The sequence below is a fragment of the Curtobacterium sp. C2H10 genome, assembly GCF_025407985.1.
GTDB lineage: Bacteria > Actinomycetota > Actinomycetes > Actinomycetales > Microbacteriaceae > Curtobacterium.
Genome location: NZ_JABXGF010000026.1, coordinates 1 through 48,221, shown reverse-complemented (window position 1 = coordinate 48,221; position 48,221 = coordinate 1). Strand labels below are relative to the sequence as shown.

Annotated in this window: 46 protein-coding genes, 3 tRNA genes and 1 pseudogene; 25 read left to right on the top strand and 25 right to left on the bottom strand. The window is 72.0% G+C overall.

Annotation, left to right across the window (positions count from 1 at the left end):
• The first annotated feature begins 298 nt into the window (after window positions 1–298).
• From HWD93_RS11140 to HWD93_RS11105, 9 genes and pseudogenes are all read left to right on the top strand, one after another.
• Complete coding sequence (locus HWD93_RS11140; RefSeq protein WP_261646851.1) at window positions 299–1,915, top strand: ABC transporter substrate-binding protein; 1,617 nt, start codon at window positions 299–301, stop codon at window positions 1,913–1,915.
• Between the two features lie 84 nt (window positions 1,916–1,999).
• Window positions 2,000–2,257 (top strand): annotated as a pseudogene (locus tag HWD93_RS19630) (ABC transporter permease); the annotation flags it as partial.
• Between the two features lie 183 nt (window positions 2,258–2,440).
• The gene (locus HWD93_RS19625; protein WP_374115159.1) at window positions 2,441–3,106 is read left to right on the top strand and encodes an ABC transporter permease; all 666 of its coding nucleotides are present in this window, start codon (window positions 2,441–2,443) and stop codon (window positions 3,104–3,106) included.
• Window positions 3,107–3,108: 2 nt separating this feature from the next.
• The gene (locus HWD93_RS11130; protein WP_070418711.1) at window positions 3,109–4,104 is read left to right on the top strand and encodes an ABC transporter permease; all 996 of its coding nucleotides are present in this window, start codon (window positions 3,109–3,111) and stop codon (window positions 4,102–4,104) included.
• Window positions 4,101–5,855: an ABC transporter ATP-binding protein gene (locus tag HWD93_RS11125; protein ID WP_261646850.1), complete on the top strand. Its 1,755-nt coding sequence runs from the start codon at window positions 4,101–4,103 to the stop codon at window positions 5,853–5,855. Before HWD93_RS11130 ends, HWD93_RS11125 begins: the two co-directional genes overlap by 4 nt.
• A 148-nt stretch (window positions 5,856–6,003) precedes the next feature.
• Window positions 6,004–6,936 carry an ATP-binding cassette domain-containing protein gene (locus HWD93_RS11120; protein WP_070418712.1) on the top strand — a complete coding sequence of 311 codons (933 nt, stop codon included), beginning with the start codon at window positions 6,004–6,006 and terminating at the stop codon, window positions 6,934–6,936.
• Window positions 6,933–7,970, top strand: a complete 1,038-nt coding sequence (locus HWD93_RS11115) for a D-isomer specific 2-hydroxyacid dehydrogenase family protein (protein ID WP_083295324.1) — start codon at window positions 6,933–6,935, stop codon at window positions 7,968–7,970. The genes HWD93_RS11120 and HWD93_RS11115 overlap by 4 nt, the downstream gene beginning before the upstream one ends.
• 100 nt (window positions 7,971–8,070) lie before the next feature.
• Window positions 8,071–8,143, top strand: a tRNA-Asn gene (locus HWD93_RS11110).
• A gap of 89 nt (window positions 8,144–8,232) precedes the next feature.
• Window positions 8,233–8,721 carry a hypothetical protein gene (locus tag HWD93_RS11105; protein WP_070418713.1) on the top strand — a complete coding sequence of 163 codons (489 nt, stop codon included), beginning with the start codon at window positions 8,233–8,235 and terminating at the stop codon, window positions 8,719–8,721.
• Window positions 8,722–8,805: 84 nt separating this feature from the next.
• Here the strand turns inward: HWD93_RS11105 and def are convergent, their stop codons facing one another.
• Window positions 8,806–9,381, bottom strand: coding sequence for a peptide deformylase (gene def, locus HWD93_RS11100; protein ID WP_071294837.1), 576 nt, complete (start codon window positions 9,379–9,381; stop codon window positions 8,806–8,808).
• Window positions 9,382–9,420: 39 nt separating this feature from the next.
• On the opposite strand from def, the gene HWD93_RS11095 reads away from it, so the two are divergent.
• The 6 genes from HWD93_RS11095 (at window position 9,421) to HWD93_RS11070 (ending at window position 14,382) form a co-directional block, all read left to right on the top strand.
• Window positions 9,421–10,332, top strand: coding sequence for a DMT family transporter (locus HWD93_RS11095; protein ID WP_261646849.1), 912 nt, complete (start codon window positions 9,421–9,423; stop codon window positions 10,330–10,332).
• Between the two features lie 113 nt (window positions 10,333–10,445).
• A complete protein-coding gene (locus tag HWD93_RS11090; protein WP_261646848.1) occupies window positions 10,446–11,657 on the top strand; it encodes a glycosyltransferase in 1,212 nt (403 codons plus the stop codon).
• A 13-nt stretch (window positions 11,658–11,670) separates the two neighbouring features.
• Window positions 11,671–11,745: transfer RNA gene (locus HWD93_RS11085), tRNA-Ile, on the top strand.
• Between the two features lie 55 nt (window positions 11,746–11,800).
• Window positions 11,801–12,937 (top strand): AI-2E family transporter, encoded by a 1,137-nt coding sequence (locus HWD93_RS11080; RefSeq protein WP_229085312.1) that lies wholly within the window; start codon window positions 11,801–11,803, stop codon window positions 12,935–12,937.
• The gene (locus HWD93_RS19490) at window positions 12,934–13,734 is read left to right on the top strand and encodes a DUF1684 domain-containing protein (RefSeq protein ID WP_261646847.1); all 801 of its coding nucleotides are present in this window, start codon (window positions 12,934–12,936) and stop codon (window positions 13,732–13,734) included. Before HWD93_RS11080 ends, HWD93_RS19490 begins: the two co-directional genes overlap by 4 nt.
• 147 nt (window positions 13,735–13,881) lie before the next feature.
• Window positions 13,882–14,382, top strand: a complete 501-nt coding sequence (locus HWD93_RS11070) for a DUF3145 domain-containing protein (RefSeq protein WP_071294840.1) — start codon at window positions 13,882–13,884, stop codon at window positions 14,380–14,382.
• Window positions 14,383–14,710: 328 nt separating this feature from the next.
• Here the strand turns inward: HWD93_RS11070 and HWD93_RS11065 are convergent, their stop codons facing one another.
• From HWD93_RS11065 to aceE, 6 genes are all read right to left on the bottom strand, one after another.
• Window positions 14,711–15,955 (bottom strand): beta-ketoacyl synthase, encoded by a 1,245-nt coding sequence (locus HWD93_RS11065; RefSeq protein WP_261646846.1) that lies wholly within the window; start codon window positions 15,953–15,955, stop codon window positions 14,711–14,713.
• Window positions 15,956–16,156: 201 nt separating this feature from the next.
• Complete coding sequence (locus tag HWD93_RS11060; RefSeq protein ID WP_022903951.1) at window positions 16,157–16,405, bottom strand: acyl carrier protein; 249 nt, start codon at window positions 16,403–16,405, stop codon at window positions 16,157–16,159.
• 114 nt (window positions 16,406–16,519) lie between these two features.
• A complete protein-coding gene (locus tag HWD93_RS11055) occupies window positions 16,520–17,575 on the bottom strand; it encodes a beta-ketoacyl-ACP synthase III (protein WP_070418718.1) in 1,056 nt (351 codons plus the stop codon).
• Window positions 17,572–18,513: an ACP S-malonyltransferase gene (locus tag HWD93_RS11050; RefSeq protein WP_261646845.1), complete on the bottom strand. Its 942-nt coding sequence runs from the start codon at window positions 18,511–18,513 to the stop codon at window positions 17,572–17,574. Before HWD93_RS11050 ends, HWD93_RS11055 begins: the two co-directional genes overlap by 4 nt.
• Before the next feature lie 106 nt (window positions 18,514–18,619).
• Complete coding sequence (locus HWD93_RS11045) at window positions 18,620–19,846, bottom strand: CdaR family transcriptional regulator (RefSeq protein ID WP_070418720.1); 1,227 nt, start codon at window positions 19,844–19,846, stop codon at window positions 18,620–18,622.
• Between the two features lie 7 nt (window positions 19,847–19,853).
• Window positions 19,854–22,598 (bottom strand): pyruvate dehydrogenase (acetyl-transferring), homodimeric type, encoded by a 2,745-nt coding sequence (aceE, locus tag HWD93_RS11040; protein WP_070418721.1) that lies wholly within the window; start codon window positions 22,596–22,598, stop codon window positions 19,854–19,856.
• A 244-nt stretch (window positions 22,599–22,842) separates the two neighbouring features.
• On the opposite strand from aceE, the gene HWD93_RS11035 reads away from it, so the two are divergent.
• Genes HWD93_RS11035 through pip form a run of 3 tightly spaced genes read left to right on the top strand, consistent with a single transcriptional unit; the run spans window position 22,843 to window position 25,310 of the window.
• Window positions 22,843–23,331, top strand: a complete 489-nt coding sequence (locus HWD93_RS11035) for a peroxiredoxin (RefSeq protein ID WP_070418722.1) — start codon at window positions 22,843–22,845, stop codon at window positions 23,329–23,331.
• 53 nt (window positions 23,332–23,384) lie between these two features.
• Window positions 23,385–24,329 carry an alpha/beta fold hydrolase gene (locus HWD93_RS11030; protein ID WP_261646844.1) on the top strand — a complete coding sequence of 315 codons (945 nt, stop codon included), beginning with the start codon at window positions 23,385–23,387 and terminating at the stop codon, window positions 24,327–24,329.
• Between the two features lie 9 nt (window positions 24,330–24,338).
• Window positions 24,339–25,310 (top strand): prolyl aminopeptidase, encoded by a 972-nt coding sequence (gene pip / locus HWD93_RS11025; RefSeq protein ID WP_071294841.1) that lies wholly within the window; start codon window positions 24,339–24,341, stop codon window positions 25,308–25,310.
• Here the strand turns inward: pip and HWD93_RS19485 are convergent.
• The 5 genes from HWD93_RS19485 to HWD93_RS11000 all read right to left on the bottom strand — a co-directional run bounded on the left by HWD93_RS19485 (window position 25,275) and on the right by HWD93_RS11000 (window position 29,782).
• Complete coding sequence (locus tag HWD93_RS19485) at window positions 25,275–26,861, bottom strand: alpha/beta hydrolase (protein WP_071294842.1); 1,587 nt, start codon at window positions 26,859–26,861, stop codon at window positions 25,275–25,277. The genes pip and HWD93_RS19485 overlap by 36 nt on opposite strands.
• Window positions 26,858–27,817 (bottom strand): amino acid--[acyl-carrier-protein] ligase, encoded by a 960-nt coding sequence (locus HWD93_RS11015; protein ID WP_261646843.1) that lies wholly within the window; start codon window positions 27,815–27,817, stop codon window positions 26,858–26,860. The genes HWD93_RS19485 and HWD93_RS11015 overlap by 4 nt, the downstream gene beginning before the upstream one ends.
• Window positions 27,814–29,007, bottom strand: coding sequence for an acyl-CoA dehydrogenase family protein (locus tag HWD93_RS11010; RefSeq protein WP_229085317.1), 1,194 nt, complete (start codon window positions 29,005–29,007; stop codon window positions 27,814–27,816). The genes HWD93_RS11015 and HWD93_RS11010 overlap by 4 nt, the downstream gene beginning before the upstream one ends.
• Window positions 29,004–29,291, bottom strand: coding sequence for an acyl carrier protein (locus HWD93_RS11005; protein ID WP_071294843.1), 288 nt, complete (start codon window positions 29,289–29,291; stop codon window positions 29,004–29,006). Before HWD93_RS11005 ends, HWD93_RS11010 begins: the two co-directional genes overlap by 4 nt.
• Before the next feature lie 113 nt (window positions 29,292–29,404).
• Window positions 29,405–29,782 (bottom strand): holo-ACP synthase, encoded by a 378-nt coding sequence (locus HWD93_RS11000; RefSeq protein WP_229085318.1) that lies wholly within the window; start codon window positions 29,780–29,782, stop codon window positions 29,405–29,407.
• A 103-nt stretch (window positions 29,783–29,885) separates the two neighbouring features.
• Between HWD93_RS11000 and HWD93_RS10995 the strand changes: the two genes are divergently transcribed.
• From HWD93_RS10995 to HWD93_RS10985, 3 genes are read left to right on the top strand one after another with little or no spacing between them, the layout of a single operon-like run.
• The gene (locus HWD93_RS10995) at window positions 29,886–30,938 is read left to right on the top strand and encodes a hypothetical protein (RefSeq protein WP_261646842.1); all 1,053 of its coding nucleotides are present in this window, start codon (window positions 29,886–29,888) and stop codon (window positions 30,936–30,938) included.
• Window positions 30,935–32,509, top strand: coding sequence for a CoF synthetase (locus HWD93_RS10990; RefSeq protein WP_261646841.1), 1,575 nt, complete (start codon window positions 30,935–30,937; stop codon window positions 32,507–32,509). Before HWD93_RS10995 ends, HWD93_RS10990 begins: the two co-directional genes overlap by 4 nt.
• Window position 32,510: 1 nt before the next feature.
• The gene (locus tag HWD93_RS10985) at window positions 32,511–33,164 is read left to right on the top strand and encodes a hypothetical protein (RefSeq protein ID WP_261646840.1); all 654 of its coding nucleotides are present in this window, start codon (window positions 32,511–32,513) and stop codon (window positions 33,162–33,164) included.
• Window positions 33,165–33,218: 54 nt separating this feature from the next.
• Here HWD93_RS10985 and HWD93_RS10980 read toward each other — a convergent pair whose 3' ends face one another.
• The 5 genes from HWD93_RS10980 to HWD93_RS10960 all read right to left on the bottom strand — a co-directional run bounded on the left by HWD93_RS10980 (window position 33,219) and on the right by HWD93_RS10960 (window position 37,054).
• Entirely contained in the window at window positions 33,219–33,779 is a 561-nt protein-coding gene (locus tag HWD93_RS10980; protein WP_261646839.1) for a hypothetical protein, read from the bottom strand.
• Window positions 33,776–34,756 carry an aldo/keto reductase gene (locus HWD93_RS10975; RefSeq protein WP_261646838.1) on the bottom strand — a complete coding sequence of 327 codons (981 nt, stop codon included), beginning with the start codon at window positions 34,754–34,756 and terminating at the stop codon, window positions 33,776–33,778. The genes HWD93_RS10980 and HWD93_RS10975 overlap by 4 nt, the downstream gene beginning before the upstream one ends.
• Before the next feature lie 35 nt (window positions 34,757–34,791).
• Window positions 34,792–35,319, bottom strand: a complete 528-nt coding sequence (locus HWD93_RS10970) for a hypothetical protein (RefSeq protein ID WP_261646837.1) — start codon at window positions 35,317–35,319, stop codon at window positions 34,792–34,794.
• A gap of 224 nt (window positions 35,320–35,543) precedes the next feature.
• A complete protein-coding gene (locus HWD93_RS10965; RefSeq protein WP_071294849.1) occupies window positions 35,544–36,410 on the bottom strand; it encodes a hypothetical protein in 867 nt (288 codons plus the stop codon).
• On the bottom strand, window positions 36,410–37,054 hold the full coding sequence (locus HWD93_RS10960; protein ID WP_071294850.1) for a SatD family protein: 645 nt from the start codon (window positions 37,052–37,054) through the stop codon (window positions 36,410–36,412). Before HWD93_RS10960 ends, HWD93_RS10965 begins: the two co-directional genes overlap by 1 nt.
• Before the next feature lie 85 nt (window positions 37,055–37,139).
• On the opposite strand from HWD93_RS10960, the gene HWD93_RS10955 reads away from it, so the two are divergent.
• Window positions 37,140–37,212: transfer RNA gene (locus HWD93_RS10955), tRNA-Val, on the top strand.
• Here HWD93_RS10955 and HWD93_RS19620 read toward each other — a convergent pair.
• The 5 genes from HWD93_RS19620 to HWD93_RS10935 all read right to left on the bottom strand — a co-directional run bounded on the left by HWD93_RS19620 (window position 37,172) and on the right by HWD93_RS10935 (window position 42,004).
• On the bottom strand, window positions 37,172–38,437 hold the full coding sequence (locus HWD93_RS19620) for a HipA domain-containing protein (protein ID WP_374115158.1): 1,266 nt from the start codon (window positions 38,435–38,437) through the stop codon (window positions 37,172–37,174). The two genes, HWD93_RS10955 and HWD93_RS19620, sit on opposite strands and share 41 nt — an antisense overlap.
• Before the next feature lie 5 nt (window positions 38,438–38,442).
• Window positions 38,443–39,087 (bottom strand): helix-turn-helix transcriptional regulator, encoded by a 645-nt coding sequence (locus HWD93_RS10950; RefSeq protein WP_071294852.1) that lies wholly within the window; start codon window positions 39,085–39,087, stop codon window positions 38,443–38,445.
• Window positions 39,088–39,246: 159 nt separating this feature from the next.
• Window positions 39,247–40,290, bottom strand: coding sequence for an L-glyceraldehyde 3-phosphate reductase (gene mgrA, locus HWD93_RS10945; protein WP_261646836.1), 1,044 nt, complete (start codon window positions 40,288–40,290; stop codon window positions 39,247–39,249).
• Window positions 40,291–40,325: 35 nt separating this feature from the next.
• On the bottom strand, window positions 40,326–41,633 hold the full coding sequence (locus HWD93_RS10940; RefSeq protein ID WP_261646835.1) for a glutathionylspermidine synthase family protein: 1,308 nt from the start codon (window positions 41,631–41,633) through the stop codon (window positions 40,326–40,328).
• The gene (locus tag HWD93_RS10935; protein ID WP_254789616.1) at window positions 41,633–42,004 is read right to left on the bottom strand and encodes a tRNA-dihydrouridine synthase; all 372 of its coding nucleotides are present in this window, start codon (window positions 42,002–42,004) and stop codon (window positions 41,633–41,635) included. Before HWD93_RS10935 ends, HWD93_RS10940 begins: the two co-directional genes overlap by 1 nt.
• A gap of 112 nt (window positions 42,005–42,116) precedes the next feature.
• Here HWD93_RS10935 and HWD93_RS10930 point away from each other — a divergent pair, with 112 nt between their 5' ends.
• Entirely contained in the window at window positions 42,117–42,533 is a 417-nt protein-coding gene (locus HWD93_RS10930; protein WP_261646834.1) for a YkvA family protein, read from the top strand.
• A gap of 284 nt (window positions 42,534–42,817) precedes the next feature.
• Here the strand turns inward: HWD93_RS10930 and HWD93_RS10925 are convergent, their stop codons facing one another.
• The gene (locus HWD93_RS10925) at window positions 42,818–45,214 is read right to left on the bottom strand and encodes an excinuclease ABC subunit UvrA (protein ID WP_261646833.1); all 2,397 of its coding nucleotides are present in this window, start codon (window positions 45,212–45,214) and stop codon (window positions 42,818–42,820) included.
• A 147-nt stretch (window positions 45,215–45,361) separates the two neighbouring features.
• The gene (locus tag HWD93_RS10920; RefSeq protein WP_261646832.1) at window positions 45,362–46,039 is read right to left on the bottom strand and encodes a hypothetical protein; all 678 of its coding nucleotides are present in this window, start codon (window positions 46,037–46,039) and stop codon (window positions 45,362–45,364) included.
• A gap of 109 nt (window positions 46,040–46,148) precedes the next feature.
• Between HWD93_RS10920 and HWD93_RS10915 the strand changes: the two genes are divergently transcribed.
• The gene (locus tag HWD93_RS10915) at window positions 46,149–46,568 is read left to right on the top strand and encodes a VOC family protein (protein ID WP_070418740.1); all 420 of its coding nucleotides are present in this window, start codon (window positions 46,149–46,151) and stop codon (window positions 46,566–46,568) included.
• Here HWD93_RS10915 and HWD93_RS10910 read toward each other — a convergent pair.
• A complete protein-coding gene (locus tag HWD93_RS10910) occupies window positions 46,549–47,496 on the bottom strand; it encodes an isoprenylcysteine carboxylmethyltransferase family protein (RefSeq protein ID WP_261646831.1) in 948 nt (315 codons plus the stop codon). The genes HWD93_RS10915 and HWD93_RS10910 overlap by 20 nt on opposite strands.
• A 152-nt stretch (window positions 47,497–47,648) precedes the next feature.
• Between HWD93_RS10910 and HWD93_RS10905 the strand changes: the two genes are divergently transcribed.
• Window positions 47,649–48,221, top strand: a 573-nt coding sequence (locus tag HWD93_RS10905) for a DapH/DapD/GlmU-related protein (RefSeq protein WP_306577155.1), incomplete at its 3' end; no start/stop codon positions are given.

Below are 48,221 nucleotides of genomic sequence, written 5' to 3'. Positions count from 1 at the left end.
GGCGCGAGCGGTGCGGACATCGCCCGCTCGCGCGCCGGGGCGCCGGGGCGCCGGGGGCCGCCGGGGCCGGCAGAGCCCCACGTTGCAGCGCGCAACAATCCTGCGCGACGCGCGGCCCGGACACGCACGGATGATGCATCACGCGACGCGACCGTGCATTACAGCGGTGTAAACAAATCTCCCTCGGTTCGTGCAGTTCCGTGACAGGGTGATAGCAATGAGCGTTCCTGGCCGGTCACACAGTCGATCCACCTCCGGCCCAGGACCCTTGCATTCATCACCAAGAGAGGCATCGGACATGGCATCCGTGACCAAGTGGGGCAAGCGCGGCATCGCGCTCGGCGCCGGAGTGGCAGCGACGGCGCTGGTGCTCAGCGGCTGCGCGAGCAGCAGCGTGAGCGACACGGCCCTGAACGGCATCAGCATCGGGACGACCGACAAGATCACGTCGCTCGACCCGGCGGGCTCGTACGACAACGGCTCGTTCGCCGTGCAGAACCAGGTCTTCCCGTTCCTGATGAACACGCCGGTGGGCAGCCCCGACGTCAAGCCGGACATCGCGACCAAGGGCGAGTTCACGAACGACACCACGTACACGGTGACGCTCAAGAAGGGCCTGAAGTTCGCGAACGGGAACGACCTCACGTCGAGCGACGTGAAGTTCTCGTTCGAGCGCGAGCTGAAGATCAACAACGAGAACGGGCCGCAGTCCCTGCTCGCCAACCTCAAGAGCATCGACACGCCGGACGACACGACGGTCGTGTTCAACCTCGACCACGCCGACCAGACCTGGCCGCAGGTGCTCTCCAGCCCCGCCGGCCCGATCGTCGACGAGCAGGTCTTCTCGGCCGACAAGCTCACGCCGGCTGCGGACATCGTCAAGGGCAAGGCGTTCGCCGGGCAGTACTCGATCAGCTCCTACAAGGAGAACGACACGATCCAGTACAAGGCGAACAAGAACTACGACGGCCTCCTGGGCAAGCCGAAGACCGACGAGGTCACGGCGAGCTACTACACCAAGGAGACCGACCTCAAGCTCGCCGTGCAGCAGGGCGACGTCGACGTCGCCTACCGCTCGCTGACGCCGACCGACATCGCCGACCTCCGCAAGGACGACAAGGTGAAGGTCACCGACGGCCCCGGCGGCGAGATCCGCTACCTGGTCTTCAACTTCAACACGCAGCCGTTCGGCGCGAAGCAGTCGGACGCCGACGAGACGAAGGCCCTGGCCGTGCGCCAGGCCGTGGCGGACGTCGTCGACCGCGAGAAGCTCGCCAAGGACGTCTACAACGACACCTACTCGCCGCTCTACTCGATGGTGCCGGACGGCCTCACCGGTGCCGCGAAGCCCTTCGAGGAGCTCTACGGCGACGGCGACGGCGGCGCGGACGTCGACAAGGCGAAGGAGACCCTGTCGAAGGCGGGCGTCACCGGCAAGGTGCAGCTCGACATCCAGTACGCACCGGACCACTACGGTTCGACGTCGGACGACGAGTACGCCGAGCTCAAGACCCAGCTCGAGAACTCCGGCCTGTTCACCGTGAACATCCAGTCGACGGTCTACACGACCTACGCACAGGAGCGCACGAAGGACGCCTACCCGGTGTACCAGCTCGGCTGGTTCCCGGACTTCTCGGACGCCGACAACTACCTGTCGCCGTTCTTCACGAAGGACAACTTCGTGCAGAACCACTACGACGACCCGACGATCCAGCAGCTCATCTCCGAGGAGCAGCAGGAGTCCGACAAGGACAAGCGCGCGGACCTCATCGAGCAGGCGCAGGAGCGTGAGGCGACGCAGATCTCGACGCTGCCGCTGCTGCAGGGCAAGTCGGTCGCCGTCGCGGCCAAGGACGTCAAGGGCCTGACCCTCGACTCCTCGTACAAGTTCCGGTACGCGACCCTCTCCAAGTAAGACCGGTTCCGGCCCACGGGGGCGTTCCCACGAGGAGCGCCCCCGTGGCCGCGTCCCCAACGGCACCGAAAGGCACCCGTCCCCGTGACCCTCAGCACCCCAGAGGCGAGCTCGGAACTGGCCACCGACCCCACCAAGCCCGAGGCACAGCGCAGTGCCAAGAGCAGCGGCGGCGGACTCGGCCGGTACGTCCTCGTCCGGTTCCTCCTCATCTTCCCGACCGTCTTCATCCTGGTGACGCTCGTGTTCTTCCTGATGCGCGTCATCGGGAACCCGATCACCGCATCGGTCGGCGGCCGACTCACGCCGTCCCAGCTGCAGGAACGCCTGCACGCCGCGGGCTACGACCGCCCGGTCTTCGTCCAGTACATCGAGTACCTCGGCAACATCGTCCGCGGCGACTTCGGCACGACGGCCACCGACAACCGGCCGATCACCGAGATCATCGTCACGTACGGCGGCGCGACCGCCGAGCTCGTCTTCTACGCGCTCATCGTCGCGCTGCTGCTCGGCATCCCGCTCGGCATGCTCGCCGCGTACATGCGCGACAAGTGGCCGGACGTCCTGTTCCGCGCGCTCGCGATCCTCACCTACGCGACGCCGGTGTTCTTCGGCGGCCTGCTGCTCAAGCTCGTCTTCTCGGTGTGGCTCGGCTGGCTCCCGCTCGGCGACCGCGCATCCACGCGGGTGTCGCTCGTCCTCGACAACATCCAGGGCGCGACGGGCATCTACCTCATCGACGCCCTGCGCACCGGCAACGCCCAGATCATCGGGGACGTGCTGGCGCACGCCGTCCTGCCGGCACTGACCCTGGGGCTCCTCACCGCCGGCATCTTCCTGCGCCTGGTGCGCGCGAACATGATCGGGACGCTCGGTTCCGAGTACGTCGACGCGGCCCGCTCGCGCGGCGTTCGGGAGGCGCGGCTCGTCCGGACGCACGCGTTCCGTCCCGCCCTCGTGCCGATCATCACGGTGATGGGACTCCAGATCGCCATGCTCCTGGGCGGTTCCGTCCTCACCGAGACCACCTTCGGGTGGCGCGGGCTCGGCTTCGAGCTCAACCAGTACCTGTCGGCCCGCGACTTCGTCGCGGTCCAGGGCATCGTCGCGATGCTCGCGGTGATCGTCGCGGTGACGAACTTCATCGTGGACGTCGTCGCGGCCCTCATCGACCCGAGAGTGAGGTTCTAGAGATGGCTGACACCTCCCTCGTCGACCGCCACGAGCCGCTCTGGAAGCGGCTGCCCGTCGTGCTGCAGCTCCGTCGGAGCACGGGTTGGCAGCGCGCCATGCTCATCACCGGCGTGGTCATCTGCGCGCTGTACCTCCTCGTCGCGATCGCCGCGCCCCTCATCGCCCCGTACGGCTTCGGCCAGCTGCAGGGCGCCGACGGGCAGAGCTTCCCGCGCACGGGTGCACCGAGCGCCACGCACATCTGGGGCACGACCGTCGGCGGCTTCGACGTCTTCAGCCGCGTCGTCTACGGCGCCCGGACCGCGGTGCTCGTGGTCATCGTGGCCGTCGTCGTGTCGATCATCATCGGCGTCCTGCTCGGCATGGTCTCCGGCTACATCGGCGGCTGGCTCGACCGGATCCTCGTCGTCGTGGCGGACGCGATCTACGCGTTCCCCTCGCTGCTCCTCGCCATCGTGGTGTCCATCGTCATCTCGGGCGGCAACTCGAGCTACTCGGGCGGCATCATCGCCGCGGCGATCTCGATCACGGTCGTGTACGTCCCGCAGTACTTCCGGGTCGTCCGCGCCGAGGCCGTGCGGCTCAAGAACGAGGCGTTCGTCGAGTCCGCGCGGGTGATGGGCACCAACCCGTGGCGCATCATGACCCGGCACGTGCTGCGGAACTCGACGCGCTCCCTCCCGCTGATCCTCACGCTGAACGCGAGCGACGCGATCCTGACGCTCGCGGGCCTCGGGTTCCTGGGCTTCGGCATCGGCCCGACCAGCGGCGCGGAGTGGGGCTACGACCTCAGCCGTGCGCTGTCCGACGTCGCGAGCGGCGTCTGGTGGACCGGCGTCTTCCCGGGTGTCGCGATCGTGGTGCTCGTCCTCGGCGTGACGTTCATCGGCGAGAGCCTCAACGACATCTCCGACCCGCGCCTGCGTGCGCGACGCCGGCTGAAGCAGCTGGTGTCCCGCAAGCAGACGGCCAGCACGGAAGGGGCGACCGCATGACGGACGCGACCAACCAGTCCCGCGCGACCGACCAGTCCCGCGCGACCGACCTGCCCGTCGCCTCCACGCGCCTCCAGGCCGGCGACACCACGACGGAACCGGTCGTCGTCGTCGATGACCTGACCGTCACCTTCGCGACCGACGGTGGTGCCGTCGACGCGGTCAAGGGCGTCAGTATCGACGTCCGCCCCGGCGAGGTCCTCGCCCTCGTCGGCGAGTCCGGCTCGGGCAAGTCCGTCACGGCGCGGAGCATCCTGCGCCTCATGCCGGAGACGGCGACGCTCGGCGGTGCGGTGTTCCTCGACGGCACGGACGTCGTGACGGTCGGTGCGCAGAAGCTCCGGAGCCTGCGCGGCACCGCAGGCGCGATGGTGTTCCAGGAGCCCTCCACGGCGCTGAACCCGGTCTTCACGGTCGGGTGGCAGATCGCCGAGGGGCTCCGGGCCCACGGCGGCGTCTCCGCGAAGGAGGCCCGCGCGAAGGCGATCGACTACCTCCGGCGCGTCGGCATCCCCGATCCCGAGACCCGGGTCGACCACTACCCGCACCAGTTCTCCGGCGGTCAGAAGCAGCGCGTCGTGATCGCGAGCGCGCTCGCCCTCGAACCGTCTGTGATCATCGCCGACGAGCCGACCACCGCCCTGGACGTGACGGTCCAGGCCGAGATCCTCGATCTGCTCCGCCGGTGCCGCGACGAGTTCGGCGCGGCGATCGTCATCATCACGCACAACATGGGCGTCGTCGCCGACCTGGCCGACCGCGTCGCCGTGATGTACCAGGGCGAGGTCGTCGAAGAGGCCCCGGTCGCCGAGCTGTTCGCGTCGCCACAGGCCGACTACACGAAGCGCCTGCTCGCCGCCGTGCCCCGGCTCGAGGCCTCCACCGGGGTCGCCCGCCGTGCGGCGATCAGTGACGGGGTCGAGCCGCTCGTCCGCGCACGCGGGCTCGAGATCGAGTACCCGGGCCGGCTCGGGTCGCACGCGTTCAAGGCGGTCAAGGGCGTCGACCTCGACATCCGTCCCGGCGAGGTCCTCGGCCTCGTGGGGGAGTCCGGCTCCGGCAAGACGACCATCGGCCGCGCGATCGCCGGCCTGACGAAGATCACCGGCGGGTCGCTCGAGGTGCTCGGAACCGAGATGCTCGGGTACCGCGAACGCGACTTCAAGCGGCACCGCAAGGACATCGGCTTCGTCTTCCAGGACCCGGCGACCTCGTTCAACCCGCTGCTCACGATCTCGGAGTGCGTCGCCGAACCGCTCGTCGTGCACGGCGAGGTGTCGAGCCCGCGTGCCGCCCGGAAGCGTGTCGGCGAACTGCTCGAGGCCGTGCAGCTCCCGGCGGCCTACGGCGACCGGTACCCGCACGAGCTGTCCGGCGGGCAGCGGCAGCGTGCGTCGCTCGCGCGGTCGCTCGCGCTCCGGCCGAAGCTCCTCATCGCCGACGAGCCGACGAGTGCGCTCGACGTGTCCGTCCAGGCGCGCGTGCTCGAGCTGTTCCTCGAGCTGCAGCAGGACCTCGGGTTCGCGTCGCTGTTCATCAGCCACGACCTCGCCGTGGTCGGCGCGCTCTCCGACCGGATCGCCGTGCTCTACCGCGGCGACCTGGTCGAGACGGGCACCACGGCCGAGGTCCTCGGCTCGCCGCAGCACCCGTACACGCAGCGTCTCCTGGCGTCACTCCCGGTGCCGGATCCGGCGGAACAGGCGGAGCGACGGCGTACGCTTGTGGAACTGGAGAACGCCGGGTCCTGACCCGACGCGACCATCCCCGGAGGCGCGGCTGACGTCGACGACGCACGCCGCGCCTCCTGGGCGGTCACCTCCACCGCAACACGCACGACGGTCGGTGCAGCCCGGTCCGTCGCGAACCGCCGCCAGGGGGCGGCGTGGAAGGGGACCCATGATCGCGGTCAACGGACCGGCGGTCGTCGCGGACGACGTGTCGATCGAGTACCGGAGCGGACGGGGGACGGATGCGATCCGGGCCGTCGACGGCGTGAGCCTCACGGTCCGTCAGGGGGAGATCCTGGCCGTGCTCGGCGAGTCCGGGTCCGGCAAGTCGACGTTCGCCGCGGCGATCGCCGGCCAGCTCGGCACCACCGGCGAGGGCGACGGCGCCCACCGTCGGCACATCGTCGGGGGCGAACTCACGGTGCTCGGGCAGAAGACGCGCGGGCTCCGACCGACGTCCCGCAAGCTCGAGCGGCTGAGCGGTCGCATCGGCTACCTGCCGCAGGACGGCGCGGACCGGCTCAGCCCGGACCTCACCGTCGGCGAGGCGATCGCGGAACCGATCTACGCCCGAGACCGCCGGTTCGACCGGAAGGAAGCCGGCCTCATCGTCGCCCGCCTGGTCGACGCGGTGCACCTGCCGCTCGGGGTGATGCGGCTCAACACGTGGGAGCTCTCGAGCGGGCAGCGGCAGCGCGTCGCCCTCGCGAAGGCGCTCGTGCTCGAGCCCCAGCTGCTCGTCGCCGACGAACCCGCCCGCGGCGTGGACGTGCTCGTGCGGCAGTCGGTGCTCGAGGCGCTGGCGACCCTGCAGCGGAACCGGCAGTTCTCGGCGGTCGTGGTGTCGAGCGACCTGCGCGAGGCCCGGGCACTGGCCGACCGGGTGGCGATCATGGCCGAGAGCCGGCTCGTCGGCCTCGGCACCTTCGACGAGGTCCTCGACAACCCCGTCGACCCCTACGTCAAGACGCTCGCGTCGACGGCGGCCCGTCCGGTGAAGCGTCGGCAGCCGGCGTCGGCCGCACCCCGTCGGTCCTCGGCGCCGCGTCGGCCGGTCGCCGCCGGCACCGGTCCGCGCGCGGAGCGGCAGGAGAACGCATGAGCGCGGGTGCGTCGTCGGGTACGTCTTCGTCGTCGGGCGCGCGCGGGCACCGGGCCGTGGTGACCGACGCGGGTGCCGAGCTGCCGGTCGCCCCGCCGACCGCCGGCCCGATCGCGATCCTGCCCGCCGGGGACGGCACCGCCCTCCACGAGGACGCCGTCGCCGCAGCCGGTGGGACCGTCGCTCCGCTCGGGGCGGACACCGCCGGACTCGTGTGGCTCGACCCCCGCGATCCCGCGGGACTCGCCGACGCGCTCGACGCCGCACCGTCCATCGGCTGGGTCCAGCTGCCGTTCGCCGGCGTCGACGCCTTCGCCTCGCTGATCGCCGAGCACGGGGACCGTGTGCTGTTCACCTCGGCCAAGGGCGCGTACGCCGAACCCGTCGCCGAGCACGCCCTCGCGCTGACGCTCGGGACGCTACGGGTGCTGCAGAAGCGTGCCCGGGCGCGGTCGTGGGCGACCGAGCCCGAGGGTGTCTCGCTCTACGGCCGGAACGTGGTCGTCATCGGCGCCGGTGGCATCGCGCTGGAGTACATCCGCCTGCTCGCGCCGTTCGAGGTCTCGGTCACCGTGGTGCGCCGGTCGTCCTCGCCGGTTCCCGGGGCGGACCGGACCGTCACGACCGACCAGCTCGACGACGTCCTGCCCGATGCCGACGTGGTCATGATCGCCGCGGCGATGACCTCGGGGACCGCGAAGCTGTTCGGGCCCGCGCAGTTCGCGATCATGAAGCCGTCGGCACGGCTCGTGAACATCGCGCGTGGGGGACTGGTCGACACCTCCGCGCTCGTGGACGCCCTGCGCAGCGGTGCGATCGCGGCGGCCGGACTCGACGTCACCGACCCGGAGCCGTTGCCGGACGGACACCCGCTCTGGGACGAGCCGGGCGCGATCATCACGCCGCACCAGGCCGACACGCCGGAGATGGTGGCGCCGCTGCTGGCCGAGCGCGTGCGGGTGAACACCGTGGCGTTCCTCGGCGCGGCAGGCGAGGGCTTCGTCGGCGTGGTGGACCCGGTCGCGGGGTACTGAGCGCGGCACGCCCGGGATGCGTGGCGGATGCGCGGGGTCTGTCCCGGGTGCTGCTATGCTGTTACCCGTTGTTCGCACGACATTCGCCAGCGGACAGTGATCCTCGATAGCTCAATTGGCAGAGCAGCCGGCTGTTAACCGGCAGGTTGTTGGTTCGAGTCCAACTCGGGGAGCAGCACGGCCCTCACCTTCGGGTGGGGGCCTTTTGCGTGGCGTCGGAGCTCGCAGCGGACGCATGGCCGGAAGCTGTTAGCGTTCACAGGTGATCACCGTGCGCCGAGCCCTCGCCGCGGGCGTCGTCGCGGCCGCGGCGATCGGCCTCGTGGGGTGCACGACCGGCGCGGAGTCCGAGCCGGGCGACTCGCTCGACACCACCGCCACCTCGGGCGTCGCGGTGTCCGGCACGGCACCGATCGTCTTCGCGTTCGTCTGCGACGTGGGGACGTCGGACCGCTCCGAGACGTACACGACCTACTCCGCCGTGTGGGACGACGAGCGCACCGACTGCCGGGCGCAGCGGATCACCGGCACCGAGATGTCGACGCAGCAGCGCTCCGCGGTCGACGCTGCCGAGGGGGACGCCACGCTCGAGGAACTCGCGACCACCTGCGCGGTGCGGGGGACCGGGCCGTGGGCGGCCTCCGTCGACTCGTCGGCCGAGGCGCACGTCGCGGCCGGTCTGCTCGAGTACTGCCCGGGGCATCCGGAGACCGAGCACCTGCGGGACGCGATCGCTGCCTGGCGGGGGTGAGCCGCGCCTCCTGGGCTCTGCTGATCAGCGCCGGGCCGACGCGGTCGGCCGTCGACCGGACCCGGGCAGACGGGACGAGCGCCGTCAGCCCTCGGGGTGGTCGCGCCCCGGCAGCCAGGACTTGCCCGGCCCGCCCCAGCTGTTCTTCCTGATGGCCTTCGCGACCTGCTTGCCGTACGGGTGCACGAGCCGGTCCGCGTAGAGGTACCCGTCGAGGTGGTCGTACTCGTGCTGGAAGATGCGGGCGAGCCATCCGTGGGCCTCGACCTCGAACGGCGTGCCGTGCTCGTCGACGGCACGGAGGAGCGCGCCCTCGGAGCGGCGGAGCGGGAACCGTTCGCCCGGGACCGAGAGGCAGCCCTCGGACTCCTCGTCCTCGTCGAGCTCCTCCACAGCCTCGGGAACGGCGGGGGTCGTCCACAGGACGGGGTTCACCGCGACGCCGCGGTGCAGGACCTCGTCATCATCGGTCCATGAGTACACGAACAGCCGCTTGCCGACGCCGACCTGCGGGCCGGCCAGTCCGACCCCGGGTGCGAGGTCCATCGTCTCGAACATGTCGGCGACCAGCGATCGCAGGTCGTCGTCGAAGTCGGTGACCTCGGCTGCACGCTCGTGCAGGACGGGTTCGCCGGTGATGCGGATCGGGAGAACGGCCATTCACCCAGGTTATCCGGCGGGGAACGGTAGCCTCGACGCGTGACGACGGACCTCCAGCTGCCCGACGCGGTGAACCTCACGCCGTTCCAGGCGCTCATGATCCCCGTCGCGCTCATCGGGGCCGTGTTCCTCTCACTGGGGGCGCAGTTCCAGAGCCGCGGGGTGCAGCGGGTGGAAGCGCGGCTCGGTCGGCAGTCGAAGGGCCTCAGCGTCCGGCACGTCGTCGGGCTGGTCTCGAGCGGCTACTGGGTGCTCGGCACGCTCATGCTCGGCATCGCCGTGGTCCTGCAGCTGGTGAGCATCACGTACGCGCCGCTCATCGTCGTGCAGCCGCTCGGCGCCGTGGCCCTCGTGATCACGACCTGGTTCTCGTCGCGGTCCTCCGGGGTGCCGCTCGGCCGTCGGGCACGGCGAGCGGTCTGGACGTGCATCATCGGCGTCGGCATCTTCGTCGGCATCGCGGCCTTCGTCGGGCACGAGAGCGCGATCACGAGCCGACAGCTCGTCACCGTGCTCGTGATCCTGGCCGTGGTGCTGGTGCTCGTGCTGGTGTCGTTCCGCCTCGTCGCGAAGCACAAGAACGCGCTGTACTACATCGTCGGCGCCGGCGTCCTCTACGGGTTCGTCGCGACGCTGGCCAAGGTCGTGCTGAACCGGTTCGTGAACGGCACGTTCGACTGGCTGACCGTGCTCGCGATCGTCGGGGTGGTCGTCGCCGCCTCGCTGGGCGGGTACTTCGTGCAGAACGCGTACTCGAGCGGGTCGGCCGACCTCGTGATCGCGGGGCTGACGGTCATCGACCCGATCGTCGCCGTCGGCATCGGGGTGATCATCCTGGGCGAGGCCGCCGGCGCCCCGGTCTTCGCCGTCTTCGGCTTCGTCGTCGCAGCCGCGATCGCGATCACCGGGGTGTTCCTCCTCGCCAAGCACCACCCGCAGACCCGCTCCTGAGCCGTCGTCCCGTGGGGTGACGGCGTCCACCGCGAGGCGGACGCGCTGCCCGAGCGGCGTGCGGTAGCGTCGTCGAACGACCAGCAATCGCCCACGAGAGGACGACGCCAGCCGTGTCAGACGACGCCACCACCGCCACCGCCGGGCCGACGGGTGCGACGGGCGGTCGACGACCGCTGCGCGTCCTCATCGCGGCGGACACCTTCGCACCCGACGTCAACGGAGCCGCGACCTTCGCCGAGCAGCTCGCCGTCGGCCTGGCCGAGCGCGGGCACGAGGTCCAGATCGTCGCCCCGGCGGCGAGCCGCCACTACGGCACCTTCGACGAGGAGCTCCACGGCGTGACCCTCGTCGTGCACCGCCTGAAGTCCTACAAGTGGCCGCTGCACGCGTGGCTGCGCTTCGTGTGGCCGTGGAGCGTGAAGAAGTGGACCGCCCCGATCCTCGACGCGTTCCAGCCCGACGTCCTGCACATCCAGTCGCACGTCGTCGTCGGCCGGGGCATGGTGCCCGAGGCGCACGCGCGCGGCATCCGGGTGATCGCCACGAACCACTTCATGCCCGAGAACCTCCTCGAGTACACGCCGTTCGGCAAGCGCACGGTGCCGATCGCGGTGAAGATCGCCTGGAACGACGCCGCCAAGACCTACCGGCTCGCCGACGCGATCACGACCCCGACGAACCTCGCCGCCGACTACCTGCGCCGGGCCATCGCCGGTCAGCGGGTCCTGGCGATCTCGTGCGGGATCGACGCCACCCGGTACGTTGCACGCGAGGGGCGGCCTGCGGGCAACGACATCGTCTTCGTCGGTCGGGTCGCACCCGAGAAGAACCTCGACGTCCTCGTGAAGGCCCTCGCGCTGCTGCCGTCCGAGCTCGGAGCCACGCTGACGATCGTCGGCGACGGCGAGATGATCCCCAAGCTCCGGCAACAGGCGAAGGAGCTCGGGCTCGAGGACCGCGTCCGGTTCCTCGGCTTCGTCTCGGACGAGGTCAAGCAGCGGGCGCTCACCAACTCGACCGTGTTCGCGATGCCCTCCACCGCCGAGCTGCAGAGCATCGCCTCGCTCGAGGGCATGGCCTCCGGCCTCCCCGTCGTCGCGGCGGACTCGATGGCGCTCCCGCACCTCATCGACGGCAACGGGTACCTGTTCACCCCCGGCGACGAGCACGACCTCGCGGCGAAGCTCACGGCGGTGCTGACCGCGTCGGACGAGGACTACGTCACGATGCGCGACCGCAGCCTGGCGATGATCGAGGCGCACGACATCAACCGCACGCTCTCGACGTTCGAGTCGCTGTATCGTGGGGAACCGGTGGCCTGACGGTCCCCGGCACGGGGCGGTAGCCAAGCTGGTCAAGGCAGTCGGCTCATAACCGAACGATTCGCGGGTTCAAGTCCCGCCCGCCCTACATGTCAAAAGCCGACGCGGGTTCGAGCAACAGCAAGCGACCGCACCCGCCCCGCGTGCACCTCCCGAGGAAGCGCGACACGCAGCAGCAACAGGACGACCACAGCCCGACGCCCAACGTAACGTTCGAGGTGACCCGTGGTGGCACCGGCGTGCGCGTGAACGCCTTCCGGATCGGCTTCATGGGTGCGCTCGGCGTGCTCGTCGCCGTCGTCGCGGGGGCGATCGTCAACGAGCTCTCCACCGTGCTCGTCTACGTCGGCGTCGCGCTGTTCCTGGCGCTCGGCATCGACCCGCTGGTGTCCTTCCTCGAACGGTTCGTTCCGCGCTGGGTGGCCATCACCGTCGTGGTCGTCGGGGTCCTCGCCGCGTTCGCCGGGGTGGTGTTCGCGGTCGTGCCGATCCTCGTGCAGCAGGCGACGAACCTCATCCAGAACTTCCCCGACATCGTGCAGGACATCTCGAGGCAGGAGTGGGTGCAGAACCTCTCCGACCAGCTGTCGGGGTCGTTCGACATCGACCACGCGCTGCAGTCCGTGCAGTCCTTCGTCGAGAACCCCGGCAACCTGCTGAGCCTCGGCGGCGGGATCCTCGCGGTCGGCAGCGGGATCCTGACCGGGCTCACGGGCGCCGTCATCGTCATCATCCTGATGCTCTACTTCCTCGCGTCGATGCGCGGCATGAAGTCGATGACCTACCGCTTCGTCCCGGCGTCCCGCCGCGAGAACTTCATCGACGTCAGCGAGCAGATCACTCAGGCGGTCGGCCGCTACGTCGTCGGGCAGATCTCCCAGGCGCTCATCAACGGCATCCTCAGCCTGGTGTTCCTGCTCATCATCGGTGCTCCGCTGCCCGTGCTGCTGGCCTCGTTCGCGTTCCTCGGGTCGCTCATCCCGCTCGTGGGCACGCTCGCGTCGGCCATCGTCATCTCGCTGCTCTGCCTGTTCGCTTCGCCCGCGACGGCCCTCGCCGCCGCGATCTACTACCTCGTGTACATGCAGGTCGAGGCGTACGTGATCTCGCCGCGGATCATGTCGCGTGCCGTGCAGGTCCCCGGCGCCCTCGTCGTGATCGCAGCGGTCGCGGGCGGGACCATCGGCGGGGTGCTCGGCGCACTCGTGGCCCTGCCGGTCGCCGCGTCGGTGATCATCATCGTCCAGAAGGTCATCTACCCCCGCCAAGAGCAGTCGTGACCGCCTTCGACGAGCAGGTCGCCGACCGCGACCGCTGGGCGACCAGCCCTCGGGGTCCGCTCGCGCTCGTGAACGCCCAGCGTGTCGACCTCGCCCAGCCCGTGTGGCCGGTCCCGGGGCAGTGGGCACCGGCACCCGGCGGCCTCACGGTCACCGCCGACGCGGGTGACGGGGTGGTCGTCGACGGCGACCCGGTGGACGGCACCGTGCTCGTGGCCGGCGACGAGGCGGTCGTCCCGTCGGTGGTCGCCTTCCCGGACGGCCTCGCCGGCACCGTCTCCCGCGGCACGCTGCGCGTGTGGGACCCGGCGTCCGACGCGATCGCCCGCTTCGCACGCATCGCCCGGTTCGACCACTCCGCCGCGTGGGTCACGTCCGGCAGGTACACGCCGGGTGTCCCAGGAGGCGCGGCGAGCGTCGTCGACGCAGCCGGCGATCCGCTCGAGGTCGCCGGACACGTCGAGACCACCCTGGGCGGATCGGCCGTCCGGTTGGTTGCGGTCCGCTCCGCGGCCTTCCGCGGCGCCGCGCGGCTGCAGCTCATCGTGCAGGACGCCACGAGCGCCCTGCCCGAGGACGATCCCGGCAGCACCTACTCGATGGGCCGGTTCCTGTACCTCGACGACCCCGGTGTCGCTGCCGACGTCGAGCTGGACTGGAACTTCCTCGTCCTGCCGCCGTGCGCGTTCTCGTACCAGTTCGCCTGCCCGATCCCGCCCGCCGAGAACCGGATCCCGGTGCCGGTCACCGCGGGGGAGCGGCACCCGCTCGACGCGTCGGGGCACGTCTTCCACTGACTCTGTCGCGGTGCCTGGTGTTCCCAGCGCGCAGCCTGCATAATGGGCGTGTCCGCAAGGACATCACAATCGGATATCGATGGTTCCGAAACGAGAACCTCCAGTTCAGGTCGATGGGGAAGTCGCACCTGACGAATCGGAGGAATCGTGAACGGAACGACCACCGGGGTGCTCTACGTGCACTCCTCACCACGCGCGCTCTGCCCGCACGTCGAATGGGCGGCAGGTCGCGCCATGAGCCGTGCCGTGAACTTCTCGTGGCTCGACCAGCCCGCCCAGGACGGCGCGCGTCGGACCGAGTTCACCTGGACCGGTTCCGTCGGCACGGGTGCGGCGATCGCCTCGGCCCTGCGCGGCTGGGAGCACCTCCGGTACGAGGTCACCGAGGAACCCACCTCCGAGTCGGACGGCGGCCGCTGGATGCACACGCCCGACCTCGGGGTGTTCTACGCGCAGACCGACGTCACCGGCAACATGGTCGTCCCCGAGGACCGAGTCCGCTACGCGATGGAGGTGGCGGGGAGCAACGCCCTCGAACTCCACCGCGAGCTCCGACTCGCCCTGGGTCAGGCGTGGGACGACGAACTCGAACCGTTCCGTCACGCCGCCGAGGGCAACCCGGTCGTCTGGCTGCACCGCGTCGGCTGAGTCGCGCCCGATCCTCCGTCCCGGACGCCGCCCCTCGGGGCGGCGTTCGTGCGTCCGCGTCCGCGGCCGCCCGCCCGCCCGCCCGCGCCGAGTCTCGCCTCGGCGGACGGTTTCGCGCTTCCGGAGCCGCGAAACTGTCCGTAGGGCCGAGTCTCGGCGCACCGACGCGGCCACACGCCACGGGCCGCGGCCGCGGGGAGCGCGCCGCGCCAGGGCCGGCCACGGGAACGACGGAGGCCCGCCCCGACGACGCGGGACGGGCCTCCAGGACCGACGGACGGACCCGACGGACACGACGGGCGGACCCGACGGGCCCGACGGACCGGACTCAGACGCTCCGGAACGCGACCACGGCGTTGTGCCCACCGAACCCGAACGAGTTGCTCACCGCGAGCAGGTCGCCCTGCGGGAGCTCGCGCGGCGCCGTGGCGACGTCCATCACGATCTCCGGGTCCTGCTGGGTGAGGTTGATCGTCGGCGGCGCGACGCGGTTGTGCAGCGCGAGGGCCGTGAACGCGGCCTCGATCGCACCGGCACCACCGAGGAGGTGCCCCGTCGACGCCTTCGTGGCGGACACCACGACGTTGTCGAGGTGGTCGCCGAACACACGGCGCATGGCGTGGTACTCGGCGACGTCGCCCACCGGGGTCGAGGTGGCGTGCGCGTTGACGTGCACGACGTCCTCGCGCGCGGCACCGGCGTGCTCGAGCGCCTGCAGGACGGCACGGGCGGCAGCACTGCCCTCGGGGTCCGGCGCGGTGATGTGGAACGCGTCCGAGGTGATGCCGGCGCCGGCGACCTCGGCGTAGATCGTCGCGCCGCGGGCCTCGGCGTGCTCCTTGGTCTCGAGGATGAGCGCCGCGGCGCCGTCCGCGAGCACGAAGCCGTCGCGCGTGACGTCGTACGGACGCGATGCGGTCTGGGGGGAGTCGTTGCGGCGGGAGAGCGCCTGCATCGACGCGAACGCCGCGAGGGGCAGCGGGTGCAGGGCGGCTTCGGCACCGCCCGTGATGACGATGTCGGCCTCGCCGGTGGCGACGTGGCGGTAGGCCTCGGCGAGGGACTCGGTCGAGGACGCGCACGCCGAGAGGTAGGTGCGGGCGCCGCCGCGGGCGCCGAACTCCATCTCGATGGCGGCGGCCGGGCCGTTCGCCATGAGCATCGGGACCGTCATCGGCAGGACGCGACGGGGACCCTTCTCGCGCAGGGTGTCCCACGCGTCGAGCAGGGTGTTGACGCCGCCGATGCCGGTGGCCCAGTCGACGATGAGGCGCTCGGGGACGACGGTCTCGGCGTCGATGCCGGCGTCGGCCCAGGCCTCGCGCGCGGCGACGAGCGACAGCTGCGACGAGGGGTCGAGGCGCTTCGACTCGGGGCGGGTGAGCTGGTCGGTGAGGAACCGGCGCGCCTGGCCGGCGAACTCGACGGGGAGCTCGAGCTCGGCGTAGCGCGGGTCCTCGATGCGGGTGATGCCGGACGTGCCGGCGAGCAGCGCGTCCCACGTTTCCGGGGCGGTCGCGGCGAGGGGCGTGATCGCACCGATCCCGGTGACGACGACGGTCTTGTTGGTCATGGAACGACGTGTTCTTTCGTGAGGACGTCCGACCGCTCGTGGCGGTGCCGGACGGAGCCGGGGCGGGCCGACGAACGCCGGACCGGGGCGGCCCGACGAACGCCGGACCTGTGTGGACCGACGAGGGTCGGTCCGGTGGACGAGATGAGCGCCGCGGCCCGCGGTCGGTCCGCCGGGGCCGCGGCGCTCAGGAAGCTCGCGTCAGGCCTGGGCCTTGACGATGTAGTCGACGGCGTCGCCGACGGTCTTGAGGTTCTTGACCTCTTCGTCGGGGATCTTGACGTCGAACTTCTCTTCGGCGTTGACGACGATGGTCATCATCGAGATCGAGTCGATGTCGAGGTCGTCGGTGAACGACTTGTCGGCCGCGACGGTGTCGGTCGCGATGCCGGTCTCGTCGTTGATCAGCTCGGCCAGGCCGGCGAGGACTTCTTCGTTGGACAGGGCCATGGGGATTCTCCTTGAGGGGGTGTCGTTTGACCGTGGACCAGCCTAGGGCACGCAGCGGTCGCGTGCCCGGAGGCTCGTCGGAGGGTGGCCGCGCGGGTGCGTGGCCGGGATGGGCTAGGGGAGGACGACGACCTGGGCGCCGAAGACGAGACCGGCGCCGAAGCCGATCTGCAGGGCGAGGCCGCCGGAGAGCTCGGGGTTCTCCTCGAGCAGGCGGTGCGTGGCGAGCGGGATGCTCGCGGCGGAGGTGTTGCCGGTGGTGGTGATGTCGCGCGCGATCACGACGGACTCGGGCAGGCCGAGCTGCTTGGCGAACTCGTCGATGATGCGGATGTTCGCCTGGTGCGGCACGAACGCGGCGAGGTCGGACGGCTGGATGCCGGCGGACTCGAGCGCCTCACGGGCGACCTTGACCATCTCCCAGACGGCCCAGCGGAACACGGTCTGACCGGCCTGCCGTATCGTCGGCCGCGCGGCCCCCGCTTCCCACTCGTTGTAGGTCGAGGTCATGCCGATCGCGTCCCACTTCGACCCGTCGGAGCCCCAGATCGTCGGGGCGATCCCGGGGAAGTCGCTCGGGCCGACGATCGCCGCTCCGGCACCGTCGCCGAGCAGGAACGAGATCGAGCGGTCCGTCGGGTCGACGATGTCGCTGAGCTTCTCGGCACCGACGACCAGCACGTGGTCGGCAATGCCGGACTTCACGAACGAGTCCGCCTGGGCGATGCCGTACGCGTACCCGGCGCACGCGGCGCTGATGTCGTAGGCCGCGGCGGGCGCGGCACCGATGCGCTCGGCGAGCAGCGACGCCATCGACGGCGTGGCGACGGTGTGGGTCACGGTGCTCACGAGCACGACGCCGATCTGGTCCGGCGTCAGGCCGGCCTTGGCGATCGCGTCGAGCGCGGCGGCCTCGGCGAGGTCGACCGCCTCGACGTCCTTGCCGGCGCGCATGCGGGTGATGATCCCGGTGCGCTGGCGGATCCACTCGTCGGAGGAGTCGATCGGCCCGACGAGGTCGTCGTTCGGCACGGCGTTCTCACCGCGGGCGGCGCCGAAGGCGAGGATGCGGGTGAACTCGTGGCCGCGACGCTGCTGCAGCAGCGGACGGGAGGCGCGGGTCGGCTCCGTCCCCTCGGTCGCGGTGGTCGGGATGGGGGCGTCGGTCATGCGGTTGCGTCTGCTTCCTGGCCCGCGCTCTGCAGCAGGTCGATCGCTGCGGGCAGGTCGTCGGGGGTCTTGATCGCGACGGTCGGCGTCCCGCGCAGACCGCGCTTCGCCAGGCCGACGAGGGCACCGGCGGGTGCGAGTTCGATGATGCCCGTGACTCCGGCGGCCGCGAAGGACTCCATCACGGCGTCCCAGTGCACGGGGCTCTGGATCTGCTGGACCATGAGGTCGACGAAGCGACGACCGTCGTCGACACGGGAACCGTCGGCGTTCGTCCAGATCGGCAGCGACGGGTCCTGCACGGTCGCGGCGGCGGCGACCGGGGCGACACGCTCGACGGCGGACGCCATGTACCGGGTGTGGAACGCACCGGCCACGGCGAGGGGGATCACGCGGGCCTTCGCGGGCGGGTCGGCGGCGAGGGCGGCGATCGCGTCGGCGGGACCGGCGACGACGGTCTGACCGCCGCCGTTGTGGTTCGCGGAGACGAGGCCGTTCGCCTCGAGCGCGGCGGCGACGGCATCGGCGTCCCCACCGAGGACGGCGGCCATCGACGTGGGCTCGAGCGCGGCGGCGTCCGCCATCGCCCGGCCGCGTTCGGCGACGAGGGCGACGGCGTCGGTCGGCTCGAGGATCCCGGCGACCCCGGCGGCGGTGAACTCGCCGACCGAGTGGCCGGCGACCCCGCCCACGAGGGCACGGCGGCCGTCGGCGAGCAGGGCGTCGGCCGTGATGAGACCGGCGGCGACGATGAGCGGCTGCGCGAGCGCCGTGTCCTTGATGGTCTCGGCGTCGGACTCGGTGCCGTGGGCGGCGAGGTCGACGCCGATGGCCTCGGACCACGCCCCCACGCGGTCACGGACGGTGGCGTCCTCGAGCCAGGGGGCGAGGAAGCCGGGGGTCTGGGAGCCCTGTCCGGGCGCGACGACGACGATCACCGGACAATCCTGCCCGTCGGCCCGCGCCGCACCCGTGTGGGCTTCCCACAGCGATGACCGCTCGACATTGTGCATTTCCTAGCGACGATGCGGCATACGACGTCGCTCACCGGCGGTGCGGGATGCGACGCCGACCGGCGGTCGACTCGGACATGGCGCCGAGGATGAGCGCTGACTGCACGATGAGGGCGTCCCGCGCGTGCGTGGCGTCCCACCCGATGATGTCCGCCACGCGGCGGAGCCGGTAGCGCACCGTGTTCGGGTGCACGAACAGCTCGCGCGCCGTGGCCTCGAGCGACCGGCCGGTGTCGAGGTAGCACCAGAGCGTCTGCAGGAGCTCCGTCGACTGGTCCTTGAGCGGCACGTAGATGCGCTGCACGAGGGCGGACCGGGCGAGCGGGTCGCCGGCGAGAGCGCGTTCCGGGAGCAGGTCGTCGGCCAGGGCCGGACGAGGAGCACCGCGCCAGGCCCGCGCGACCGCGAAGCCGGCGAGGGCACCCTTGGCACTGGTGGACGCGTCGACCACGCCGGGCACCTCGTTGCCGAGGACGAGGTGCCCCTCGCCGAACGAGGGCTCGAGCGCCTGGGCGATGGCGGTGAAGGACACCGGCTCCTCGCCCTCGGGGACGTCGTCGCGCGGCGTGGCACGGCCGATCACCACGACGAGGCGGGAGCCCTGCACGCCGATGAGCACGTCGGCGTCCATGTGCCGGGCGGTGCGACGGATCTGGTCGACCTCGAGCTGCTTCGGCGCGTTGCCGACCAGGACCGCGACCTCGCCGTGACCGTGCCAGCCGAGGGCCGCGATGCGCGACGGGAGTTCGTCGTCGTACTCGCCCGACAGGATGGAGTCGACCACGAGGGCCTCGAGCCGGGCGTCCCACAGCCCACGGGCCTCGGCCGCGCGGGCGTAGACGTCGGCGGCCGCGAAGGCGATGTCCCGCGAGTACTTGAGGATCGCCTCCTGCAGCATCTCGTCGTCCTTGGCGCGTTCCTCGACCACGGTGACGACCACGCGGATGAGCTGGAGCGTCTGTTGCAGGCTCACCGAGCGCAGGAGTTCCCGCGGCGCGGAGCCGAAGACGTCCGCCGCGGCGATCCACGGGGTCGACGCGGTGCCCTCGAGCCAGCTGATGAACGAGGTGATTCCCGCCTGGGCCACGAGCCCCACGGCGGAGCGTCGGCCCGGAGGCATCTCGCTGTACCAGGGGAGGGTGTCCTCGAGCCGCTTGATGGTGGCGGTGGAGAGTTCCCCGGACACCTGACGGAGCCAGGAGAGCGCCCGCTCGCGCGCGCTCTCCTGGCTCTCGGAGTCCGGTCGGACCGACGTCACCGGCAGATCAGCTCTCGCCGCCCGCGCTGCCCGTGGTGCCGGCGGTCACGTCGTGCAGGCGGTACTTGTCGATCGCCTGCTGGACGAGCGCGCCGTCGACCTTGCCCTGCTTCGCGAGCTGCTGCAGCGTCCGCACGACGACCGAGGGGCCGTCGATGTGGAAGAAGCGGCGCGCTGCCGGACGGGTGTCCGAGAAGCCGAAGCCGTCGGCGCCGAGGGTGGCGTAGTCGGTCGGGACGAACGGGCGGATCTGCTCCTGCACGGCGTGCATGAAGTCGCTCACCGCGACGACCGGGCCCTCGGTGCCGAGCAGTCGCTCGGTCACGTACGGGGTGCGCGGTGCCTCGTTCGGGTTGAGGAAGGCGTGCTGCTCCGCGTCGAGACCGTCGCGGTACAGCTCGCCCCAGCTCGTGACGCTCCAGACGTCGGCCGACACGCCCCAGTCCTCGGCGAGGAGCTGCTGCGCCTCGAGGATCCACGGGACGGCGACACCCGACGCGAGCAGCTGGGCCTTCGGCCCGTCGTGCTCGCTGCGGTTGAGCAGGTACATGCCCTTGACGATGCCGTCGACGTCGATGCCCTCGGGCTCGGCCGGCTGGACGATCGGCTCGTTGTAGACCGTCAGGTAGTACATGACGTTCGGGTCGGCGTGCTTGGCGCTGCCGTCCTCGTTCGTGCCGTACATCCGGTCGAGGCCGGCCTGGACGATGTGCCCGATCTCGTAGCCGTACGCGGGGTCGTAGGACACCACGGCGGGGTTCGTCGTCGCGAGGAGCAGCGAGTGGCCGTCGGCGTGCTGCAGGCCCTCGCCCGTGAGCGTCGTGCGACCGGCGGTGGCGCCGATCATGAAGCCACGGGTCATCTGGTCGCCGGCGGCCCAGATGGCGTCGCCGGTGCGCTGGAACCCGAACATCGAGTAGAAGACGTAGACCGGGATGAGCGGCTCGCCCTGCGTCGAGTACGAGGTGCCGACCGCGGTGAACGCCGCGAGGGCGCCCGCCTCGTTGATGCCGACGTGGATGATCTGTCCCTGCGGGCTCTCCTTGTAGGCGAGGAGGAGCTCACGGTCGACCGACGTGTAGTGCTGGCCGTTCGGGTTGTAGATCTTCGCCGTCGGGAAGTACGCGTCCATGCCGAACGTGCGTGCCTCGTCGGGGATGATCGGCACCACGCGGTCGCCGAAGTCGGGGGAGCGGAGCAGGTCCTTCAGCAGTCGGGCGAACGCCATGGTGGTGGCGATCTCCTGCTTGCCGGAGCCCTTCTTGACGACCTGGTACTTCGAGTCCTCGGGGAGGGTGATCGACGTGTACTTGGTGCGACGCTCCGGCACGTACCCGCCGAGCTCACGCCGGCGCTCGTGCATGTACTGGATCGCCTCGTCGTCGTTCCCGGGGTGGTAGTACGGCGGCGTGTAGGGGTTCTCCTCGAGCTGTGCGTCCGTGATCGGGATGCGCATCTCGTCGCGGAACTGCTTGAGGTTGTCGAGCGTGAGCTTCTTCATCTGGTGCGTCGCGTTGCGCCCCTCGAAGCTCGGGCCGAGGCCGTAGCCCTTGACCGTCTTCGCGAGGATGACGGTCGGCTGGCCCTTGTGCTCGGTCGCGGCCTTGAACGCGGCGTAGACCTTGCGGTAGTCGTGCCCACCGCGCTTGAGGTTCCAGATCTGGTCGTCCGTGTAGTCCTTGACCAGCTCGAGCGCCTTCGGGTCGCGCCCGAAGAAGTTCTCGCGGACGTACGCGCCGTTCTCGGCCTTGTACGTCTGGTAGTCGCCGTCCGGCGTCTGGTTCATCAGGTTGAGGAGCGCGCCCTCGGTGTCGCGGGCGAGCAGGTCGTCCCACTCGCGGCCCCAGACGACCTTGATGACGTTCCAGCCCGCACCGCGGAAGAACGCCTCGAGCTCCTGGATGATCTTGCCGTTGCCGCGGACCGGACCGTCGAGACGCTGCAGGTTGCAGTTGATCACGAAGTTCAGGTTGTCGAGGCCGTCGTTCGCGGCGACCTGGAGCTGTCCGCGCGACTCGACCTCGTCCATCTCGCCGTCGCCGAGGAACGCCCAGACCTGCTGGTCGGAGGCGTCCTTGATGCCGCGGTTGGAGAGGTACTTCGCCTGCTGCGCCTGGTAGATCGCGTTGATCGGGCCGATGCCCATCGACACGGTCGGGAACTGCCAGAAGTGCGGCATGAGGCGCGGGTGCGGGTAGGACGAGAGTCCGCCGCCGGCGTGGGACTTCTCCTGCCGGAAGCCGTCGAGCTGGTCCTCGCCGAGGCGCCCTTCCATGTAGGCGCGGGCGTACATGCCGGGGGACGCGTGCCCCTGGAAGAACACCTGGTCGCCGCCGGACGGGTGGTCCTGCGCGCGGAAGAAGTGGTTGTAGCCGACCTCGTACATGGCGGCGCTCGACGCGTAGGTCGAGATGTGGCCGCCGACCGCGATCCCGGGGCGCTGCGCGCGGTGCACGGTGATCGCGGCGTTCCACCGGATCCACCGGCGGTAGCGGCGCTCGAGCTCCTCGTCGCCCGGGAACTCGGGCTCGTTCTCCGGCGCGATGGTGTTCACGTAGTCCGTGGTCGGGACCATCGGCACACCGAGGTGCAGTTCCTTGGACCGCTTGAGCAGGCTCAGCATGATCTCGCGGCCACGCTGGTGGCCGTGGGTCTGCACCAGCCCGTCGAGGGACTCACGCCATTCGGCGGTCTCCTCCGGGTCCTGGTCGCTGCTGCCGTGGCTGTACGGGTCCTGGTCGTTCACCGTCACCCTTGACCTCGTTCGTTCTCGTGGTGGTGGACATGGCGGGCCACCGGTTGGTCGGGTCACGACCGGATGGGGCCCCGACCACTCTAGGCCCCCGCACCGACCCAGAGGCTGATGGTGACGTGTGGGTGGACAGGTGCTTGCATTCGGGTGACGTCGGCGTACGATTGCCGATCGTGCACACGCGACCCGTGCGTGCGCGAGGACACCGGGCACACCCCACGCCCGAGGAAGAAGCAACGCACTGATGGCACTGGAGATCGGCTCGCTCGCGCCGGACTTCGAACTCCCGAACCAGTTCGGGGAGCACGTCCGCCTCAGCGACTTCCGTGGCGTCCGCCCGGTCGCGCTGGTCTTCTTCCCGCTCGCGTTCTCGTCGACCTGCACGAACGAGCTCTGCGCCCTCCAGGACAACATCGCGATGTTCCAGGACCAGCGCGTCGAGCTCGTCGGCATCTCGGTCGACTCGAAGGCGACGCTCCGATCGTTCGCCGAATCGAACGGCTACGACTTCGAGCTCCTCGCGGACTTCTGGCCGCACGGCGCCGTCTCGAAGGAGTACGGCGTCTTCCTCGAGCACAAGGGCTTCGCCACCCGCGCGACCTTCGTCATCGACGTGCAGGGTCGCATCAAGGCCTCGATCATCTCCGAGCCGGGCGTCGCCCGTGACGTGACGGAGTACAAGGCCGCGCTCGACCGCCTGGCGGCCTGCGCCGCACCAGTCCCCGTCGGCTAGCGTTCCGAACACCTCCTGAGGCGACGCGCGACGCGTCGCGGACTGGAGGCACGGTGCACGCCGTCGACGACCGCCCACCCGCGCGGGTGGTCACCGCCGAGCCGTACGCGCCGTTCCCGGTCACCGCCGACGCCGACCGGTTCGGCCTGCAGCGCACCGTCGTCCCGACGGACGTCGGCCCGGTCGTCGTGCACCACCGACCCGGTCCCGCCGCGCTGCTCCTGCTGCACGGGGTCGCCGGGTCGTGGACCACGTGGACCCCGCTCCTGTCGGCGGCGCACGGCATCGACGACCGCGGTCTTGTGCTCGTCGACCTGCCGGGCTGGGGCGCGTCACCGGCACCGGTCGAGCCGCTCGGGGTCGACCAGGCGGCGTCGGTGCTGACCACGGTGCTCGACGCCCTCGCGGTCCCGGACGTCGACGTCGTCGGCCACTCGATGGGCGCCTTCGTCGGCATGCACCTGGCCGTCGTGGCACCCGGACGCGTGCGCTCCGTCGCGCTCGTCTCCGGCACGACCGTGGCGACCGCCGGAGCGTCCCGGCATCCCGTGCGCGGGCTCCTGACGCTCCCCGCGTTCACGCTGCTGCGGGCAGGCCTCGCGATCACCGGGGAGACGGCACGGCCGCTCCTGCGCGGACTCCGGGCGATCGGCCTCCTGCCCGTCCTCGCCGCTCCCGTCTTCTCGCACGTGCGCCGGCTCGACCCGAGCGTGCTCGAGGCGTTCGTCGACGAGCTCCGTCCGGCCGGCTTCATCGGAGCCGCTCGTGCCGCGGCCGCCTACGACCTGGACCGATGGCGCGGCGTGACGTGCCCGGTCACCGCGATCGCCGGGCGGGACGACGTGTTCGCCCGGGTGTCCGACCTCGCGGCGCTCCGTAGCCTCCTGCCCGACGTCCGGACGGTGCTGCTCGACGACTGCGGGCACTTCGCCCACGTCGAGCACCCGACCGCGGTGGCGCGCACGCTCGACCTCGTCCGGTCCGCACGTCCGTCGTAGGCTCCGGGTGTGCACCCGCCCATCGACCCCCACGACCACGGCTGGCTCGACCGCCCCGACGGCGCCCGGATCCACTGGGAGGAGTCCGGCAACCCGACCGGCCGCCCAGCGCTGTACCTGCACGGCGGCCCGGGATCCGGTCTCGGCGCCGGGGGCTACCGGCAGCGGTTCGACCCCGAGGTGTACCGGATCATCGGGCTCGACCAGCGCGGGTGCGGGCGGAGCACCCCGTGGGCGATCGACGACCTCGGGTCGCTCGACCGCAACACGACGGCGGCCCTGATCGAGGACGTCGAGGCGTTGCGGCGACACCTCGGCGTCGAGCGTTGGTTGCTGCACGGTGTCTCGTGGGGCAGCACCCTCGCGCTCGCCTACGCCCTGAAGCACCCCGAGCGCGTCACCGAGGTCGTGCTCGTCGCGGTGACCACCGGTTCCCGTCGCGAGGTCGACTGGATCACCGAGGGGGTCGGGACGGTGTTCCCGGAGGCCTGGTCACGGTTCACCGCCGACGTCCCGGCAGGCGTGCGGCCGGTCGAGCACCACGCCCGACTGCTGCGTTCGTCCGACCCCGCCGTCCGGGACGCCGCAGCCGACAGCTGGGACACGTGGGAGTCGACCCACGTCTCGCTCGACCCGGCGTGGCGCCCGGGGCAGCTGCACACCGATCCCCGGGACCGGCGCAACTTCGCCACGCTGGTCACCCACTACTGGGCGAACGACTGCTTCCTCGGTCCGGACGAGGTCCTCCGGCGCGCCGGCGAGCTCGCCGGGATCCCCGGCGTGCTCGTGCACGGGCGGCGTGACGTGAGCGGGCCCGTCATCACGCCGTGGCTGCTGCACCGGGCGTGGCCGGGCAGCCGCCTCGAGGTCGTCGAGGACGAGGGACACGGCGGGCCCACCGAGGTCGCGATCGCGCAGCGCGCCATCGACGGGTTCGCCGGCGGGTCAGGCGTGCACGGGGAACGTCGCCGCGACGCGTGACCGCACCTCGGTGAGCACGGCCTGCCGCATCACCGGGGAGAACAGCGAGTGGTCGCCGTCCGGCACCCGCACGAGTTCCACCCTGCCGGTCCGGCCACGGGTGCCCCACCGCCGGAGGGCACGCGGACCACCGAGCCGCTCGAACAGCTCGACGTCCACGGGCGACGCGATGAGCACGACGTCGGTGCCGTGCTCGACGAGCGGACGGACGTGTCCGACGACCCCGCCGACCCGGTCGCGACGGGCGACCCGGTCGCGCACCCACTCGGGTACGACGGCGTTCCACCAGCGCCGGAGCACCAGCCGCAGCGGCGACGGTTCGTCGATCGCGCGGAGGGCATCGGCGTACGCGCCCACCGCGGCCGGCTGGCGACGGTAGTCGTTCGGACTGATCTCGAGGACCATGCGCGGTGCGGCGTCCGCAGAGCGCCCCGCGAGCCACGCGCCGGCGCACATGCCGACGAGCACGAGCCGTCGGGAGTCCACGGCGAGGGCGTCGACCACCGCCTGCTGGTCGTCGATCCACTCCTGCGCGAACATCGCGGACCGCTCGTCCTCGTGGACCGCGGAGCTCTCACCGGTGCCGCTCCGGTCGACCCGGACCACCCGGGCACCGTCGCGGGCGAGGGTCCGCGCGAGGGCGACCTGGTAGTCGGACGCGCCGACGTGGTGCTCGGCGGCGCCGTTGTGCAGCACGACGACCGGGGCGTCCTCGTGCTGGCCGGAGGTGACGGTCTCGATGGCGAAGAGCCGTTCCGGGCCCATCCGGACGATGCGCTCCGACGTGCGGGCGTCCACGTCGAGGACCTCGTCGAGTGTCGGCGGCAGGACCGGCAGGGCCACCGTCGGCGCCCACGCGTCCGTCCACGCCACGACGGTGTCGACGGCGGAGCCCGGGATCCGGGCGACCATGCTCGTGCCGTCGAGGAGCTCGGCGCTCCCGGTGACCTCGGTCGTCGACACGTCGCCGAGCGCTGCGGGGGCGCTGCTGCCCGGGCGCACGAGGGCGATGGTCGGGCCGGTCCGCGACCGGTAGGTGAGCGCGCCGAGGGCCGCAGCTTCGGTGGGGTCGACGTCCATGCCGACGAGGCTCTCGACGCCGTCGACCACGCGGTCGGCGCCGATCGTGATCGTCGCCAGTGCTCGCTGCTTCCGGAGCCAGGCGCGGCCGGAGGCGGGCGCGTCCCAGAGGACCAGGCCGTCCGTGTCGGAGGCCGCGGCGGCGGCGATCGGCGCGGCGGAGGCCAGACCGACGTACGCGATCCGCTCGACCCCGGCACCACGCAGCACCGCTGCGGCGCGACGTGCCGACCGGACCTGCGCGTCGGGATCGCCGTCGGGTGCGGAGTCACCACGTCCGGACGGGTCGTACCGCACCGAGGCCACGCCACGCGCCTCCAGTCGGTCCGCCAGCAGGCGGAGGGTCCGGTACGCGATCACGCCCTCCTGCCCGAGCGGCGGACAGATCACGACGCCGGCGCGCGCCGCGACGGGGAGCTGCACGGCGACGCGGAGGGCCGGGCGACCCGTCCAGCCGTGGTGGGTGCTCACAGGGCCAGGGCCGCGCGGACCGGAGCCGGCCACGCGTCGAGGTCGGTGCCGTGCGCGGCGAAGAGGGCGATCGTGATGCGCTCCAGGCCGAACGCGACGCAGGCACTGTGCGCGACCTCGCCGTCGGCCGTGCAGATGCCGAACGACGTGCCGAAGTGGTCCTCGTGCAGGTTCGCCGAGCCGATCGCGGTCGCCGGGTGCTCCGGGCCGTAGACGGGCGTGACGAACTCGAACTTGAGCGCCTGCTCGACCTGGTTCCGGGCGAGCATCTGCCCGACCCGTCCGAAGAACGGGTCGTTCGCGGGGACGACGTCGATCTCGAGGCCGAACGACTCGAGCAGCGCGCGCATGACCGGGATGCGGTCGTCACGGTGGTGCTGGGCCGAGCCGGGCGTGCCGATGTGCACGAACTCGTGCATGTGGAACGCCTGCAGCCGCATCGGGTCGAGCGAGGGCTCGCGCCGGAACGAGTCGCCGACGATGTCGAAGGTGCGGCCGTCCTGCGGGACGCGGTCCCCGACGAGCCCGTAGACCGGGTGGCAGACCGCCGGGGTCAGCATCAGGTCGGCCGGCTCGAGGAAGCCCTCCCACCGCTCCCCGCGCTCGCGGGCGGCGAGCAGGGCACGGTGCGTGCGGTCGTCACCGGTGAAGCCGGAGATCGACGCGGCGAGGTCCGGGAAGGACGCGATGTAGTCGGTGCGCTCGAACGCCGCGAGCGGCTCCACGGGCGGGAAGCGCAGCACCTCGGCGTCGAGGTCCTGCTGGCTGGCCACGGCCGCGGTGTCGACCGCCGTGTACACGCGCTCGAACACGCCCGTGCGGCCGTAGAGCCCCGGCGAGCCGAGGTCGATGAGCACGCCGTCGGCGAGCAGCCGTGCACGCAGCGCAGCGCGGGCGGCGTCGAGGTCGGACGCGGGTGCGGACTGCGTCGTGGTCGTCGGTTCGGTGATGGTCACAGGATGGCTCCGGTCATGAGTGCCAGTGCGGCGTCGTTCTGCAGGAGACGGTCGTTGCTCACCATCACGGCGGCACCGTGCGCGTCTCGGAGGTGCCGGGCGATGCTGAGCTCCCCGGTGGCGGCGAAACCGGCGATGCCGACGATCCGCAGCGCCTGGGTGACGAGGTCGGTGACCCGCTCGGAGGAGCCGATCTTCAGCGCGTTCGCGGCCAGCGCGTACGCCGTCGACTCGAGCACCTCGGGGTCGTCGGCCACCTGGTCGAACCGGGCCGCGGCGTGCCGGACGGCGTCGGCCATGGTCTGCAGGTCGACCAGGAGCTCGGCGAGCCGGAGGGCTCCAGGAGGGGTCTGCCCGACGGCGGCGCGCGCCTGCTTGCGGACGGCCCGACGGGCACGGTCCGCCGCGTCCGCCGCGATGCCGAGCCACACCGACGCCCAGAGGACGTGCGACACGGGGAGGACGGTGCGGGCGGAGATCGTCGCGTAGTCGTCGCGGAGGACACGGTCCTCGTGCGTCTCGGTGTCGAGCAGCCAGCCGTTGCTGCACGTGCCGCGGAGCCCGAGCGTGTCCCAGGTCGAGGTCTGCGTGAGCGTGGTCTCCGCCGGCAGCGCGATGACGAGCCGCTGGTCGGACGCCGGCGCGTCGAGGTCGCGCCGGGCGGTGACGAGGATCGCGTCGGCCTCGGTCGCGTACGAGATGACCGGGGCGTCCTTGCGGAGGCGGATGCGTCCGGCGTGGTCGGGCTCGATGGCGCAGGTGCTCCGACGGGCGTCGCCGCCGATGCCGCGCTCGGTGGTGGACGACGCGACGAGGGCCCCGTCACGGACGGCCTCGATCATCGCGGTGACGCCGAGGGCCACGCCGCCGTGCCGCCAGAGCGCCATGGCCTGGCCGTGGTGCATCGCGAAGACCATGGCCGTCGCGGCGCACGCACGTCCGAGTTCGGTCGCGATGACGGAGAGCTCGGCGAGGGTCGCTCCTTCACCGCCGTGCTCCACCGGGACCGCCGCGGCGAGGAGACCGTGCTCCTTCATCGCGGCGATCGCCTCGCGCGGGGGACGGGCGTCACGATCGACCTCGTCGGCGTACCGGGCGGCGATGTCGACCACGAGGGCGGTGCGCTCGGCGAACCGGTCGACGGCGGAGACGGTCGTCCCGGCGCTCGCCGGACGCTCCTCGGTGATCACGCCGCCGTCTCCGCTGCCGTGGCGATGGACTCGATGGTGGCGAAGGTCGACCGGTGCAGCGCGGCGTCGGGGAACTCCACGTCGAGTTCGTTCTCGACCGCGAGCATCACGTTCACGGTGGCGTGCGAGGTCAGCCCGAGGGCGTAGAGGTCGGCGATCGACGCCACGTCCATGGCGTCGACGACGAGCCGTCCGTGGTCGGCGAGGGCTCGCCGGACGGCCAGTTCGGTCGTCGGGGCGACGAGTGCGACGGCGGTCGCTGCGGAGGTCGGGTCCTGGTGCATGCTGGCAACGATAAGGAGGACGGCGGCCCGGAAAGCCGCCGTGCGGGTGCGTGAAACCGCACGCGCCGCGCCGGACCTGAGTGCCCTGACAGGGAGCGACCCAGGGGGCTGCGTCAGCGCTCGGAGAGGGCGACGGCGGTGGCGATCGCCAGTCCCCGTTCGTGGGACAACGAGACCGCGATCGACGTGCAGCCGACCGCCTCGGCGAGCTCCGCCGCACGACCGGTCAGCTCGACGACGGGGGCGCCGACGGCATCGAGCACGACGGCGACGTCGGTCAGCGGGACGGCGTCCGACCGCTCCGGCCGGAGCAGTTTCAGCACGGCCTCCTTGCCGGCGAATCGGGCGGCGAGGCGCTCCGGGTCGTCCCCGGCGTCGGCGCGCTCCTGCCGGGTGAAGACCCGGGCGAGGTAGCGCTCGCCGTGCGCGGTGATCCCGGCGATCACGTCCTCGACCGCGGCGAGGTCGGTGCCGGTCCGGATCGTGGCCATGGGCCGAGCGTACGCGGGCTCGGGGAGCACTGCATTCCCCGGACGGCATGGGCGTCACCGGGCGTTCGTATGATCGACCGCAGAGACCACCGAGGGGGAACCGATGGCATCACCGTGGACGGGCATCATCGAGGACGCGCGGCACTACCCGTCGCCGCACAACTCGCAACCGATCGTCGTGCGCGTCGAGGACGACCGCACCGCGACCGTGTTCTACGACCTGCGCAGGGGGTTGCCGGCCGAGTCGTTCGGCATCCCGTTCGGCCACGTCTGCGCCGGGGTGTTCCTGGCCGGGCTCGACGTGGTGGCCCGCGCGCACGGGTTCACCGTGCAGGAACGGCTGGACCACGCCGAGATGGACTTCGCGCGGCTGGACGCCGGCGTCGGTTCCGGCGCGGCCGACGACCACCTGCACCGACTGGGCACGGTCGCGTTGCGTCCGCGCGCCGCGACGGCGGACGACCGGGAGGCGCTGGCCCGCTTCCTCGCACGGCGCACCTCGCGCAGGCCCTACGACGCGACCCTGGTGGACGAGTCCGCGATCCGGGCTGCGGCCGCCATCGCGTCGGCGGCCGGCCAGCGCTTCCGCACCACCGCCGACCGGGCCACCGTCGACGAGATCGTCCGGGTCAACCAGGAGACCCTGTTCGACGACCTGCAGCACGACGCCGTGCACGACGAGATCCTGCACTGGCTGCGGTTCTCGAAGCGGCAGGCGGCGGAGTCGGGTGACGGGCTGTCGGCGGAGACGATGCTCATGCCCGGCCCGGTGCTGCGGTTCGCGATGGAGCACCGCGGGCTCTGGGAGGCACCCGGCGTCGGTGGGGTCTTCAAGCGCGTGTACCTGTCGACGATGCGCGGCGTCCGGCAGCTCGGGTGGCTCGAGGGACCGTTCTCGTCGCCGGCGGACTACGTCGAGGCCGGACGCACCTTCATGCGGATCTGGCTCGAGCTCACGGCACGGGGCGTCGCCCTGCACCCGTTCGGCACCGTGATCACGAACCCGCGGTCGCACGCGGCGTTCGTCGAGCGCGCCGGCGTCGACGAGTCCGACGGTCGGATGGCCTGGATGCTCTTCCGCTTCGGCCACAGCGCACCGCCACCGCTGGCGCACCGCCGACCCGCGGCGGCGATGACGATCGGGGGTGCCCGGTGAAGCGCGCGGCGGTGTTCTCGGTGGTCTGGGTCGTCGAGACGGTCGTGGCGCTGTTCATGCCGCGCGTCGGCACGCACAAGCTCCTGCTCACGCCGGGCATCGAGCCGCTCCGCTGGACCCTCGGACGCTGGCGTGCGTGGCGGACGGCCGAGCGGGCTGCGAAGCGGGTGCCCGCGTACGGGGCGTTCCTGGCGGAGGCGGGGCGTGCCTCCCGTCTGGACACCCGCGGCGGCATCGCCGCAGCGATCTCGGGGCTGCCCGAGATGGACAAGGAGTCGTACGTCAAGCGGTGGAGCATCCCGGAGCGCTGCGTCGACGGTCGGCTGCCACGGCGCGGGGTCGTCGTCGACGAGTCGAGCGGATCGAGCGGCACGCCGACGAGCTGGGTGCGCGGCCCCGACGAACGGCAGGCGACCCGGCAGCTGCTGCAGCTCGGGTTCTCGCGGACCGCGAAGGACCTGCCGAAGCAGCCGTTCGTGCTCAACGCGTTCTCGCTCGGCGCCTGGGCCACCGGCATGAACGTGACGGCATCGCTCACCGAGTCGTCGATGATCAAGTCGATCGGGCCGGACCGCGACAAGATCGTGCAGACGATGCGCGAGTTCGGCACCGACTTCACGTACATCATCTGCAGCTACCCGCCGTTCCTGAAGGCACTGTTCGAGGACGACCGGCTCGACTGGAGCGAGTACACGATCGTCGCGGCGTTCGGCGGCGAGGGCATCAGCGAGAACATGCGCGCGCACATCGAGCAGTACGCGCAGGCCGTGCTCGGGTCGTACGGGGCGAGCGACCTCGAGATCAACCTCGGGATCGAGACTCCGTTCAGCGTGCAGCTGCGTCGGGCGATCGCGGCGTCGCCGGAGCTCTCCGCCGCGCTGACGAAGCAGGGTGAGTACGGCGTGCTGCCGATGGTGTTCCAGTTCAACCCGTTCGGCTACCTCATCGAGACGAACGAACTCGGCGAACTCGTCGTCACGATCACCCGGTCCGAGAACATCAGCCCCCGCATCCGGTACAACATCCACGACCGCGGGCACGTCGTGCGGATGCGCTCGCTGCGCCGGACCCTGCGCGAGCACGGGTTCGACGACCTCGCCGACGCCGCCGAGCTCGACCTGCCGCTGCTGTTCCACTACGGGCGATCCGACCTGTCCGTCGACTACAACGGGGCGGTCGTCGCGCCGGACGTCGTGCGCGACGTGGTCTACGGCGACCCGGCGCTGCTCGAGGCCGTCGAGAACCACCGGCTGATCAGCTACGAGGACGACCGGGGCGACCGGCAGCTGCACATCGCGTTCCAGCTCGCGTCCGGCGCATCGGGGTTCGACGCCGACGGTGCTCGAGGCGCGGTGGTCGCCGAACTGCGGCGGTTGAACAAGGACTTCTCGAACGCGATCCGGACGGCGCCGCCGGGCACGCTGCCGACCGTGGCGTTCTACCCGTACCGCACCGGACCCTTCCGCGAGGACGGCCGCAAGCTCAAGAACGAGTACGTGTGGCAGCTGCCGGCCGGTTCGGTGGACGAGTGGGACCTCGACCTGGCGTGGACCGCCCCGAAGGAGGCGTGAGGTGCCACGGGACCGTCGGGCGTGGCTGGAGCGGCTGCGGGACGGCCGCTTCGTCGACCCGGTGCCGCTCCGTGTGGCGAGCCTCGTCGCGGTGTCGGTCGGGACCGCAGCGTGCGTCGCGTTCCACACCGAACCGACGATCAGCGCGATCGCGGCCTCCGTCATCATCACGGGCGTGGTGGTGGTCGTGCCGAACCTGTGGTTCCCGTACGCCGACCGCGCGACGGTGCGGCGGGTGCACGAGGTCGGTGGGCGCCCCGTCCGGCTCTGGTTGCCGGTGCGACGATGGGCATCCGGACAGCGCGCCGTCGGCGTGCCGGCGTCATTGCCGGTGGTGTGGACGGTCGACGACGCGGGCCTGCACGGGTGGGCGCCCGAGGAACCGGAGCCGGTGTCGACCGTGCGGTGGTCGGACGTGACGTCGATCGACGTGGGCGAGTACCGGCCGCCGTGGTACCCGACGTTCACGATGTCGTGCCTCCGCCTCGAGACCGTCCACGGGCCGGTCCGACTGCGTGCTCGGTACGGCCTCGGGAGCGTCGGCGGCGGCTCGGACCGGCACGACCGCGAGCTGGTTCGCGCGCTCCGGGCCGTGCACCCTCCGGAGCCGCGACCGGTCCCGCGGGGGAGCGCGCTCGGTCTGCCGGGCGACTGAGGGCGCGGGGCGGCGTCGCCTGACGCGGCGTCGCCGGGCGTGTCGCGGTGCGGGTCAGCGGTACTGCGGCGGCCAGTCGAAGGGTGGCGGCAGGTGCGGGACCTCGCCGATCGTCGTGACGTCGAGCACGACCTCGCGGCGGTTCGTCAGCGCGATGGAGCGCGGGTCGCCGATGAACCTGCGGCCGTCGACCCACACCGTCAGCTCGCCACGGAGCCCGCCCACGTGTGCGGGGCCGAGCGAGACGCCCCACTCGTCGAAGAACTGCCCGAGCGTGAAGGGCTGCCGGGTGGGGGACTCGACGTGCAGGATGCCCGAGGTGTCGTGCGTGTGCAGCTGCGCGGCGAACCGTCGGGTGTCCGAGTGCCCGACGTTCGCCGGCACCGTCACGGGGACGTCGCCGTCGAGGATCGTCAGGTGGGTGTGGACGTGCTCGGCGAGTCGCTCGCCCCAGACGTTGCGCAGTCCGGCGTCGTCGGCACGCTCGGCGAGGGCCGTCGGCGCGGGCCACGGGGGAGCGGACCGCGAGGTGCCGTTCGCCGGTGCCGTCCCGCCCGCGATGAGCGCCAGGACCGTGAGGGCCGCGAGCGCTGCGCCGACGGCCGCCGGCTTCACCACCGGTCGTGCACGGCGGCGCGGAACCACTCGTCGTACAGCTCGCGGACGGTCTCGTCGAGGCCCGGCACCTCGGGCAGCGAGCCCGCACCGGCGTTCGACCGGGCCTGCTCGGGGTTGCGTGCGCCGGGGATCGCCGCGGTCACGCCGTCCTGGGCGATGATCCACGCGAGCGCCGCCTGCGGGACCGAGACACCGTCGGGCAGCGATGCCGCGAAGGCCTGGGCAGCGCGTACCCCGTCCTCGAAGTCGACGCCGCTGAAGGTCTCGCCCTGGTCGAACGCCTCGCCGTGGCGGTTGTAGTTGCGGTGGTCGCCCTCGGCGAAGGACGTGTCCGCCGTGTACTTGCCGGACAGCAACCCCGATGCCAGCGGGACGCGCGCGAGGATGCCGACCCGCGCCTCCTGGGCCGCCGGCAGCACGCGGTCGAGCGGCTTGAGACGGAACGCGTTGAGGATGATCTGGACGGTGGCGACGCCGGGGCGGGCGATCGCGGTGAGGGCCTGGTCGGCGGTCTCGACGCTGACGCCGTAGGCGGCGACCGAGCCGTCGGCGACGAGCGCGTCGAGGGCGTCGTACACGGCGTCGTCGGCGACGACCTCGGTCGGTGGGCAGTGCAGCTGGACGAGGTCGAGGGTGTCCTGCCGCAGGTTCCGGCGCGAGCGGTCGACCCACTCGCGGAAGTTCGCGGCGACGTAGTTGGACGGGACCTGGTCGGCGCGACGGCCCATCTTCGTCGTGACAGTGAGCGGGACGTCGGGGTTGGCCGTCCGCCACGCGCCGATCAGCTGTTCGCTCCGGCCGTCGCCGTACACGTCGGCGGTGTCGAACAGCGTGACGCCGGACTCGACGGACGCGTCCATGACGGCGTTCGCGTCGGCGTCGGAGACCGGGCCCCAGTCACCGCCGAACTGCCAGGTGCCGAGGCCGACGACGGACACGGGGCGGCCGGTACGGCCGAGGGTGCGACTCTGCATGACGGCGAGCGTACCCAGGACGGTGCCGGGCGGGATCAGGCGGGGGTGGCGACGCCGCGGCCGAGCAGTCGTTTGGCGGCCCGGGCGCGGGGGATCACCCAGAGTGCGCTCCACAGGCCGAGGCCGATCCAGAGCAGGATCAGCATCGTCGTGATGACCGGTCCGTGCTGGTCCCGCATCGACCAGGTCATCAGGATCCAGATCGTCGAGAGGACGATCTTGCCCCAGCCGGCGACCTCGCGCTCGGCCTGGGCCTGCACGAGGGGGATCCACTCGGCGGCCGGCACGGTCGGGGGCACCTCGCCCTCGAGCACCCAGTTGCGGACGACGACGCTCCGGTCGTACCCGCCCTCGGCGCGCCAGGAGCGGAGCTGCAGGACGACGGCGATCGCGATGCCCACCGCTGCCGCCGGGACACCGAGGCCGACGAGGAGGGCCGGGGTCGGTTCCGTCCACGACGACGCCACGAGGACGACGAGCACGACGGCGAAGGCGGCACCGGTCGCACCGGCACCGAGCAGCCGCAGGCGGCCGGCCTCGTCGAGGACTCCGACTCCGTTCACGGGGATGACGCTACCCGGCGACGACCGGGATCTCCCGGGGCGGCCGCTGTGCATCGACCCGTGGCGTCGGCGGGGCGCTGGCGGCGGTGCGCTGGCGGCGTCGAACCACGGATCCGACATCGAACCGGGACCCGGCGGTTGTTCGATGTCGGATTCGTGCTTCGACGGGGGAGCGCGGTGCCCGGGGACGCGGGTCACGGGTCGCGCGGGACGCGGCGCGAGCCTCAGCCCTGTGCGAGCAACCAGCACATGCCGGCCGCGGCGAACGCCATCGCCCAGCTCACCAGGCTGCCGATGAGGAAGTACTCGGCCTGGTACCCGGTCGTCTCGCGGCGGATCTCCGGGAAGCGGACGATGCCCTTGGCCGCGATCAGCGCCGCGACGACGGGGAACGCCCCGACCAGCGAGAACCCGGCGAGCAGCAGGCGCTCGATCGGGCCGATCATGCGGCCGCCCTGCAGCAGGACCGTGCCCGCGCCGGTGTCGTCGTCGCCTGCAGGCTCGGCGTCGCGGGCATCCCGTCGGGGTCGTCGTGCGAACAGCCGTCGCCCCCGGCCGTCCTCGACCGTACGCCCGACGGTGTCGGGGGATAGCCCCGGCGGGAGGGCCTGGGCGACGACGACGTTGGCCGAGTCGACCAGGAACAGCGCTGCTCCGACGCCGCCGACGATCGCGGCGAGCGGGACGGCGGCGACGAACGCCGGCGCGGAACCGCGCTGCCACTCGACGACGAACCCCGAGGGATCGACGGACGGGACCGTCAGCAGCAGCACGGCGAGCGCGACCGCGAGCAGGACCGACGGCCACGAGCCCGAACGGCGCCACCAGACCCGTGGCGGCGTGGTCGACGGCCGGGCGTCGGTCGGCCGCACCGGCGTCGTCGTGGCGATCCACAGGGCGGCGAGCACGATCGCGGTGGCCACCGCCCCGACGGGGAGGCCGAGGCCCGGCACGGCGACGACGGCCATCCCGATCCACAGCAGCAGGACCACGATCACGGTCAGGACGCGGCGTGGTGCGGCGTCGGTGCCGGTCCGGGTGCGCACGACGTCGGCCGTCCCGATCAGGGCGAGGAGGACCCCGGCGAGCATCAGCGGCCCCCGTCCCCGAGGACCCGCAGGCCCTCGACCAGTGCGGCGACGCCCGACTTCTGCACGGACTGGGAGACCGCCGACGGGGTGATGCCCTCCTCAGCAGCGATCTGCGCCTGGGTCCGGCCCTGGACCAGCCCGAGGGCGATCCGCCGTGCACGCGGGGTCAGGCGCGCGACGACGTGGTCGCGGCTCAGGAAGTAGGCGTTCACGAGTCGCTCCGTCGGTCCGTGGCGGTCCTCGGCGTCGTGGTACCAGGCCCGGAGGAACGCGGTCCGGCCGTCCTCGCGCCGGTGGGTCTCGTTGATGGCGTCGCGTGCGGACCACCACCCGGGGCCGTCCTGCAGGGGACCGACCGCACCCGCGCCGATCGTCTGCACCGTGCCGCGCCCGATCCCGAACCGGATCTGCACGGTCGGCGGCAGTGCGAGGATCGCGGCCGTGGTCGCGACGAGTGCGTCGGTCAGCGTGGCGTAGATCACCTGGAACTCATCGCCGACGGTGGCGCGCAGCGGATCGACCGCCTCGACCGCTGGGGTACCGTCGAAGGCGCGCTCGACGTCGCGCTGGGCCGCTGCGCGGTCGTCGAGGGTGCGGGAGTCGACGAGGTCGACGATCACCGCGATCACGGGGTCGGAGTGCACGTGTTAAGGATACGACTTCACATCGCCGAAAGTAAGCCTGTGGCTGAACATCGGGCGGGTGTCCGACGCCGTAGACTCGACGTGAGGGCCTTTAGCTCAGCTGGTAGAGCGCCACGTTTACACCGTGGATGTCGTCGGTTCGATCCCGGCAGGGCCCACCGTTCCCGGCGTGGTGCGCGTCGCGCGCGGACCCGCGATCTTCGCCGTCTGCTCGGCGACGAGTCCGCGCATCCGAGTGGCCTGGTCGTCGTCGAGGTCGTTCCAAGCGGTGTCGATCCGGTCGGCGACGTCGTCGTACACCCGTTGCACCTCGACGCGGGCGCGGTCGACGTCCAGGCCGGACTGATCGGCGAGCTTCGACCAGTGGTCGAGTGTCAGCTCCTGCGTGTACTGCGCGCCACCGATGCGCATCGCGAGCTGCTCGTCGTACCCGGGCCAGAGGCGCGTGGGCAGGGCGTCGTAGAGCGGCGCGAGTTCCACCCCCGCCGGTCGGAGCAGGACCGAGTAGTTCTTCGCGTGCGCGTCAGCGTTGCCGATCGCTGCGTTGAACGCGGCCTGCCGGAGGAAGTCGTGCGCGGCCGTGCCCGACGCATCGTGCTGCAGCAGGAGCTGGAGGATCGGCTTCGCTCCGATGCGGTACTTGTCGGCACCGGACCTGCCGAGTGCCTGTGCGAGGTCCTCCATGTGGAGTCGCGCGGCGAAGCCGGACGGTTGCGGTGCCCGGTCGAAGCGCTCAACGAGGTACGCCTGCTCGCCGACCACGTCGAGCACGTCGGCTCGCGGGGCGACGATGCCGATGTCCGCTGCCAGGCGCTCGGCCGCGACCTCTGCATGCTCGGCTCCCCGGTTGGCGGAGAACGCCGGCTTGATGATGTGCGTCGACGGGACCGACGCGTTCGGCCAGAACCAGGTACCGGCGACGTTCGCGAGCGCGAACTTCGGCTGCGTACCGGCGAGAGAGAACCGGGCCGGGTCGCTCCGCTCCCACCAGCGATCCGGATCGTCGTGCAGGCTGCTGATCCGGAACGCGATCGCGTCGTCGTCGGCCAGCAGCAGCGCGGTGGCCGCCGGCTGCGGCAACTCCGGTGCGGGGAGGAGCACCAGCCCGCCGGCGACGTCGCCGCCGACCTCTTCGAGGAGGTCGAACGTGCTCGTCGAGCGGGCTCCGGTGACGCGACGCATCCAGTCGCGGGCTTCGGGCCGATCGGGCAGGAGGTTGTCGAGGAACCGGCCCGGTGCCCGGTCGGAGATCTTGCCGTCCCGGGGCAGGGACAGCGACACGGGTGTGTCCGGGGCGGCATCGTCGTAGCGGAGCGTGATCCGGCCGCTCCCGTCGACGGCGAACTCGCCGACGTACTGCCCTTCGAGCCAGGCGTGGAGCACCCGGTTCACGCGGAGTCCCGGACAGCTCCGGTGGGCAACGCCAGGGGGTGCACGTCGAGCGCGTTCACGACCCGGAGGACGGTGAGCATGGTGTCGACCTGCCGCCCGGTCTCGACGGCGGCGACGTCACCGGGTGTCGTGCCGGCACGGTCGGCCAGTTGTGCGCGGCTGAGGCCGTGGATCGCCCGTTCGTCGGCGACGACCCGCGCCAGGCGCTCGGGCGAGTTGAGGTACCGCCGCTGTGGTCGGGCGAGACGGTCGGCGACGACGTCGTCCTGGTGTTCCAGTGCCGCCCGGACCAGGAGTTCTCCGAGCGTGAAGCCCGTCGGGACTTCCGCTTCGCGGAACCACGCCCGGATGAGCGCTGCCGGTCGGTCGGAGGCGCGGAGCCGGCCGAGGTACGCGGCGATGCGTCGGCGGTCGGACCCGGTCACCTCACGGACGGTCTGGTCGCTCAGTGCACGGAGGAACAGGCGCCGCGTGCGCTCGCTCATCGGTCGGGTGCCGACGGCCGGCGTCGTGGCGACGCCATCGTCGAGGATCCAGGCACGTCCGACCCGTCGTGCCGGGAGACGGCCCTGCTGCGCGAGCGCGCGAGCGCGGCGCGGCGAGATGCCGTGCTGCGCCGCGTACTCGGAGATGGTGGTCACGGGTGCGAATCTACGCCGTGCGGAACAGGAAGTGCAATCGATGACGCATGCCGATCCCGGCAGGGCCCACCGCAGTGCGGACGCGACCGCCTGCGGGACGGGAGGCGCGGCGCGGCCCCGCACCGCGCCTCCCGTCCGCCACCTGGTGACGGTTCCCGCTCAGGAGACCTGACCGGCGCGCGCGCGGGCCCACAGGTCGACGTCCGCGATCCCGACGGAGTGCTCGTCGATGGTGCGGAGCTCCTCGTCGGTGAAGGACGTGTTCGCCAGGGCGGCGACGTTGTCCTCGACCTGGGACACGCGCGAGGCGCCGATGACGAGCGACGTGACCCGCTCGTCGCGGAGCGCCCAGGCCAGCGCGAGCTGCGCGAGGGACTGGCCGCGTGCGGCGGCGAGGTCGTTCAGGGCACGGAGGTGGGCGACCACCTCCGGTGTGATGCTCGACGCGTCGAGGGACTTGCCGGCAGCGGCGCGGGAGTCCTCCGGGACGCCGTCGAGGTACTTGCCGGTCAGGAGCCCCTGCGCGAGCGCGGTGAAGCCGATGACGCCGAAGCCGAGTTCGCTCGCGGCGTCGAGCAGCCCCTCGGTCTCGATCCAGCGGTTCAGCATCGAGTACGAGGGCTGGTGGATGAGCAGGGGCGTGCCGAGGTCGCGCAGGATCGCGGCGGCCTGGCGGCTGCGCTCGGCGTCGTACGACGAGATGCCGACGTAGAGCGCCTTGCCCTGCTGGACCGCGGTGTGCAGGGCGCCCATCGTCTCCTCGAGCGGGGTGGACGCGTCGAGGCGGTGCGAGTAGAAGACGTCCACGTAGTCGAGACCCGTGCGCTGCAGCGACTGGTCGAGGGAGGCGAGGACGTACTTGCGGGAGCCGCCGCCCTGGCCGTAGGGGCCGGGCCACATGTCCCAGCCGGCCTTCGTCGACACGATCATCTCGTCGCGGTACGGCCGGAAGTCCTCACGCATGAGGCGCCCGAAGTTGACCTCGGCGGCACCGTAGGGCGGCCCGTAGTTGTTCGCGAGGTCGTGGTGGGTGATGCCGAGGTCGAATGCGCGGCGGCTCACGGCACGCTGCGTCTCGAAGGCGACGTCGTCGCCGAAGTTGTGCCAGTAGCCGAGCGAGAGCAGCGGCAGGTCGAGGCCGGAGTTCCCGGTACGGCGGTAGGGCATCGTGTCGTAGCGGTCGCTGCTGGCGGTGTAGGTCATGCCGTCCATCGTGGCAGGACGCGCGGCCCCGTCGTTCAGGACGCGGTGATCACGTTCGGCGCGAAGCGGCACCAGTAGTCGGTGATGGGACCGTCGGACTCGCGGATGCCGACGCCGAACGACTCGCCGTCCACCACCCAGGAGCCGAGGACCGGGTGGTTGTGGCCGCGTGACCCGGGGAAGTCCGGCAGCTCGTGGTACTGCTGCCAGACCCGTTCGCCGCCGGTGCCGGCGCGGCGGTACTCCGAGCCGTTCGTCGTCACCGAGCCGTCCGCGCGGTGCACGGCGATGCCGTCGCCCTCGCGCCCGAACACCGGCTTCACGACGAAGTCCGTCATGCCGTTCGGGCCGTCGGCGAACGCCGGCAGCAGGTTCTCGTGGCCCGGGAACAGCCGCCAGAGCGCGACCAGCAGCAGCTTGTTCGACAGGAACATCTTCCACGCGGGCTCGTACCACCGGCCGAGGCGGCCGCGGTCGCTGACGAGGAACGCGCCGAACTCCTGGTCGCCCTCGGCGCGGTCGTCCCCGGAGACGAGGTCCTCCCACGGGTAGAGCTTGAACAGGTTCCGGATGACCGGGTACTGCGTGCCGTCCTCGTCGCCGGGCAGCGTGAAGACGCTCCGCGACGAGCCGACGGGCTCGGCGTTGCCCACGAACTGCCGGGCGACCGCGTGCCACCCGATGTCCTTCATCTCGATGCCGGTGTGCTCCCACCCGGCCTCGCCGGCGAGGTCCCGCATGTACGCGACGGTGTTCCAGTCCTCGCCGGCGGTGTCGAGGTCGGAGTGGGCGACGAAGAGCCGGCCGCCCTCCTCGGCGCGGAGCGATGCGTGGAGCAGGGTGCGCCAGCGGGCGACCATCGCCTCGTGGATGCCGTTCCACTGGTCGGTGTCGGCGGGGAGCGACCCGTCGGCGATGCGGTCCTGCAGCCAGTGCCACTGCGTGACCGAGGCCTCGATGAGCCCGGTGGGGGTGTCGCCGTTGTACTCGAGCATCTTCGCGGGGGAGCCGTCGCCCGCGTACGCCAGGTCGAAGCGGGCGTACACGTCCGGTTCGCCCTGCTCGAGCGACCACGCTGCGAGGTCGAAGCCCTCGCGGGTGAGCCCGAGGGTGCCGAGTTCGCCAGAGGCCAGGTACCAGGCGGCCTCGAGGCACATGCGGTGCAGCTCCTCGGTCTGCCGTTCGAGCGCCTCGACCTCGGGCAGCGTGAACACGTACGCCGCGCCGTCGTTCCAGTACTCGACCGCGGTGCCGTCCTCGCGCACCGACCGTGAGTAGATGAGGCCGGTCTGCTGGATCCGTCGCTGCCACTCCGGGCGCTCGGTGAACTCGACGCGCTCCATCAGCCGCCGAACCCGCCGTGCTCGCCGGACCCGCCGAAGCCGCCCTTCGTCACCGAGCTGCCGCGGGACGAGATGCCCGACTCCGCGGTCTTGCCCGACGGGAGGCTGGCGGTGCCGCCCGACACGGCGTCGCCGACGGCGGGGACCTTCGTCGCGCGGCTGCCGCTGAGCGGGAGGTAGTACCAGCCGGCGTGCCCGCCGTGGTTGTTGCAGTCGTCGTCCGGCAGGCGCTTCTGCGTCGAGTTGTCGCGGCAGATCTTCGCGTAGTCGCTGTCGACCCCGGACCCCTCCCCGCAGCCGGTCAACGACGCGGCGAGGGCTGCGACGACCCCGATCGAGACGACACGGGACGCGCGACGACGAACACTCACGAACGGGAACAGTACCGGGGCAGGCGGCACCGTTCCGGCTCGACACCGCCTTCGCAGCGCGACCTGTCCGTTCGCTCAGCTCCCGCGACACCGCGTCCGCCATGCTCGGGGCATGGAGTGGTGGTCGGTCGTCGTCGCGATCGTGGGCGGGTTCGTCATCGTGTGGGGCGTCGTGGTGATCGCCCTGGTGGTCGCCGCACGTCGATCGGGTGACGGCCTCCGGCTGGTCGAGGCGCTCCGGCTCGTGCCCGACGTCGTCCGGCTGGTCCGGCGGCTCGTCGCCGACCCGACGGTGCCGCGGGGTGTGCGCGTCGCCCTCGTCGTACTCCTCGGGTACCTGCTCCTGCCGATCGACCTCGTGCCGGACTTCGTGCCGGTGATCGGGTACCTCGACGACGCGATCGTCGTCGCGCTCGTGCTCCGGTTCGTCACCCGGCGGGCCGGTGCGGTGGCGTTGGATCGGCACTGGCCGGGTACGCCGGAGGGGCTGCGTGCAGTGCGCGCCGCGGTGGGGCTGTCGGGGTCGTGACCGTCCCCGCGACGGAGAGCGGTCGGCCAGTCCGGCCGGCCATCGCGAGCCGCGGATCAGACGGTCCGGCGCGTCGCGACCGCGGCCCCCACGACCGCGGTCGCGGACGACCGGACTCCCCACACACCGCTCAGCATGCTCCGGTCGCCCCGCGGGTGCATCCTCCGGAGGGATGAAAAGCTGATGGCCACTCAGCGAGCGCTGCGGCTCTCGACCCACACCGGGTCGGACTGGAGGCGCGGTTCGGGCCCGCACCGCGCCTCCAGGCCGTCACCCGCTCGCGTTCACCGCCCCAGCTGCGCGCGCAGGTAGGGAGCGGTCCGACTCGTGGCGGACGCCGCGACCGCGGCCGGCGTGCCGGCGGCGACCACCTGCCCGCCCGCGTCCCCGCCGGCGGGACCCATGTCGATGACGTGGTCGGCCGCCGCGACGACGTCCATGCTGTGCTCGACGACCACGACCGTGTTGCCGGCGTCCGTGAGCCGCGACAGCTGCTCGGACAGCAGCTCGACGTCGGCCGGGTGGAGGCCGGTGGTCGGCTCGTCGAGCAGGTAGAGCGTGTGGCCGGACCGGGCGCGCTGCAGTTCGGTGGCGAGCTTGATGCGCTGCGCTTCGCCGCCGGACAGCTCCGGGGCGGGCTGCCCGAGTCGGAGGTAGCCGAGACCGACCTGGCGCAGCGTCTCGAGCCCGCGCGCCGCGGCCGGGAGGCCGGCGAGGAACGGTGCCGCCTCGTCGACGGTCATGCCGAGCACGTCGGCGATGCTCGCGCCGTCCCACCGGACCTCGAGCGTCTCGGCGTTGTACCGGGCACCGTGGCACTCCGGGCACGGTGCCCAGCTGCCGGGCAGGAACAGCAGCTCGACGGAGACGGACCCCTCGCCCTGGCACACCTCGCACCGGCCGCCCGCGACGTTGAACGAGAACCGTCCGGCGCCCCAGCCGCGCTCCCGTGCGGCATCGGTGGCGGCGAAGGCCTGGCGGACGGCGTCGAACAGGCCCGTGTAGGTGGCGAGGTTCGACCGGGGCGTGCGGCCGATCGGCTTCTGGTCGACCTGGACGACCCGGGTCACGAGCGGGTGCGAGGCGCCCTCGGTGGCCAGGACGCCACCGACGAGCGAGGACTTCCCGGAGCCGCTCACCCCGGTCACCGCGGTGAGGACCCCGAGCGGGACGTCGACGTCGAGACCGTGCAGGTTGTGCAGCGTCACGTCGCGGAGCGCCAGGGTGGCGACCGGGTCCCGCGGCGTGCGGGCGGCAGGTGGGCCGGCCGGGTGGAGGAACCGCCGCGTCACCGACTCCTCGACGTGCTGGAGGCCGTCGACGGGACCGCTGTACAGGACGGTGCCGCCACCGGAGCCCGCGCCCGGCCCGACGTCGACGATCCAGTCGGCCCGTCGGACGATGCTCATGTCGTGCTCGACCACGAAGACGCTGTTGCCGCCGGCGCGGAGGTCGTCGAGCACCTGTACGAGGGACTCGGCATCGGCGGGGTGCAGACCGGCGCTCGGCTCGTCGAGGACGTACACGACACCGAACAACCCGGAGCGGAGCTGCGTCGCGATCCGGAGCCGCTGCGTCTCACCGGGGGAGAGCGTCGGTGTCGACCGGTCGAGCGCGAGGTACCCGAGCCCGAGGCCGAGGAGGACGTCGAGGCGCGTGACGAGGTCACCCGCGATCGCGACGGCCACCTCGGTGTGCTCGCCCGAGGACGCACGGGACGTCGCCGCCGAGGCGTCCGTGATCGCGGCGATCGGCCGGAGCACGTCGGCGAGCGCCGTGATCGGCAGCGCGTTGAGGTCGGCGATGCTGTGCCCGCCGACCGTGACGGCGAGGGCCGCCCGGGTGAGCCCGGTGCCGCCGCACAGGCCGCACGGCCCGGACTCGACGTACTGCAGGGCCTTGGCGCGCTGGGTCTCGCTCTGGGAGTCCGCGAGGGTGTGCAGCACGAACTGTCGGGCGCTCCAGAACCGACCACGGTAGGGCTTGGCGACCCGGTCGCGCTTCGGGTGCACCTCGACCACCGGCTGCTCCTCGGTGAAGAGCAGCCAGTCGCGGTCGGCGCGGGGGAGGTCCCGCCACGGCCGCTCGATGTCGTAGCCGAGCACCGCCGTCACGTCGCGGAGGTTCTTGCCCTGCCAGGCGCCGGGCCACGCGGTGATCGCGCCGTCGCGAATGCTGAGCGAGTCGTCGTGGACCGCGGACGCCTCGGTGACCTCGTGCGCGGTACCGAGTCCGTGGCAGCGGGGACAGGCCCCGGCGGCGGTGTTCGGCGAGAACGAGTCGGACTCGAGCCGGTCGGCTCCCGGCGGGTAGGTGCCGGCGCGGGAGAAGAGCATGCGCATCGAGTTCGACAGGGTCGTCAGCGTGCCCACGGTGGAGCGGGCACTCGGCGCACCGCGGCGCTGCTGCAGGGCGACGGCCGGGGGGAGTCCCGTGATCGACTCCACGTGCGGGGTGGACCCCTGCGCGATGAGTCGCCGGGCGTAGGGCGCGACGGACTCGAGGAACCGGCGCTGCGCCTCGGCGAACACGGTGCCGAACGCGAGGCTCGACTTGCCGGAGCCGGAGACGCCGGTGAAGGCGACGATGCGGTCGCGGGGGATGTCGACGTCCACGTCCTGCAGGTTGTGCTCGCGGGCGCCGCGGACGCGGATGTACTCGTCGGGGCGGGGGTCGGGCATCCTCACGATGCTAGGCCGAGGCGGCTGGGTGCTCGGGTGCCCCGGCGCGCGGGGACCGTCCGGTGCTGGTGGCGGGCGGGAACCGTCCGGTGCTGGTGGCGGGCGGGGACCGACCGGTGCTGGTGGCGGGCGGGGAGCGTCCGGACGTCATCCCGACCGGCGTCGGTCCGCCGCCGCCAGTGCCCGGCGCATCCGCTCCGCGTCGCCGGCCGCCCACCCGCCGGAACTCGCCAGCGGCAACTCCGTCATGTGCCGACGCAGGTGCTCCGGGTAGTCCCGCACGACCCGGTCGGGGTCGTCCCGCACCGTGGCGTACAGCGCGGGGCCGTCCGCGTAGAACAGGTCGGCGACGACCAGCCGGCCGTCCGAGCCGCGCATCACGTTCGCCGGGTTGTCGTCGAGCGGACCCCACCACGGCTGCTCCCGGGCGCCACGCGCGTGCACGGCGTCGATGTGCTCGGCGAGCGCCGCCACGTCCGGCTCCCGTGCACGGATCGACCGGTGGAAGGCAGCCCCCTCGGCCGCGGACACCGGCGCGAGGTACTCCATCACCGTGAGGTCGGACCCGCCCTCGAGCACGCGGTGGTCGACCAGCACGGGGACCTGACGGGTGTGCGCCGCCACGCGGTAGAGCATCGCCGAGTACGGCCCGGCGGGGTCGAACGGGCTGACCCGAGCCGCGAGCCGACCGGAGGGGGAACGGAACGCGCACGCCCAGTCCCCGGTGCCGCACGGCGTCCACCCGAGGCCCTCGAGTGTCCGGACCACGTCGGTCCACGGCATCTCGGCGGTGAGGTGCTCGTCGTACGCGTCGTCGCTGTCCACCGCCCCATCCTGCACGACCCGCCCACGGGCTTCCGCGCGCGCCGACGGTCTGGGACGATCGACGCGACACGGACGACGGCGCCCGTGCACCATCCGCGAGGAGTCCACCATGACCGTCCGACTCAACCCGTACATCGGCCTCCGCGACCAGGCCCGTGACGCGCTCGACTTCTACCACGGCGTCTTCGGCGGCGAACTCACCGTCAACACCTTCGGCGAGGCCGGGATGGCTCAGGACCCCGCCGACGCCGACAAGGTCATGCACGGCCAGCTCGAGGGCGAGAACGGCCTGCTGCTGATGGCCTCCGACGCACCGACCGGCATGGAGGGCCCCGACGTCAGCAACATCTCGGTGTCCCTGAGCGGTGACGACGAAGCAGCCCTCACGCGCTACTGGAACGGGCTCGCCGACGGGGCGAAGACGATCATCGAACCCCTCACGAAGGCCCCGTGGGGCGACACCTTCGGCATGGTCACCGACCGCTTCGGCGTGACCTGGCTCGTCAACATCAGCGGCGCGGCGGGCTGATCGCGTCCGCCGGGGCGCTCGCCGGGATCGGCCACCGGGGGACCCAGCACCGGACGCGTGCGGCGTAGCGCCGGAAGTCGTCGCCGAACCGGTGGTCGAGGTCGGCCTCCTCGAGCGGGCGGACGACGCAGTTCCAGACGATCGACCCGGCGAGCGCGTACACGACGACCATCCACGAGGTGAGCAGGAGCCCGACGGCGACGCCCTGGGCGATGCCGGCGAGCGCCATCGGGTTGCGCACCGAGCGGTACGGACCGGCGATCACGAGCCGGTTCGGCATCGCGGACGGCAGCGGGGTCCCGGCGCCCTGCGTCGACATCGCCGCTGCGGACGCGATGCCGAGCGCACTCGCGGCGACGAGTGCGACGGCTCCGGTGACGACAGCGGTGGTCACGACGCCGTCGGGCAGCGTCGGGTGGAGCTGCCAGCGGTGCTCGGCGGCGGCGATGACGAGCGGCAGGACCCCGAGGAAGAGCCCCCAGAAGACGGTGATCTGCAGGACGGTGCCGAGGACGTGGCGGCGGCGACCCGCGTCGGGGTCGGCGGTGCTGAACCGCAGCGGGCCGGTCGTCAGCCACTCGGTCGGGACCCGGCCGAGCACGACGAGCGCCAGGGCGAGGGCGGACCCGACGGTCGCGCCGATCATCACGAGCACACCGGCACCGGCCTCGGTCGTCGCGGTGGCCCAGACGGCCAGGGCGGCCATGACCAGCGCGGTCCAGCCGGTCGTGACCACCGCGGCGGCGCGACTGCCGGCCGCCGCGAGCGCCGATGCCACGACGAAGAGCGGGACGTCGAACACCGCGACGACGACGGGGTCGAGCGAGCCGAGGGTCGCCGACCGGACCCCGGGGAGGGTGCACACCGCGATCCACCAGAGGGCCCCCGCGACCGACTGGACCGCGAAGTACCGTCGGCCCCAGGACATGCGAGCACGGTAGCAGTGCGGGATCCCGGCAGCGGACACCGCAAGAATCGCGCAACGCCCCGGTCCCCGCGTTGTCGACCGTGCTCGAGCCGACCTACCGTTCCGGCTGTGTGCGAGGACGCACACGTCCCCCTGCGAGACCTGGAGGCGGCATGTCCGCACGCACCGCATCTCCGTCCACGTTCGGCTCACGGCTGCGCGACGACGTCGTCCACGCCCGCGAGTACACGCTGTTCACGCTGCTGCTCGGGTCGCCGTTCCTACCGCGTGCGGTACGCCGGTTGATCGCGTCCGCCGCGGGCGCCGACCTCGCGTCGAGCCCCGGTCCGCTGTTCTCACTGACGGGGGACCCGAAGAACCTCGTGGTTGGCCGGGGCGTGTACTTCAACCGGAACGTCACGGTCGAGGCCGTCGCGCCGGTCCGGATCGGCGACCACACCGCGATCGGGATGCAGGTGCTCGTGATGACGAGCCACCACGAGATCGGCGACGACGGGGCGTGGAGCGAGACCGCCTCTGGCCGATCGGTCGACATCGGCGAGCGGGTCTGGATCGGTGGGCGTGCCGTCGTGCTGCCCGGGACGGTCATCGAGGACGACGTGGTGGTGGCGGCCGGGGCGGTCGTCCGGGGGCGGCTCACGTCCCACGGGGTCTACGCCGGAGTGCCGGCGCGGCGGATCCGTGAACTCGGCGTCCCGGGCGCCGCCCCCGCGCCTGCGGCCGCC

What these genes read in the sequence shown, in the direction of transcription:
- HWD93_RS11140 (WP_261646851.1), top strand. Translation starts at nt 299, where the DNA reads ATGGCATCCGTGACCAAGTGGGGCAAGCGCGGCATCGCGCTCGGCGCC.
- HWD93_RS19625 (WP_374115159.1), top strand. Translation starts at nt 2,441, where the DNA reads ATGCTCGCCGCGTACATGCGCGACAAGTGGCCGGACGTCCTGTTCCGC.
- HWD93_RS11130 (WP_070418711.1), top strand. Translation starts at nt 3,109, where the DNA reads ATGGCTGACACCTCCCTCGTCGACCGCCACGAGCCGCTCTGGAAGCGG.
- HWD93_RS11125 (WP_261646850.1), top strand. Translation starts at nt 4,101, where the DNA reads ATGACGGACGCGACCAACCAGTCCCGCGCGACCGACCAGTCCCGCGCG.
- HWD93_RS11120 (WP_070418712.1), top strand. Translation starts at nt 6,004, where the DNA reads ATGATCGCGGTCAACGGACCGGCGGTCGTCGCGGACGACGTGTCGATC.
- HWD93_RS11115 (WP_083295324.1), top strand. Translation starts at nt 6,933, where the DNA reads ATGAGCGCGGGTGCGTCGTCGGGTACGTCTTCGTCGTCGGGCGCGCGC.
- def (WP_071294837.1), bottom strand. Translation starts at nt 9,381, where the DNA reads ATGGCCGTTCTCCCGATCCGCATCACCGGCGAACCCGTCCTGCACGAG.
- HWD93_RS11065 (WP_261646846.1), bottom strand. Translation starts at nt 15,955, where the DNA reads ATGACCAACAAGACCGTCGTCGTCACCGGGATCGGTGCGATCACGCCC.
- HWD93_RS11060 (WP_022903951.1), bottom strand. Translation starts at nt 16,405, where the DNA reads ATGGCCCTGTCCAACGAAGAAGTCCTCGCCGGCCTGGCCGAGCTGATC.
- HWD93_RS11055 (WP_070418718.1), bottom strand. Translation starts at nt 17,575, where the DNA reads ATGACCGACGCCCCCATCCCGACCACCGCGACCGAGGGGACGGAGCCG.
- HWD93_RS11035 (WP_070418722.1), top strand. Translation starts at nt 22,843, where the DNA reads ATGGCACTGGAGATCGGCTCGCTCGCGCCGGACTTCGAACTCCCGAAC.
- HWD93_RS11005 (WP_071294843.1), bottom strand. Translation starts at nt 29,291, where the DNA reads ATGCACCAGGACCCGACCTCCGCAGCGACCGCCGTCGCACTCGTCGCC.
- HWD93_RS11000 (WP_229085318.1), bottom strand. Translation starts at nt 29,782, where the DNA reads ATGGCCACGATCCGGACCGGCACCGACCTCGCCGCGGTCGAGGACGTG.
- HWD93_RS10995 (WP_261646842.1), top strand. Translation starts at nt 29,886, where the DNA reads ATGGCATCACCGTGGACGGGCATCATCGAGGACGCGCGGCACTACCCG.
- HWD93_RS10975 (WP_261646838.1), bottom strand. Translation starts at nt 34,756, where the DNA reads ATGCAGAGTCGCACCCTCGGCCGTACCGGCCGCCCCGTGTCCGTCGTC.
- HWD93_RS10965 (WP_071294849.1), bottom strand. Translation starts at nt 36,410, where the DNA reads ATGCTCGCCGGGGTCCTCCTCGCCCTGATCGGGACGGCCGACGTCGTG.
- mgrA (WP_261646836.1), bottom strand. Translation starts at nt 40,290, where the DNA reads ATGACCTACACCGCCAGCAGCGACCGCTACGACACGATGCCCTACCGC.
- HWD93_RS10940 (WP_261646835.1), bottom strand. Translation starts at nt 41,633, where the DNA reads ATGGAGCGCGTCGAGTTCACCGAGCGCCCGGAGTGGCAGCGACGGATC.
- HWD93_RS10930 (WP_261646834.1), top strand. Translation starts at nt 42,117, where the DNA reads ATGGAGTGGTGGTCGGTCGTCGTCGCGATCGTGGGCGGGTTCGTCATC.
- HWD93_RS10925 (WP_261646833.1), bottom strand. Translation starts at nt 45,214, where the DNA reads ATGCCCGACCCCCGCCCCGACGAGTACATCCGCGTCCGCGGCGCCCGC.
- HWD93_RS10915 (WP_070418740.1), top strand. Translation starts at nt 46,149, where the DNA reads ATGACCGTCCGACTCAACCCGTACATCGGCCTCCGCGACCAGGCCCGT.
- HWD93_RS10910 (WP_261646831.1), bottom strand. Translation starts at nt 47,496, where the DNA reads ATGTCCTGGGGCCGACGGTACTTCGCGGTCCAGTCGGTCGCGGGGGCC.